Annotated in this window: 53 protein-coding genes, 1 pseudogene and 1 riboswitch (2 of these 55 only partly in view); of the genes and pseudogenes, 45 read left to right on the top strand and 9 right to left on the bottom strand. The window is 29.3% G+C overall.

Annotated elements, in window-relative coordinates:
* On the bottom strand, positions 1-673 hold the 5' portion of the coding sequence (locus M6G78_RS07380; RefSeq protein ID WP_253230027.1) for a DeoR/GlpR family DNA-binding transcription regulator. 89 nt of this gene lie to the left of the window's left edge; the window shows 673 of its 762 coding nt (coding positions 1-673); the start codon lies at positions 671-673; its stop codon lies beyond the left edge, outside the window.
* A gap of 299 nt (positions 674-972) precedes the next feature.
* Complete coding sequence (locus M6G78_RS07375) at positions 973-1,515, bottom strand: manganese efflux pump (RefSeq protein WP_253230026.1); 543 nt, start codon at positions 1,513-1,515, stop codon at positions 973-975.
* Positions 1,516-1,621: 106 nt separating this feature from the next.
* Here M6G78_RS07375 and M6G78_RS07370 point away from each other — a divergent pair, with 106 nt between their 5' ends.
* The 8 genes from M6G78_RS07370 (at position 1,622) to M6G78_RS07335 (ending at position 14,533) form a co-directional block, all read left to right on the top strand.
* Positions 1,622-3,370, top strand: coding sequence for an NFACT family protein (locus tag M6G78_RS07370; protein WP_253230025.1), 1,749 nt, complete (start codon positions 1,622-1,624; stop codon positions 3,368-3,370).
* Between the two features lie 13 nt (positions 3,371-3,383).
* On the top strand, positions 3,384-4,703 hold the full coding sequence (gene der / locus M6G78_RS07365; protein ID WP_253230024.1) for a ribosome biogenesis GTPase Der: 1,320 nt from the start codon (positions 3,384-3,386) through the stop codon (positions 4,701-4,703).
* Between the two features lie 69 nt (positions 4,704-4,772).
* Complete coding sequence (gene spoIVA, locus M6G78_RS07360; protein WP_138268804.1) at positions 4,773-6,242, top strand: stage IV sporulation protein A; 1,470 nt, start codon at positions 4,773-4,775, stop codon at positions 6,240-6,242.
* 83 nt (positions 6,243-6,325) lie between these two features.
* The gene (gene dhaM, locus M6G78_RS07355) at positions 6,326-6,703 is read left to right on the top strand and encodes a dihydroxyacetone kinase phosphoryl donor subunit DhaM (protein ID WP_138268803.1); all 378 of its coding nucleotides are present in this window, start codon (positions 6,326-6,328) and stop codon (positions 6,701-6,703) included.
* Between the two features lie 146 nt (positions 6,704-6,849).
* Positions 6,850-6,948: riboswitch (SAM riboswitch) on the top strand.
* 65 nt (positions 6,949-7,013) lie between these two features.
* On the top strand, positions 7,014-8,174 hold the full coding sequence (gene metK / locus M6G78_RS07350) for a methionine adenosyltransferase (protein WP_138268802.1): 1,161 nt from the start codon (positions 7,014-7,016) through the stop codon (positions 8,172-8,174).
* A 95-nt stretch (positions 8,175-8,269) separates the two neighbouring features.
* Positions 8,270-8,695 carry an Lrp/AsnC family transcriptional regulator gene (locus tag M6G78_RS07345; protein ID WP_138268801.1) on the top strand — a complete coding sequence of 142 codons (426 nt, stop codon included), beginning with the start codon at positions 8,270-8,272 and terminating at the stop codon, positions 8,693-8,695.
* A 117-nt stretch (positions 8,696-8,812) separates the two neighbouring features.
* Positions 8,813-13,087 carry a 2-hydroxyacyl-CoA dehydratase gene (locus M6G78_RS07340; protein ID WP_253230023.1) on the top strand — a complete coding sequence of 1,425 codons (4,275 nt, stop codon included), beginning with the start codon at positions 8,813-8,815 and terminating at the stop codon, positions 13,085-13,087.
* Between the two features lie 228 nt (positions 13,088-13,315).
* Entirely contained in the window at positions 13,316-14,533 is a 1,218-nt protein-coding gene (locus M6G78_RS07335) for a leucine-rich repeat protein (RefSeq protein WP_171020592.1), read from the top strand.
* Positions 14,534-14,682: 149 nt separating this feature from the next.
* On the opposite strand, the gene M6G78_RS07330 is transcribed toward M6G78_RS07335, so the two are convergent.
* Together M6G78_RS07330 and M6G78_RS07325 are read right to left on the bottom strand one after the other, a co-directional pair.
* Positions 14,683-15,540 (bottom strand): DegV family protein, encoded by an 858-nt coding sequence (locus M6G78_RS07330; RefSeq protein ID WP_253230022.1) that lies wholly within the window; start codon positions 15,538-15,540, stop codon positions 14,683-14,685.
* A 1-nt stretch (position 15,541) separates the two neighbouring features.
* Positions 15,542-16,003 (bottom strand): MarR family winged helix-turn-helix transcriptional regulator, encoded by a 462-nt coding sequence (locus M6G78_RS07325; protein WP_138268797.1) that lies wholly within the window; start codon positions 16,001-16,003, stop codon positions 15,542-15,544.
* Between the two features lie 184 nt (positions 16,004-16,187).
* Between M6G78_RS07325 and M6G78_RS07320 the strand changes: the two genes are divergently transcribed.
* The 14 genes from M6G78_RS07320 to M6G78_RS07255 all read left to right on the top strand — a co-directional run bounded on the left by M6G78_RS07320 (position 16,188) and on the right by M6G78_RS07255 (position 27,786).
* Positions 16,188-16,961, top strand: coding sequence for a PspC domain-containing protein (locus tag M6G78_RS07320; RefSeq protein WP_253230021.1), 774 nt, complete (start codon positions 16,188-16,190; stop codon positions 16,959-16,961).
* The gene (locus M6G78_RS07315) at positions 16,954-17,286 is read left to right on the top strand and encodes a hypothetical protein (protein WP_253230020.1); all 333 of its coding nucleotides are present in this window, start codon (positions 16,954-16,956) and stop codon (positions 17,284-17,286) included. Before M6G78_RS07320 ends, M6G78_RS07315 begins: the two co-directional genes overlap by 8 nt.
* Positions 17,287-17,330: 44 nt before the next feature.
* A complete protein-coding gene (locus M6G78_RS07310; protein WP_253230019.1) occupies positions 17,331-17,726 on the top strand; it encodes a secondary thiamine-phosphate synthase enzyme YjbQ in 396 nt (131 codons plus the stop codon).
* Between the two features lie 192 nt (positions 17,727-17,918).
* Positions 17,919-18,380: a ribosome maturation factor RimP gene (gene rimP / locus M6G78_RS07305; RefSeq protein ID WP_171020591.1), complete on the top strand. Its 462-nt coding sequence runs from the start codon at positions 17,919-17,921 to the stop codon at positions 18,378-18,380.
* A 15-nt stretch (positions 18,381-18,395) separates the two neighbouring features.
* Positions 18,396-19,598 carry a transcription termination factor NusA gene (gene nusA, locus M6G78_RS07300; RefSeq protein WP_253230018.1) on the top strand — a complete coding sequence of 401 codons (1,203 nt, stop codon included), beginning with the start codon at positions 18,396-18,398 and terminating at the stop codon, positions 19,596-19,598.
* Between the two features lie 15 nt (positions 19,599-19,613).
* The gene (gene rnpM, locus M6G78_RS07295) at positions 19,614-19,883 is read left to right on the top strand and encodes an RNase P modulator RnpM (RefSeq protein WP_138268791.1); all 270 of its coding nucleotides are present in this window, start codon (positions 19,614-19,616) and stop codon (positions 19,881-19,883) included.
* 20 nt (positions 19,884-19,903) lie between these two features.
* Positions 19,904-22,315 carry a translation initiation factor IF-2 gene (infB, locus tag M6G78_RS07290; protein WP_138268790.1) on the top strand — a complete coding sequence of 804 codons (2,412 nt, stop codon included), beginning with the start codon at positions 19,904-19,906 and terminating at the stop codon, positions 22,313-22,315.
* Positions 22,316-22,323: 8 nt separating this feature from the next.
* On the top strand, positions 22,324-22,680 hold the full coding sequence (gene rbfA / locus M6G78_RS07285) for a 30S ribosome-binding factor RbfA (RefSeq protein WP_138268789.1): 357 nt from the start codon (positions 22,324-22,326) through the stop codon (positions 22,678-22,680).
* Position 22,681: 1 nt separating this feature from the next.
* Entirely contained in the window at positions 22,682-23,617 is a 936-nt protein-coding gene (locus tag M6G78_RS07280) for a bifunctional oligoribonuclease/PAP phosphatase NrnA (RefSeq protein WP_171020590.1), read from the top strand.
* A 1-nt stretch (position 23,618) separates the two neighbouring features.
* Positions 23,619-24,533: a tRNA pseudouridine(55) synthase TruB gene (gene truB, locus M6G78_RS07275; protein WP_253230017.1), complete on the top strand. Its 915-nt coding sequence runs from the start codon at positions 23,619-23,621 to the stop codon at positions 24,531-24,533.
* Positions 24,533-25,447 (top strand): bifunctional riboflavin kinase/FAD synthetase, encoded by a 915-nt coding sequence (locus tag M6G78_RS07270; protein WP_253230016.1) that lies wholly within the window; start codon positions 24,533-24,535, stop codon positions 25,445-25,447. Before truB ends, M6G78_RS07270 begins: the two co-directional genes overlap by 1 nt.
* Before the next feature lie 148 nt (positions 25,448-25,595).
* On the top strand, positions 25,596-26,369 hold the full coding sequence (locus tag M6G78_RS07265) for a transporter substrate-binding domain-containing protein (protein WP_253230015.1): 774 nt from the start codon (positions 25,596-25,598) through the stop codon (positions 26,367-26,369).
* A 27-nt stretch (positions 26,370-26,396) separates the two neighbouring features.
* Complete coding sequence (locus M6G78_RS07260; RefSeq protein ID WP_207669791.1) at positions 26,397-27,065, top strand: amino acid ABC transporter permease; 669 nt, start codon at positions 26,397-26,399, stop codon at positions 27,063-27,065.
* Entirely contained in the window at positions 27,058-27,786 is a 729-nt protein-coding gene (locus M6G78_RS07255; protein WP_138268785.1) for an amino acid ABC transporter ATP-binding protein, read from the top strand. Before M6G78_RS07260 ends, M6G78_RS07255 begins: the two co-directional genes overlap by 8 nt.
* A 133-nt stretch (positions 27,787-27,919) precedes the next feature.
* Here M6G78_RS07255 and trxA read toward each other — a convergent pair whose 3' ends face one another.
* A complete protein-coding gene (gene trxA, locus M6G78_RS07250; RefSeq protein WP_138268784.1) occupies positions 27,920-28,246 on the bottom strand; it encodes a thioredoxin in 327 nt (108 codons plus the stop codon).
* A 156-nt stretch (positions 28,247-28,402) separates the two neighbouring features.
* Between trxA and M6G78_RS07245 the strand changes: the two genes are divergently transcribed.
* The 8 genes and pseudogenes from M6G78_RS07245 to thrB all read left to right on the top strand — a co-directional run bounded on the left by M6G78_RS07245 (position 28,403) and on the right by thrB (position 35,956).
* Positions 28,403-29,779, top strand: a complete 1,377-nt coding sequence (locus M6G78_RS07245) for an aminotransferase class I/II-fold pyridoxal phosphate-dependent enzyme (protein ID WP_253230014.1) — start codon at positions 28,403-28,405, stop codon at positions 29,777-29,779.
* Positions 29,779-30,441 (top strand): annotated as a pseudogene (locus M6G78_RS07240) (dTMP kinase); the annotation flags it as partial. The gene M6G78_RS07245 and the pseudogene M6G78_RS07240, both read left to right, overlap by 1 nt.
* Before the next feature lie 24 nt (positions 30,442-30,465).
* Positions 30,466-30,795 (top strand): cyclic-di-AMP receptor, encoded by a 330-nt coding sequence (locus tag M6G78_RS07235; protein WP_171020594.1) that lies wholly within the window; start codon positions 30,466-30,468, stop codon positions 30,793-30,795.
* A 38-nt stretch (positions 30,796-30,833) separates the two neighbouring features.
* The gene (locus M6G78_RS07230; RefSeq protein WP_253230013.1) at positions 30,834-31,667 is read left to right on the top strand and encodes a hypothetical protein; all 834 of its coding nucleotides are present in this window, start codon (positions 30,834-30,836) and stop codon (positions 31,665-31,667) included.
* Positions 31,667-32,596 (top strand): stage 0 sporulation family protein, encoded by a 930-nt coding sequence (locus M6G78_RS07225; protein ID WP_253230012.1) that lies wholly within the window; start codon positions 31,667-31,669, stop codon positions 32,594-32,596. The genes M6G78_RS07230 and M6G78_RS07225 overlap by 1 nt, the downstream gene beginning before the upstream one ends.
* 12 nt (positions 32,597-32,608) lie before the next feature.
* Positions 32,609-33,586 carry a PTS transporter subunit IIC gene (locus M6G78_RS07220; protein ID WP_253230011.1) on the top strand — a complete coding sequence of 326 codons (978 nt, stop codon included), beginning with the start codon at positions 32,609-32,611 and terminating at the stop codon, positions 33,584-33,586.
* 10 nt (positions 33,587-33,596) lie between these two features.
* Positions 33,597-35,087 carry a threonine synthase gene (gene thrC / locus M6G78_RS07215; protein ID WP_253230010.1) on the top strand — a complete coding sequence of 497 codons (1,491 nt, stop codon included), beginning with the start codon at positions 33,597-33,599 and terminating at the stop codon, positions 35,085-35,087.
* Positions 35,087-35,956, top strand: a complete 870-nt coding sequence (gene thrB / locus M6G78_RS07210) for a homoserine kinase (protein WP_138268778.1) — start codon at positions 35,087-35,089, stop codon at positions 35,954-35,956. The genes thrC and thrB overlap by 1 nt, the downstream gene beginning before the upstream one ends.
* Positions 35,957-35,983: 27 nt before the next feature.
* Here the strand turns inward: thrB and M6G78_RS07205 are convergent, their stop codons facing one another.
* On the bottom strand, positions 35,984-37,894 hold the full coding sequence (locus M6G78_RS07205; RefSeq protein WP_138268777.1) for an NAD(+) synthase: 1,911 nt from the start codon (positions 37,892-37,894) through the stop codon (positions 35,984-35,986).
* A 263-nt stretch (positions 37,895-38,157) separates the two neighbouring features.
* On the opposite strand from M6G78_RS07205, the gene M6G78_RS07200 reads away from it, so the two are divergent.
* The 14 genes from M6G78_RS07200 (at position 38,158) to M6G78_RS07135 (ending at position 54,332) form a co-directional block, all read left to right on the top strand.
* Complete coding sequence (locus M6G78_RS07200) at positions 38,158-39,921, top strand: nucleoside-diphosphate sugar epimerase/dehydratase (protein ID WP_138268814.1); 1,764 nt, start codon at positions 38,158-38,160, stop codon at positions 39,919-39,921.
* Between the two features lie 121 nt (positions 39,922-40,042).
* Entirely contained in the window at positions 40,043-41,332 is a 1,290-nt protein-coding gene (locus M6G78_RS07195; protein ID WP_253230009.1) for a hypothetical protein, read from the top strand.
* A gap of 65 nt (positions 41,333-41,397) precedes the next feature.
* Positions 41,398-42,549, top strand: coding sequence for an aminotransferase class I/II-fold pyridoxal phosphate-dependent enzyme (locus M6G78_RS07190; protein ID WP_138268679.1), 1,152 nt, complete (start codon positions 41,398-41,400; stop codon positions 42,547-42,549).
* Positions 42,550-42,551: 2 nt separating this feature from the next.
* The gene (locus M6G78_RS07185) at positions 42,552-43,193 is read left to right on the top strand and encodes a sugar transferase (protein ID WP_138268680.1); all 642 of its coding nucleotides are present in this window, start codon (positions 42,552-42,554) and stop codon (positions 43,191-43,193) included.
* Complete coding sequence (locus M6G78_RS07180) at positions 43,193-43,819, top strand: acetyltransferase (RefSeq protein WP_138268681.1); 627 nt, start codon at positions 43,193-43,195, stop codon at positions 43,817-43,819. The genes M6G78_RS07185 and M6G78_RS07180 overlap by 1 nt, the downstream gene beginning before the upstream one ends.
* A 3-nt stretch (positions 43,820-43,822) precedes the next feature.
* Entirely contained in the window at positions 43,823-45,076 is a 1,254-nt protein-coding gene (locus M6G78_RS07175) for a glycosyltransferase family 4 protein (protein WP_138268682.1), read from the top strand.
* A 15-nt stretch (positions 45,077-45,091) separates the two neighbouring features.
* Positions 45,092-46,405 (top strand): nucleotide sugar dehydrogenase, encoded by a 1,314-nt coding sequence (locus tag M6G78_RS07170; protein ID WP_138268683.1) that lies wholly within the window; start codon positions 45,092-45,094, stop codon positions 46,403-46,405.
* Between the two features lie 14 nt (positions 46,406-46,419).
* Positions 46,420-47,493: a Gfo/Idh/MocA family protein gene (locus tag M6G78_RS07165; RefSeq protein ID WP_138268684.1), complete on the top strand. Its 1,074-nt coding sequence runs from the start codon at positions 46,420-46,422 to the stop codon at positions 47,491-47,493.
* Entirely contained in the window at positions 47,493-48,062 is a 570-nt protein-coding gene (locus tag M6G78_RS07160; protein WP_138268685.1) for an acyltransferase, read from the top strand. The genes M6G78_RS07165 and M6G78_RS07160 overlap by 1 nt, the downstream gene beginning before the upstream one ends.
* Positions 48,055-49,173 carry a glycosyltransferase family 4 protein gene (locus M6G78_RS07155; protein WP_207669787.1) on the top strand — a complete coding sequence of 373 codons (1,119 nt, stop codon included), beginning with the start codon at positions 48,055-48,057 and terminating at the stop codon, positions 49,171-49,173. Before M6G78_RS07160 ends, M6G78_RS07155 begins: the two co-directional genes overlap by 8 nt.
* An 11-nt stretch (positions 49,174-49,184) precedes the next feature.
* Positions 49,185-50,321 (top strand): DegT/DnrJ/EryC1/StrS aminotransferase family protein, encoded by a 1,137-nt coding sequence (locus M6G78_RS07150; protein ID WP_138268686.1) that lies wholly within the window; start codon positions 49,185-49,187, stop codon positions 50,319-50,321.
* Positions 50,322-51,461, top strand: a complete 1,140-nt coding sequence (locus tag M6G78_RS07145; RefSeq protein ID WP_138268687.1) for a glycosyltransferase — start codon at positions 50,322-50,324, stop codon at positions 51,459-51,461.
* 17 nt (positions 51,462-51,478) lie between these two features.
* Positions 51,479-52,843 (top strand): O-antigen ligase, encoded by a 1,365-nt coding sequence (locus M6G78_RS07140; protein WP_138268688.1) that lies wholly within the window; start codon positions 51,479-51,481, stop codon positions 52,841-52,843.
* A 34-nt stretch (positions 52,844-52,877) separates the two neighbouring features.
* Complete coding sequence (locus M6G78_RS07135) at positions 52,878-54,332, top strand: lipopolysaccharide biosynthesis protein (RefSeq protein WP_253230008.1); 1,455 nt, start codon at positions 52,878-52,880, stop codon at positions 54,330-54,332.
* A 9-nt stretch (positions 54,333-54,341) separates the two neighbouring features.
* Here M6G78_RS07135 and M6G78_RS07130 read toward each other — a convergent pair whose 3' ends face one another.
* From M6G78_RS07130 to M6G78_RS07120, 3 genes are all read right to left on the bottom strand, one after another.
* Positions 54,342-55,046: a ClpP family protease gene (locus tag M6G78_RS07130; RefSeq protein WP_138268725.1), complete on the bottom strand. Its 705-nt coding sequence runs from the start codon at positions 55,044-55,046 to the stop codon at positions 54,342-54,344.
* A 161-nt stretch (positions 55,047-55,207) separates the two neighbouring features.
* Positions 55,208-56,398 (bottom strand): aspartate kinase, encoded by a 1,191-nt coding sequence (dapG, locus tag M6G78_RS07125; RefSeq protein ID WP_138268690.1) that lies wholly within the window; start codon positions 56,396-56,398, stop codon positions 55,208-55,210.
* A gap of 19 nt (positions 56,399-56,417) precedes the next feature.
* Positions 56,418-56,657, bottom strand: coding sequence for a YlmC/YmxH family sporulation protein (locus tag M6G78_RS07120; RefSeq protein WP_138268691.1), 240 nt, complete (start codon positions 56,655-56,657; stop codon positions 56,418-56,420).
* Between the two features lie 154 nt (positions 56,658-56,811).
* Here M6G78_RS07120 and M6G78_RS07115 point away from each other — a divergent pair, with 154 nt between their 5' ends.
* Positions 56,812-57,671, top strand: the 5' portion of a protein-coding gene (locus tag M6G78_RS07115; protein ID WP_253230007.1) for a hypothetical protein. 256 nt of this gene lie beyond the right edge of the window; 860 of the gene's 1,116 nt are visible here — the first part of the coding sequence; the start codon lies at positions 56,812-56,814; its stop codon lies off the right edge, out of view.

The raw sequence follows: 57,671 nt of genomic DNA, 5'->3' as shown, positions 1-57,671 counted from the left end.
CTTCTATATCTGCAAATTTAATAAGCATTTTTTGATTTAATTTTGAATGGTCAATTACAGCAGCTACTTTTTCTGCATTTTTAATCATTGCTTGTTTTACAGGTGTTTCCGTAAATGATTTTACACTTGCTCCGTAGTTTATATCCATGCCATCTAAACCTATAAAAGCAATATCTGAATGTGTCGTTTGGAATAGATGTTCTGAAGTAGAGCCTAAAAGAGAAAACACAGATTTTTCTATGTAGCCTCCTGAAACTAAAACTTTAGCTTTTGAATCTAGCGCCAGTTTATATGCTGCTTTTACATCATTTGTAATAACCATGACTTCTTTATCTAAAATATTAGGTACTACATGATAAGGTGTTGACCCTCCATCTATTATAATAGTATTACCTTCTTCGACTAATTTTGCGGCAGCTTTTCCAATTCTTTCTTTTTCTTCTCTGAATGTTTTATCTTTTTGATAATGAGGAGTTTCTGTTGATAATATACTTTCTACGGATGTTGCTCCTCCGTGAGTTTTTAAAATTTTACCCATATTTGCAAGTTCTATTAAGTCTTTTCTAATTGTTACGTTTGATACACCAAGCATCTTTGATAATTCTTTTACACTTGCTTCTTTTTTTTCGTATATATATTGAAGAATTGTTTCTTGCCTTTGTTCTTTATACATTTTTTCCTCCAAATATAAATATAAACCTTTACATAACTAATGTAACAAAAATAAAATTATTTGTCAATTATAAATTTTCATCTACTTATTTTTTTTGAAAAAAAAAGAACAATTAAATTTCTTTAACTTTTAAAATGAAATTTAATTGCTGTTTTATCTTTTAAAAATATATTCTTTATGGTCAACATTTTGACTTTTACAGTGATTTATATTATTATATGGAATTTATATAATAGTTCATATATAAAAGGTTCTCTTATATATAAAATTATCTTTACATATGAGATATATATGTATATTTATTCAAATAATGCTTTTATTCCAATAATAATAAGTATAATTCCAGCCAAAGTTTCTCCTTTGTTTTTTAGTATTTTTCCTAAAAAACTTCCTGATAAAATTCCAATAATGGACATTAAAAAAGTTGTTTGTGCAATTAATATTATTGCGGGAATAATTTTTATATTCATAAACGCAAATGAAATTCCTATTGCCAAGGCATCAATACTTACGCTTAATGATAAATACAATATCTTTAATAGTGGAAGAGAATAATATTTTTTATTTTCTTTTTCTTTGAAAGATTCAAAAAGCATTTTTACTCCGATAAAAGAAAGCAAAAAGAAAATTATAATATTATCAATATGACTTATTTTTGTACTGAAATTTATTGCTAACATATAACCTATAATAGGCATTAAACCTTGAAAAAAAGAAAAGAACAAAGAAACCTTTAATACTTGTCTTGTATTTATATTTTTACTCATTCCAATACATAAACAAACTGAAAATGCATCCATGGAAAGCACAACGGCTATTAAAAACAAACTTATAAACCCCATAGAACCCCTCATGATTTTTTAATAAAAATTTATTATTATATATTTGCTAATAAAATAAAATTAATATATAATTTACTCTGTTAAACAAATAAAGGAGAAAATAAAAATGCCTTTTGATTCAATTACAACTTATGCTTTAATAAAAGAGCTTAAAAATAAACTTATAGGAAGTAAGATTAATAAAATATATATGCCTACAAAGTATGAAGTAGTACTTCATACTTTTGGAAATGAAAAAGAAATGTTACTTATAAATGCAGGCTCCTCTACACCAAGAGTTCATTTTATAAACACTTATAATGCTTCGATGAATGAGCCTTACGGTTTTTGTATGCTTCTAAGAAAATATCTTTCAGGAGCTGTTATAACGGATATTGACGGTTATGAGTTTGATAGAATAATTAAAATTCATTTTGAAAGTATAAACTTGCTTGGGGATTATCAAAATCTTACTTTAATAGCTGAAATTATGGGAAGAAATTCAAACTTAATTTTGGTTGATGATGAAAGTAAAAAGATAATAGATTCAATAAAACACATAAAACCTGATAATCCTTTACTTAGAGAAGTTGTTCCTAAGATTGACTATGAATATCCTACAAAAGACAGATTAAATCCCATGAATTTTAATGAATTTGTAGCGATAGACAATATAATGAGCAAGGGGGATACTACATTAAAAAAAGCTTTAATGGCAACATTTAATGGTATAAGTCCCGTTATTTTTGATGAAGTAACAGATGGTCTTAATATAGATAAAAACGTAGGTTTAAATGATCTGGAAAAAAATGATATAGAAAATGTAGTAAGTTCAATAAAAAAATATTTTGAAGGTCTTGATAATAAGCTTACTTATAATTTATATAAAAAAGACGGTAAAAATAAAGACTATGTTTGTATTGACATAAAAGCCTATGATAATCTTGACAAAGAGAATTTTTCATCTCCGTCTGAAATGATAGACGAATATTATCATGAAATTGATAGGATGAACAGATTAAAGGTTGTATATAAAGATGTATATAATCTTATAAACAGGACTTTATCAAGAGAAGAACATAAACTTGAACTTAGAAAAAAAGATTTGCAAAAAGCAGAAGACAGTGAAAAATATAACATCAAAGGTCAGTTGCTTCTTTCAAATCTTCATAATATTAAAAAAGGAGATAAAAGCGTAAAAGTTTTAAATTTCTTTAAAGAACCATATGAAGAAATGACTATTTCCCTAAATCCTGCCTTATCGCCAAGTGAAAATGCAAATAAATATTTTAAAAAGTATTCAAAACTTGAAAATTCAAAGAAATATTTGCAAAAACTTATTAAAGAAGGGGAAGAGAATGTTTATTTCCTTGAATCACAGTCTTTATATTTAGAAAGAGCAAAGACATATCCTGAGGTTGAAGAAATAAAAAGAGTATTAGAACAGCTTGGATATATAAAGAAAAAGAAAAAAAGGTCAAATTTAAAAGAAGTAAAGAAACTTGTATTTAAAAGCAGTGATGGATATGAGATATATGTTGGAAGAAATTCTCTTGATAATGATTATTTAACAAGAAAATTTGCTTTTAAAACAGATTTATGGATTCACACTAAAGATATTCCTTCATCTCATGTTATAATAAGAACAAACAATGGTAAATATTCCAATGAAGCATTAGAGCTTGGTTGTAAACTTTGTGTTTATTATTCAAAAGCAAAGAATTCTTCAAATGTACCAGTTGATTACACATATATAAAATATGTAAAGAAACCAAGCGGAATGAAAGAAGGAAAAGTAATTTATACAGATAATGAAACAGTACAGGTTACTTTAAGTGATGAAGACATTAAAATGATAGATAAATTAAGTAGTTAAAAGGAGGAGAAAAATGAGAGAACCTTTTGTTGCGTTAATAGGAAGACCAAACACCGGTAAATCAACTTTATTTAATAAGATTTCAGGAAAAAGAATTTCTATTGTTGAAGATACACCAGGTGTAACAAGAGATAGAATTATAACTGATACATCATGGGGCGGAAATAGTTTCTTCTTGATTGATACAGGCGGTATAGAGCCAAAAAGTGATGACATAATTTTAAAACAAATGAAAAGACAAGCTAATCTAGCAATTGATATGGCTGATGTTATTGTTCTTGTCGTTGATGGAAGAAGCGGAGTTACAGCATCTGACAGAGATGTTGCAAATATGATAAGAAAAAGCGGAAAACCATGTGTATTAGCAGTAAATAAAATTGATTCTTTTGATATAGATTATTTAAGATATGAATTTTATGATTTAGGATTAGGAGAGCCAATAGCTATAAGTGCTGAACATGCTCTTGGATTTGGTGATTTACTTGATGAAGTTGTTGCTCATTTCCCTGAAAATAAAAAGGGAATAGATGAAGAAGAAAGAACCAAGATTGCCGTTGTAGGTAAACCAAATGCAGGAAAATCAAGTCTTGTAAATACTCTTCTTGGAGAAAACAGAGTTATAGTAAGTAACATTTCCGGAACTACAAGAGACGCCATAGATACAGTATTTAATTATGAAGGTAAAAATTATACTTTAATTGATACAGCTGGTATAAGAAAGAAAGCAAAAATATATGATGATATAGAACATTATTCCACAATCAGAGCAATAGGGGCAATAGAAAGAAGTGATATATGTCTTCTTATGATTGATGCAATGGAAGGCGTAACAGAACAAGACGTAAAAATAGCCGGACTTATAAAAGATAGGTTTAAAGCTGTTATTATTGTAATAAACAAATGGGATTTAGTTGAAAAGCAAACAAATACGATGAAGGAAATGGAAAAGAAAATAAGAAGTTCTTTATATTTCCTTGATTTTGCTCCTATACTTTTCATAAGTGCAACTGAGAAAAAGAGAACACATAAATTAATGCCGTTAATTGAACAGGTTCTTGAAGAATATTCAAAGAGAGTTACAACTGGTCTTTTAAACGAAATAATGGGGGATGCAGTAATGATGAACAATCCACCTGCAAAAGGTACAAAGAGAATGAAAATATTCTATTTTTCTCAAGTATCGGTTTCACCTCCAACATTTGTTATTTTTGTAAATGACCCAGAACTTGAACAAGAAGCTTATTCAAGATATTTAATAAACAAATTAAGAGAAGCTTTTACATTTTTAGGTTCTCCTATAAAATTAATATACAGAAGAAAACAAGAAAATTAAAAAAATAATTATATTTTAACCTCCAAATGAATATGTATAAGTAAGATACATGAGTTTGGAGGTTTTCTTATGAATTTGGGAATATACGAAGATATATCAAAAAGAACGGGTAAAGATATATATTTGGGCGTGGTAGGACCCGTTAGGACAGGTAAATCCACTTTTATAAAAAAATTTATGGATGAACTTGTAATACCAAATATAGATAATAAGTTTAAAAAGGAAAGAGCCATAGATGAACTTCCTCAAAGCGGTTCGGGAAAAACAATAATGACTTGTGAGCCTAAGTTCGTTCCGAATACTGCCGCAAATATTTCTCTTGGGGGAGGAATTGATTTGAATGTAAGGCTTGTTGATTGTGTAGGATATGTAATAGAAGGAGCTATTGGGGATATGGACGAAAATGAAGAAAGAATGATAAGAACCCCATGGGACGAAAATCCTATGCCTTTTAAAAAAGCTGCAGAAATAGGAACAAAAAAAGTTATAGAAAAACATTCTACAATAGGGATTGTTGTAACAACAGACGGTAGTATAAGCGGTATAGATAGAGAAAATTATGTTCAAGCAGAAGAAAAAGTAATAAATGAACTAAAAAACATTAATAAGCCTTTTGTTACAATTCTTAATACAAAAAATCCTTCAAGCAGTAAGTCTAAAGAACTTTGTAAGAGTATGGAAGAAAAGTATGGGTGTAAAGTTATTATTTTAGATGTTATGAATATGACTCTTGATGATATCGAAAATCTTCTTTTGGATGTTTTGTTTGAATTCCCTGTTAAAGAAATTAACTATTCTCTTCCTTTGTGGACAGACTTATTAGATAAAGAAGATGAAATAAACAAGGAAATATATAATTTTATTTTATCAAATTCAAATAAGAATGATACTTTAAATAAAGTTTTAAAGGGAATTAAAGAATCGAAATTTGATAATTTTGAAATGAATATATCAAATATAGATCTTAGTCTTGGTGTTATACATATTGATGTTAATATAAATAACAGCGTATTTTATGGAATGCTAAACGAAAAAAACGGAGTTACTATAGAAAACGAATCCGATTTATTTATGCTTATCTCATCCCTTACTAATATAAAAAGAGAATATGAAAAAATAGCATCTGCCTTGGATGTTGCAAGAAACAGCGGGTATGGAATAGTTACACCTGAGTTTGAAGATTATGTATTAGATGAGCCTGAAATGATAAATAAATCTTCAAGACACGGGGTGAAAATAAAAGCCTCTGCTCCTGCACTTCATATTATATGTACAAATGTAGAAACATCAATAAGTCCTACAATAGGTTCAGAGGAAGAATGTCAGGTGTTTTATGATAAAATAATGGATGAATATAAAAATGATCAAGAAAAAATTTGGGAAAGTGAATTCTTTGGAAGAAATTTAAAAAATATGATAAGCGATAATATGCAAAATAAACTTACATCTATTGAAGATGACAATAAAATAAAAGTTCAAAAAGCACTTACAAGAGTTGTAAATTCAGGCAGAGGTGGACTTATAATTTTATGGCTTTAAAATAAGAGGATTTCCTCTTATTTTTTTGTTTATATTAATAATTATGATATAATACTATAAATAAAATAATGGAGGATATTCTTATGTTAGGTATGGTTATTGTTTCTCACAGTGAAAAAGTTGCTCTTGGAGTAAAAGAACTTGCTGCACAAATGGCAAAAGATGTAAAAATTGTTGCTGCGGGAGGTTTAAGTGACGGAAGTATCGGTACTGATATGGAAAAAATCATGAACGGCATTGCTGAAGCTGACAGCGGAGATGGTGTTATTATAATGATGGATCTTGGAAGTGCCGTAATGACAACGGAAATGGCACTTGATATGTGTGAGAACGAGGCTTATATGATAGATGGACCAATTGTTGAAGGTGGTATTGCCGCAGCTGTTACAATTCAAAGCGGGGGAGATATTGAGGGAGTAAAAACTGCCGTTAACGAATGTAAAACAATAAATAAATTTTAATTTTTTATATTAGAATAAAGAATTAATTAAATATATTTTAGAAAAGCTGTATTTAATAACAGCTTTTTTTATATTTTATAATAAAATAAAATAAATTATTGCTTTTATATTATTTATATGGTAATATTCCAATTGTAAAATAATAGACCTTATTTAGAGTGGTGGAGTGAATAGGCACTATGAAACCCGGCAACCGACAGTTTGTACGGTGCCAATACCTACGGGATTTTTCCGAATGATGAGGAAGGCAGTTAATCTCATAGGTTCCTATGAGAATTTTTTTATTTAAGGTCACAAATGGGAGGAAATAATGAATAAACACTTTTTTACATCAGAATCTGTTACAAAAGGTCATCCGGATAAAATATGTGACCAAATAAGTGACAGCGTATTGGATGCTATTTTAGAACAAGATCCAAATGCCAGAGTTGCATGTGAATGTGCAATAAATACGGGACTTGTTCTTGTAATGGGAGAAATAACTACAAGCGGATATGTAGATATTCCCAAAACCGTAAGAAAAACAATTACAGATATTGGGTATACAAGAGCCAAATTTGGCTTTGATGGAAATACATGTGGCATTATCACATCAATAGATGAGCAATCAAGCGATATTGCAATGGGCGTTGATAAATCTCTTGATGCTAAAGAAGATGAAGAAGAAAACGGAGCAGGAGATCAAGGTATAATGTTTGGTTTTGCCTGCAGTGAAACAGAAGAATATATGCCTCTTCCTATCTCGCTTGCAAATAAACTTGCTTTAAAATTAACAGAAGTAAGAGAAAATAAAACTTTAGAATATTTAAGACCTGACGGAAAAACTCAAGTAACTGTTGAGTATGAAGGCGATAAGCCTGTAAGAGTTGATACAGTTGTTATATCAACACAACATGATGAAAAAGTATCTTTAGATACAATTAAACATGACATGATAGAGTATGTTATAAAAGAAGTTATAGATGAAAATCTTTTAGACGAAAATACAAAATACTTTATTAATCCTACAGGAAGATTCGTAATAGGCGGACCTCAAGGAGACAGTGGACTTACAGGAAGAAAAATAATCGTAGATACATATGGCGGATATGCAAGACATGGCGGCGGGGCCTTTTCAGGGAAAGATCCTACAAAGGTAGATAGAAGTGCTTCATATATGGCAAGATACATTGCAAAAAATATTGTTGCAAGCGGTATATGTGAAAAGATTGAAATTGAAGTTGCATATGCAATCGGGGTTGCAAAACCTGTAAGTATATATGTAAATACTTATGGTACATCAAAATTAAGTGATGATAAAATAGTTGAAATAATAAATGAAAACTTTGATTTAAGACCTACAAAAATTATTGAACATCTTGATTTAAGACGTCCTATTTATAAACAAACAGCAGCTTATGGACATTTTGGCAGAAGTGAATTCCCTTGGGAAAAATTAGATAAAGTAGAAGATTTAAAAAAATATTTATAAAATAAAGTAATTTAAAAAAAATTCTTTATTATTTTAATTAAATGTTGTAATATATTTTATAAGTAGCAAATTATTACCGGGGAGTAAGAAAAAAAATGGATGTAATTGATAGAAAAATACTAGAAAGATTAAATGTTGACGGAAGAATTACAATGAAGAATTTGGCAAACGAGCTTGGCTTATCTGCTCCTGCTGTTGCTGAAAGAGTAAAAAGATTAGAACAAAAAGGAATAATTACTGCTTATAAAGCTATAATAAACAGAGAAAAACTTGGTCAAGGGATAACCGTATTTATTACCATAGATATGCCCGCAAGTAAGTATGATGAATTTAAGGAGTTTGCAAATAATACAAGTGAAATAAGCGAATTTTATTATTTAACGGGGCAGTATTCTCTAATAATAAAAGCTTATGTAACAAGTACAACTCACCTTGCAGAGCTTCTTGAAGGAGCACAACAATTTGGAACAACAGAAACATTTGTTGTTATGTATGCTCATGTAAAAGATAATATTTTTTGATATAAAAATGAAATAAATATGAAAAATAGTCGAAAATTGCTTCTAATTTTCGGCTTTTTTATTGCTATTTAAAATTTAAAGAATTATAATAAATGATAATTATTTGGGATGGGTGTAATGGAATCAATTAATAAATTAGGTGTAGATATTGGCTCGACTACTGTTAAAGTAGTCATTATGGACATTGATAATAATATTTTATATTCAAAATATGAAAGACATTTTGCAAATATTCAAGATACTCTTTTAAGTATGATAAAAGAGGCTTTAGATAAAATAGGGGATTGTAAAATTTACCCGGTTATAACAGGTTCAGGTGGGCTTAGCCTATCAAGTTACTTAAATATTCCTTTCGTTCAAGAAGTTGTTGCGGTTTCAACTGTTCTTAGAAAATTTCATCCAAATACCGATGTAGCAATAGAGATTGGTGGAGAAGATGCCAAAATTATCTATTTTGACGGTGGAATAGAACAGAGAATGAATGGTATATGTGCAGGAGGTACAGGTTCTTTTATTGATCAAATGGCTTCATTGTTAAAAACAGACGCCAACGGACTTAATGAACTTGCGAAGGATTATAAAAATATATATCCTATTGCCGCAAGATGCGGGGTATTTGCAAAAAGTGATATACAACCGCTTATTAATGAAGGCGCAACAAGAGAAAATCTTGCAGCTTCTATTTTCCAAGCTGTTGTTAATCAAACAATAAGCGGGCTTGCTTGTGGTAAACCAATAAGAGGTAATGTTGCTTTCTTAGGTGGTCCTCTTTATTTTATGAGTGAACTTAAAAAAGCTTTTATAAGAACTCTTAATTTAGAAGATGAAAATGTAATATCTCCAGAAAATCCGCACTTGTTTGCAGCCATAGGGGCAGCTTTAAGCAGTGAAGAAAAAGAAAATATTACATTAGAAGAATTAGAAACAAGATTAAATAGTGAGATAAAGCTAAATAGTGAAATAAAAAGAATGGAAAGTCTTTTTGAAAGTAAGGAAGATTATGAAGATTTTACAAAAAGACATGCTGTTCATACAGTAAAAAAAGGTAGTTTGGAAAACTATAAAGGAAATTGTTATCTTGGTATAGATGCGGGGTCTACAACAACAAAACTTGCACTTTGCAGTGAAGAGGGAGATTTGTTATATTCTTTCTACAGCAGTAATAATGGTTCTGTTTTGGAAACTACCATGAAAGCAATGAGAGATATTTATTCAAAACTTCCAAAAGATGCAAAAATTGTTTATTCATGTTCAACAGGTTATGGGGAAGATTTGGTAAAATCAGCTCTTATGCTAGATGAAGGAGAAGTTGAAACAATAGCTCATTATTATGCTGCATCTTTCTTTGATCCAAAAGTTGATTGTATTTTGGATATTGGCGGTCAAGATATGAAGTGCATAAAGATAAAGAATGGTTCTGTTGATAATGTACTTCTTAACGAAGCTTGTTCTTCAGGATGTGGTTCATTTATTGAAACTTTTGCTAAATCTCTTGATTACAGCGTTGAAGATTTCGCAAAAGAAGCTTTGTTTGCAAAAAATCCTATAGACCTTGGAACAAGATGTACTGTATTTATGAATTCAAACGTTAAACAAGCTCAAAAAGAAGGTGCACCGGTAAGCGATATTTCTGCAGGACTTGCTTATTCAGTTATAAAAAATGCATTATATAAAATAATAAAATTAACAAATCCTGATGATCTTGGAAAACACGTTGTTGTTCAAGGTGGAACTTTCTATAATGATGCTGTTTTAAGAGCCTTTGAAAAAATTTCGGGACATGATGCCGTAAGACCTGATATTGCAGGAATTATGGGAGCCTTTGGTGCTGCTTTGATAGCAAAAGAAAGATATGAAGAAGGAAAAGAAACTTCCATGCTTGACTTGGAAGGAATAAATAAACTTACATATACTACTGTTACAACAAGATGTAAGGGATGTACAAATAACTGCTATCTTACAATAAATAGTTTTGACGGTGGTAAAAGAAAGTTTATAACAGGAAACAGATGCGAAAAAGGGGCTGGAATACATAAAGATAAGGCGACTGATATAAACTTGTTTGAATATAAAAATGAAATAACTTTTGATTATGAACCGTTGAGTGAGGAAGAAGCAATAAACGGAACTGTAGGTATTCCAAGAGTTCTTAATATGTATGAAAACTATCCTTTCTGGGCTACTTTATTTAAAGAGCTTAAGTTTAGAGTTGTTCTTTCTCCTGTATCAACGAGAAAACTTTATGAATATGGAATTGAATCAATTCCAAGTGAATCAGAATGTTATCCTGCAAAACTTTCTCATGGACATGTTACATATTTAATAAGACAAGGAATAAAAACTATATTCTATCCTTGTATTCCTTATGAAAGAGATGAAACACCTGAAGCAGGAAACCATTATAACTGTCCTATTGTTACATCTTATGCAGAAAACATCAAAAATAATGTCGAAGAAATCGAAAGTGAAAATGTTAAATTTTTAAATCCTTTCTTTGCATTTACAAATAAAAATACAATAAAAGAAGGAATAATTAGAGAATTTACAAAAGGTGGAGAAACAGGTTTTGACTTAGATAAAAATGATGTTTCAAAAGCCGTTGATAAAGCTTGGGATGAGCTTTTAAACGTAAGAGAAAAAATAGCGAAAAAAGGCGAAGAAGTAGTAAAATATCTTGATGAAACAGGAAAGAGAGGGATTGTTCTTGCCGGCAGACCATATCATGTAGACCCTGAGGTAAATCATGGTATTGATAAAATGATAAACTCTTATGGTATTGCAGTATTAACCGAAGACAGCGTTTCTCATCTTGGTGAAGTTGAAAGACCTCTTATTGTAATGGATCAATGGATGTATCATTCAAGATTATATAAAGCTGCAAGCTTTGTAAAGACAAAAGATAATATTGATCTTGTACAACTTAACTCATTTGGTTGTGGTCTTGATGCTGTTACTGTTGACGGGGTAAAAGATATCTTATCTTCTGCAGGAAAAATTCATACTGTACTTAAAATTGATGAAGTAAATAACTTAGGAGCTGCAAGAATCAGAATTCGTTCACTTCTTGCAACACTTAAAATAAGAGATAAGAAAAAAACAAAGAGAAAAATAAAAAAATCAAGCTATGAAAGAGTTGAATTTACAAAGGAAATGAAGAAAGATTATACAATTCTTTCTCCTCAAATGTCTCCTATACATTTCTCATTGTTTGAAGCTGCTCTTAATGCTTGTGGGTATAAGTATGAAGCATTACAAGATGATAGTAAAACAGCTGTTGATATAGGGCTAAAATATGTAAATAACGATGCTTGTTATCCTTCTTTGATTGTTGTTGGCCAAATTATGGAAGCATTGAATTCAGGTAAATACGATACTGACAAAGTTGCCATAATGATAACTCAAACAGGTGGAGGATGCAGAGCGACAAACTATATCGGATTTATTCGTAGAGCTCTTGAAAATGCCGGAATGGGACATATTCCTGTAATTTCCCTAAATGCAAACGGAATAGAAACAAACGAAGGATTTAAAATAACACCTAAACTTTTAAACAAAGGTTTGCAGGCTGTTGTTTACGGCGATTTGTTTATGAGAGTGTTATATAGAATGAGACCTTACGAAGTAGTAAAAGGTTCTGCAGATTTACTTCATAAAAAATGGGAAGAAAAATGTATAAAAGATTTATCAAAACCTCGTTCTTCTAAAAAAGTTTTCCATGAAAACATAAGAAATATTATAAGAGAGTTTGATGAACTTCCAATTACAAATGAAGTTAAACCAAAAGTTGGAATAGTAGGTGAAATTCTTGTTAAATTCCTTCCCGGAGCAAATAATCATTTGGTAGACTTACTTGAAAAAGAAGGAGCGGAAGCCGTTATGCCGGATCTTCTTGATTTCTTATTATACTGTTTCTATAACAATAACTTTAAATCAGATAAACTTGGTATGAAGAAAATCAGCGCAACAATATCCAATTTAGGAATAAACTTTATAGAAACATACAGGAAAGTTTATAAAGAAGAATGTGCAAAGAGCGTACACTTTAATGCGCCAAATCAAATAAATAAACTTGCTTATTATGCAAATGATGTTGTATCTGTTGGTAATCAGACAGGAGAAGGCTGGTTCTTAACAGGTGAAATTTTAGAACTTATTAAATCAGGCGTAAACAATGTTGTTTGTACACAACCTTTCGGTTGCCTTCCAAACCACGTCGTTGGTAAAGGGGTAATTAAGAAAATAAGAGAAATGTATCCTTTATCAAATATTGTTGCAATAGACTACGACCCTGGAGCAAGTGAAGTTAATCAGCTTAACAGAATCAAGCTTATGCTTTCTCAAGCAAATATGAATTTAAAAGAAGTTCTTGAAGCTGAAACTGTCGATGCATAAATATTTAAAGAGTTTTAGATATTTCTAAAACTCTTTTTTATATTTTATAAATTAAAATGAAGTTTTGATTTATAAAATATTTTTTATGAGATACAGTAATAAAATTTGTATTTAAAGTGTGTGTAGTCATTATACCCATTTTTTATGAAAAACGGGTGATATACAAATAAACAGCCGATATGGTAAAATAATCATAACATATAACATTAAAATTAAATGAGAAAAATAATGAAGAAAAAAATACTCAAATATATTTTAATGGCTGTGGTATGTTTTACGTTTATGTTCTGTTTTATGCCAAATATAAGTTTTGCGGCAACGGGAGATTGGACATATGATGTCAATGCTGAAACTTTAACGAACAGTGAAGATGATACATTGGTAATAAGAAACGTAACGGCATCGGGAAACGAACTTTCCATAGGAAAGAACGATGGTGCAACATTTACGAATTTGGATTTAACGGGAAAAATAGCAGATATTAATGGGAACGAGTATTTAATTACTTCCATTGAAAGTAAGGCGTTTTTTCAATGTGCTTCTTTAAAAACAATAACGTTTCCGGACACTCTTGTTTCAATAGGTGCTTCTGCATTTGAAGAGTGTATTGCTTTGGAGGAAATAACTATACCAGAAAGTGTTGTTTCAATGGATGGAGGGGTATTTAATCGTTGTCGATCTTTAGAGAAAGTAACTATTTTTGGAAAGATAACATCCATTGAAACAGGATTATTTGCAAATTGTTCTTCTTTAAAGGAAATAACATTACCCGATACTCTTCAGGCAATTGGTTTGAATTCTTTTTATCTTTGTTCTCCACTTGAAACTATTTATTTAAACAGTGAAATTCCTCCTACTGTTAATGTTACGGCATTTCAGTATTGTCATAATATTAATAGAATATACGTTCCTTACGGAAGCTTGGAAAGCTATAAGAACGCACAGGTTTGGATGGGGTATGCAGATTATATAACTTTTGAGAAGAAAAATCTTACGGTAGTGAAGGGAACGGGAAGCGGTTCTTATGGTATCGGACAAAGCGTAACGGTGAAAGCAGATGACAATGATGAAAACGGACACTTTTTAAAGTGGAGCTCGGATAGTTCTCAGATAAGCTTTAAGGATGAAAATGCGAAGGAAACATCGTTTACGATGCCTCAAAACGATGTTGTTGTAACGGCGGTTTTTGAAGAACACGAGTATGTAAACGGAAAATGCAGTGTATGCGGATATGATAACTCAAATTATAATATTCAAAACGATGATGATAAAAATAATGAAAGTGTAAAGAGTGAAGGTAAATCAGATAACATTTCAACGGATAAACCTTCTTCATCGGTTGATACATCAGACGAAAACAACATGGTTTATTATATTATAGGTGTATTGGTTTCCGTTGTGGGAATAGCAGGTTTAAGTATTTATAAATATAAAAAAGTTCGTTAAATTTTTAATATTCTTTTTGTATATTGAAAAATTATTTTTTAATTGCTTGATATTTATATAATTTTATTTTTGAATATGTTTAAAAAACTGATTCAAACTTTCATTTTAAATTAAACTAAAAACACATCTTTAAAGATGTGTTTTTATGTCTATTTGTTTTCTTCATTATTTTCTTTTTGGACATAGGCAATGCCTATTGCCCCTGGTCCTGCATAGGTTCCAACTGTCGGGCCTATTGATATTATTTCGCTTTCTTCTATTGGAAGGTGTTTATACATGAAATCTTTAAAGTTTTCAATTGCCTTGTGTGCATGAGAATGACCAAATGTTACAGGATAAGAATAATCAATGTTACCCTTTACTCTTTCAAGCATAAATTTGTAAGATAATTTTTTCCCTCTTACTTTTCCTTCCTGTTCAAGTTCTCCGTCAACTGCCTTTAATACTGGATTAATATTTAACATCTCGCCTATTGCTGCTGTTGTTTTGGATATTCTTCCTCCATACATTAGATATTTTAATGTATTTAAGCATACGAAAAGTCTCAAATTTTTTGTCAAATGCTCTATTTTTATTGCAATTTCACTGGCGCTTTTCCCTTCGTCTCTCATCTTTACGGCTTCATTTATAAGAAGATATGTTCCAAAGCTTGCAATTTTTGAATCTACAATATAAATTTTGTCTTCATCTACTTCATTTTTTGCTATTGTTGCAGACTGCATAGTACCGCTTAATTTTGAAGATACCATTATTGCAACTATTTCATCACCTTGTGCTATATATTTTTCAAATACTTCTTTAAACTTTATTGGGCTTGGTTGTGATGTAGTAGGGAGATTGTCGTGTGCTAAAAGCAACTTTTCATAAAATTCATCATTAGAAATATTAACACTATCTAAAAATTCATCATCGCCAAATCTTACCGTTAAAGGTACTACCGTAATATCAAGTTTTTCTACAATTTCTTTGCTTAAATCGCATGTACTGTCTACAATTATTCTTACCATTTTATTCACCTGCCTTGCTTTTATTTGTAAAGAATTTTTCAAGTTCTACAACGCCTTGAATAAGAACTTCTCTTTTTTCTTCTGGGAAAAAATTAAGCATTTCTCTTACCATATTTTCGTGAAATTGTGCATGATTTTTTTCTACTTCGTGTCCAAGTTTTGTTGCATAAATTTTTATGACTCTTTTGTCTTCATCGTTTCTTTCTCTTTTTAAATAACCTTTTTTTTCAAGAGCATTAACGCTTATTGTTAATGTTCCAGGAGTAATATTTAATGATTTTGCAATGTTTGAAGATGTATTATTTCCGGCTTTTTCGTTTTTTACCACGGCTTCTATTACGTGCATTTCTCTTATTGAAAGGTTTTTGAATTTACCTTTTTTTAAAGCATTACCTTCAACTTTTAGTATCTCATTAAATATTTCAACTAAAAAGTCATTTAAAATTTGTTCTTGCTTATTCATAAAATCTCCATTCTTAAGGCTTAAAGTTAACTAAATTATATCATGGGGTTATATTAAAAGCAAAAACAATATGCTTTATAACATAAAATATTTTAATGGGTTTTTAATGTTAGATTAATTGCAAATTTAATAATATTTATATATTATATAAACATATAAATTTGCTTTGGAGGACATCTTTGATATGAATGAAAAAAAACTATATAAAAGCAGAGATGATAAATGGTTTGGGGGAGTATGCGGGGGTATAGGAGAGTATTTTGATGTAGATTCTATAATAATAAGAATAGTAGCAATAATTTTAGGGATTGTTACAAGTGGTATTCTTATTTTTATATATCTTTTACTTTGTTTTTTAATTCCTTATGAGCCTATAAGAGAATATACAATGCATAGTAAAAAGTTTTCTTCTTTTTATTCTAATGGTTCTGGTGTAAATGATTATAATACAAATTTTAATGCTGGAGTATATAATTTTGAGGATGATAAAATTAACAAAAATAAAAATCAACAAAAGATAGGTTTATTTTTAGTTGTAATAGGTGTTATTTTATTTCTTGGGAATATTCTACCTAAATCTTTATCAGATTTTATTGTTCCTGTGTGTTTATTGATTGTTGGACTTCTTTTGATAATATCAAGTGTTCCATTTAAACAAAAAAATAAAAATATTGACTATGACACTATGAACAATATTAATTATAATAATGTTAATGATTCGACTAATAAAAAAGATGAGTTTCAAAAAGAACAAAACATTAATAAAGCAGAACATATTGTAAAAGAGGGAAATGTAGACAAAGAAGAAAAAATAGTAAAGGAAGAAAAATCTTTTGTTAACGTATCTTCAAATGCAGTTGAAGAAACCAAAGAAAAAGAAAATGATTCAGATAAAGGTGAGTTTACCATTGATGAAATAAAAAAAATGAGAGAAGAAGGTAGTGAAAGTCATGAATAGAAATTTAAAAATAATACTTGGGATACTTTTAATTGTAATTGGTGTCGGGTGTATATTAAATTTACTTGATATATATATTCTCTCTTTTTCAGGGTTTATAAAATCAGTGGATTTAATGTGGCCTTTATTCTTGGTTGTTATTGGATTGTTTCTTTTATATCAGAGTAAGAAAATCAGAGCTGCCGTTTTAGCTGTTATGATTGTATTGATGTTTGCTGGAACAATTTACTTTACAACAACAAGTCATTATAATCTTTTTAATAATAACCATGATTTTAATTTTAATGAACATTATAATGATTCCGATAACTTTTTTAATAATTAATGTTATAATATATATAAGAAAAAGATATTATAAAGGAGTTTATTATGATTTTTGAATTTGATCTTAGAACCGATAATGAAAATTTCCATAATATAACAAGTATGGTTAAAAGAGCTCTTAAGGAAAGTAAGGTGCAAAATGGCTTATGCATTGTATTTTCTCCTCATACAACTGCAGGGATAACAATAAATGAAGCTGCGGATCCTGACGTGGTTGGTGATATGATATTTGCTTTTGATAAGTTTTTCCCTGATATGAGAGAATTTAGACACTATGAAGGTAATAGTACTGCTCATATAAAAACCAGTGTTGTAGGGTGTAGCGAAACTATTATAGTTAAAGATAATGAATTGTTGCTTGGTACATGGCAGGGTATATACTTTGCTGAATTTGATGGTCCAAGACACAGAAGATTTTATGTAAAAATAATTGAAGATTAATTTTAAAGAAGCATTTTTATGCTTCTTTTTTTATGTTTTTACATGTTTTTTTACCTTAAAACACTGGTTTAATCATAAAAATGAGGCTTTTTTATTGCTTTTTTTGATTTTAGGGTGTATAATAATTCAGGCTAGATGAGTGGGCGTATGTCCACTCATTGTTTTATATTGTTTTATTTAGGAGGCTTTATATTGAAAATTACAGATAAAATTGAAGCTTTAAGTGAAGATATCTTAAGTGAAAATGGGCTTGAACTTGTTGATATAGAATTTAAAAAAGAAGGAAACAACAAAGTTTTAAGATTATATATTGAAAGAATTGAAGGGAGAGTCAACCTTGATGATATAAGTAATGTAACAAGACTTATATCAGATATGCTTGATGAAGAAGACATAATAGAAGAAGAATATATTTTGGAAGTATCTTCTCCCGGAGTAAACAGAGTTATAAAAAAAGAAAAAGATTTTATAAAGTTTACGGGTAAAAAGATAGATGTAGCACTTTTTAAGTCAGTGGATGGAAGAAAAAAATTCAGTGGTATTTTGGAAGGGTATGAAGACGGAAAAGTTTTAGTTTTGGTAGATGATGATCATATGGCAATTCCAAAAGAAGATATAAGTAAAGTTAATTTAAGTTTTGATTTTAAATTTTAATTAAGGAGTAAAAAAATGGCAAGAAAGAAAAAACAAGAAGCAGATCATTCTTTAAAAGATTTTATTGAAGCATTAGATGAGATTAACAAATCAAAAGGTATAGATAAAGAAGAAATTATAGTAGCAGTTGAGCAAGCTCTTGTTGCTGCTTACAAAAAAGACACAAGAAGCAATGTTGATTTGGTTGTAAATATAAACAGAACAACTGGGGCTATTGATGCTTTTTATTCAAAAGAAATAGTAGAAGAAGTTGAAGATGAAGATAAGGAAATTTCACTTCATGAAGCATTGGTTCTTGATAAAAGCGCTGTTCTTGGGGGAAGTGTTATAACTCATATTGATCCAAAAGGTTTTGGTAGAATTGCAACACAAAACGCAAAACAACTTATTATTCAAAAACTTAAAGAATCAGAAAGAAATATCATCAGCAATACATTCATGAAGAAAAAAGATGAAATGGTAAGCGGTGTTATTCAAAGAGAAGAATATAAAGAAGTAAAGAAAATGATTCATGGAGAAACTGTAATTGAACAAAACAGAATTATCCATATTGATTTAGGTAAGGCTGAAGGTATAATGAACAGCCAAAACCAAGTAAAAAGTGAACATTATCATCCTGGAATGAGACTTAAAGTTTATGTTGCAGATGTAATAATAACAACAAGAGGACCTCAAATAATTCTTTCAAGAACACATCCGGGACTTGTTAAAAGATTATTTGAAGAAGAAGTTGCTGAAATTTCAGACGGAGTGGTTGAAATTAAATCAATTTCAAGAGAAGCCGGAAGTAGAAGCAAACTTGCTGTTTATTCTGAAGATGAACAAATCGATCCTGTTGGAACATGTATTGGACCTAAAGGAATCAGAATTCAAAATGTATTAAATGAAATCGGTGAAGAAAAAATTGATATTATTAAATGGAGTGAAGATCCTGTTGAATACATTAAAAATGCATTAGCTCCTGCCGAAGTTTTAAAAGTTGATATTTTACAAACAGAAGAAAACGACGGGAAAAATTCTGCTATGGTTGTTGTAGATGATTCTCAACTTTCTCTTGCAATAGGTAAAGACGGACAAAACGTAAGACTTGCTGCAAGACTTACAGGTTGGAAGATTGATATTAAAAGCAAAAGCAAATTTGAAAGTGAAAATGCCGATAGTGAAATAAATATTTTAGACAGCGTTGAAGAAGTTTTACTTTCAGAAGATGAAGAATAATTTAAGAGGTGGAAAATGAAAAAGACACCACTTAGAACATGCTTGATTTGCAGAGAAAAATTTAACAAAAGAGATTTATTAAGAATTGTAAGGGATAAAGAAAACAACAAAGTTGTTTTTGATAAAAGCGGTAAAATGAACGGGCGAGGAGCCTATATTTGTAAAAATCCCGATTGCATAGAAAAAATGGTAAATGCAAAAATAATAAACAATTCTCTTAATATGAATCTTACTAATGATGATATTATTCCTCTAAAAGAAGAGGTTTTAAAGTATATAAAATAAAGTAAGGAGGGTTTTTTAGTATGAGAGTTTACGATATGGCTAAAGAATATGGCTTTCCAAGTAAAGAGTTTGCTGAAATAATGAAAAATATGGGTATTCCCGTAAAAAATCATATGAGTGCCGTAAGCGCACAACAAGAAAAATATTTTAGAAATAATTTTAATAAAGAGGATTATTTAAAAAATAAAGGAAATAAACCTGTTGATAAAACACAAGAACAAAACGAAGATGAAAAGACAAATAAAAAAGAAGAAAGAAAAAATCCTATTGATAAAAAACAAAAGGATAATAAGAAAAACAATAAAAATACTCGTTTTGTTAAATCTGACAATAAGGGAGAAAAAGAACCTGAAGTTGTTGTAATATATAATGAAGAAAAGAAGAATAATAAAAACAAGCCTAAGAAAAGTAACAAACATTATGATTATGACAGTAATGATGATAAAAATGATAATGTTGTAAAAGGTGAAAAATTTAAAAACAAAAAAAATGATAATAGAAATCAAAAGAATGAAAAAAGCTACGGTTCAAAGAAAAATAAGAAAAATAAAAAAGATAAAAAAGAAGTAGTTCCTAAATTTATTGATAATTCAAAGAAATCTAAGGTTTCTAAATCAAAATATAAAAAGAAAAACAAACAAGAAAGAGAAGAAAAACAATTAGAAAATTCTTTGGTTAGCGAAATCACAATTCCGGATGGAATTACTGTAAGTGAACTTGCTGCTAAAATAAACAAAGCTCCAACAGAAGTTATAAAAATCTTAATGGGCTATGGAGTAATGGCAAACTTGAATCAATCAATTGATTTTGATACTGCTTCTATTGTTTGTGAAGAGTTTGAAATAACATGTAATCTTGAAGATGAAAATAAAGCAATTGATGATTTATTTGATTCTCACTATGAAAATGAAGATGAACTTGTAAAAAGACCACCTATTATTACAGTAATGGGACATGTTGACCATGGTAAAACATCTTTACTTGACGCAATAAGACATACAAACGTAATTGCAGGGGAAGCCGGTGGTATTACACAACATATTGGTGCTTATACAATTACAATCAATAATGAAAAAATCACATTTATTGATACTCCTGGACATGAAGCTTTTACAGCTATGCGTTCAAGAGGTGCATCTGTTACAGATATAGCAGTACTTGTAGTAGCTGCTGATGACGGGGTTATGCCTCAAACAGTTGAAGCTATAAACCATGCCAAAGATGCAGGGGTACCTATTATTGTTGCAATAAATAAAATAGATAAACCTGGTGCAAACCCTGATAGAGTAATGCAAGAACTTACTGAGTATGGACTTGTAAGTGAAGATTGGGGTGGGGATACAATTTGCGTTAAAATTTCTGCAAAGAAAAGACAAGGTATCGAAGATTTACTTGAAATGATACTTCTTGTAGCAGAAGTGGAAGAACTAAAAGCTCATCCAAGCAAACCTGCCGTAGGTACTGTTATTGAAGCTAGACTTGATAAACAAAAAGGTACTGTTGCAACACTTCTTGTTAAGTCAGGTATCTTAAATGACGGTGATACAGTTGTATGTAACGATGTATACGGTAAAGTAAGAGCTATGATGGATGATAAAGGTAATAAAATAAAAGTTGCAGGACCATCTACAGCTATTGAAATTTTAGGATTTAATGAAGTTCCTAATGCCGGTGAAAAATTCTTTGTTGCTGAAAATGAAAGAGAAGGAAGAAAATTTGCCGAAAGAAGAAAAGCTATAATGAGAGAAAATGCGCTTAAGAAGAGCGGACCTGTAAGCTTAGATGATTTATTCAATCAAATAAGCGAAGGCGAACTTAAGGAATTAAAACTTATTGTTAAGGCCGATGTAAAAGGTTCATTAGAAGCATTAACACAATCTCTTGAAAAATTAAATGATAATGAAGATGGTGTTAAAGTAAGCGTAATTCACGGTGGTGTAGGTGCTATTACAGAAAGTGACGTTACATTAGCCGCTGCTTCAAATGCTCTTATTATTGCATTTAACGTAAGACCTGAAGCAAATGCAAAGACAGCAGCTGCAAAAGAAGAAGTAGAAATAAGAAGTTACAATGTAATTTATCATGTAATGGAAGAAATCGAAAAAGCGCTTAAAGGCTTACTTGATCCTGAATTTAAGGAAGTTATTGTTGGTATGGCTGAAGTAAGAGAAACCTTTAAGGTTCCAAATATTGGTTTGGTAGCCGGTTCTTATGTTACTGAAGGTGTTATTAACAGAAATGACAAGATAAGAATAATAAGAGACGGTGTAGTTATATTTGAAAGTGAAATAGCTTCTCTTAAGAGATTTAAAGATGATGTAAGAGAAGTACAATCAGGATATGAATGTGGTATTGGTGTTGAAAACTTTAATGATATTAAAGTTGGAGATGTTTTTGAAACATTCAAAATGGAAGAAATCGAAAGAGAGTAAAAAACCTTATGGGATATAGAATAGAAAGAGTAAACGAGCTGATTAAAAACGAATTATCGCTTTTAATCGAGCTTGAACTTCAAGACCCAAGATTAAAAGAAGCAATAATAAGTGTAACAAGAGTAAAAGCAACTCCCGATTTAAAATATGCAAAAGTATATGTAAGTATAATGGGAGAAAATAATAAGAAAGAAGAAATTATTGGAGTGCTTGATAAAGCTAAGGGCTTTTTAAGAAAGTCTATATCAAAAGTTTTACAAACAAAAAATACTCCTGAACTTATTTTTGAACTTGATGATTCTTTGGATTATGCGATGCATATAGACGAAGTTTTAGCAGGTTTAAATCTTGAAGAGGATGAATAAAATGATAGATAGATTTATAGAAATTCTTGAAAATAACAATACATTTTTAATACTTACTCACAAAAATCCTGACGGTGATGCTCTAGGATCATCACTTGCAATGAAAAAAACACTTAAACTTATAGGTAAAGATGTTGACTTATATGTTCAAACGCCTATTCCTGTAAATTTAGAAGATATGATTTTGGAAGAGGAAGTTGCAAAATTAGATGATTTAAAAGCAAACTATGATGTTTGTCTTTCAATGGATTCAAGTAGTGAAGATTATTTATTCGGAAATGATTTAAGAAACTTATGCAATAAAACAATAGTAATAGATCATCATGTAACAAATGCAAAATATGGAGATATAAATGTTGTAAGCGAAAAAGCCGCTGCAACCGGAGAGCTTGTTTTTGCAATAAGCTCTAAAATACTTGGGACATTGCCTTTAGATATTGCAAGTCTTATATATGTAGCAATATCAACTGATACAGGTAATTTCTCTTATTCAAACACTACTCCTACAACTCATATTATTGGAAGTAAACTTTTAAAACTTGGTGTTGATCAAGGTAAGATTAATGAAATGGTTAAACTTAAAGATTTAAAAAGTTTGATTATAAGAAAAAAATCTTTAGAAAGTATTTATGCTTTTAACAATAATCAAATTTTGGTTATGGTGCTTGATGATGAAAGTATAAATGAAAATACTGATACTGATGGACTAATTGATGCTATTAGATATATTAAAGGATGTAAACTTGCTGCACTTGTAAAAAGAGCAGATGAAAACTCTTTTAAAGTTTCTTTAAGAAGCGGTGGTGGAAATGTTAATGCTGCTGAAATAGCAAAAGAATTTGGCGGTGGAGGACATGTTAAAGCTGCCGGATTTACTTTTGAAGGAGATAAAAACGAAATTTTAACAATACTTAAAGATATTGATTTAGAGGTTTAATTTGATAAACGGTGTAATTTGCATTAACAAAGAGCAAAACATGACAAGTCATGATGTTTGTTTTAAGGTAAGAAAGATTCTTGGTGAAAAAAAAATTGGGCATAGTGGTACACTGGATCCTATGGCAACAGGAGTAATGGGAGTTCTTGTATGTAGAAGCACAAAACTTTCCAGTTATATTACTGCGTTTGAAAAAGAATATATTGCAAATATAGAATTTGGAAAAGAAAGTGACAGTTATGATATATGGACGGCTACAAGAGAATTTTCTCTTCCTGATTTTTCATTGGATGAGTTTATTTTTGCAATTAATAAATTTAAAGGCAATATTACTCAGACTCCTCCTATATATTCTGCCATAAAAGTAAAAGGTAAACCGTTATATAAATATGCGTTGGAAGGAAAAGAAGTTGAAATTCCATCCAGAGAAGTTTATATAAATGATATTGAAGTTATTGATACCGATTTGCCAAGATATGCTACCATAAAAGTTTCCTGTTCAAAAGGGACTTACATAAGAAGCTTAATAAGCGATATAGGCAAAGAACTTGGAACAAGAGCTGTTATGAGCGGTCTTATAAGGACAAAGAACGGAGCGCTAAAAATAGAAAACAGCATTACATTAAGTGAACTTGAAGAAAAAGTAGTTAGCGGTCAATTAAAAGATGTTTTGCAAAATGATGATTTGTTTTTAAAGGATTTGGAAAGAGTAGATATTAATCCGAGAAGCAGTAAAATCATATTAAACGGTAATGCTTTGATTAGAAAAAATATTTTAACAAATGTCAGTGAAATTAAAGAGAATTCATTGGTAAGGTTATATTTAGATGATAAGTTTATCGGTGTAGGCAAAAGAGTAGAAGAAGAAAATATATTAATAAGACCAATTAAGATTTTATACGGGGAACAAAAATAATGAAAATATTTCATTCGTTTGGTGAAGCTGATAAAAAAGAAAAATTATCTATGGCCTTTGGTTATTTTGACGGAATACACTTGGGACATAAGAAAATTATAGAAGAACAAGATAAAAGTCTAAAAAACTGCGTTGTTACATTTGATAAACATCCAATGGATTTAATAAATAAACAAAAAGCTCCTAAAAGACTTATGACAATGGATGAAAAAATAGAGTATTTGACTGAAATGGGAATTGATTATTTATTTATTATATCTTTTGATTATGATTTTATGAATTTAAAAGATACTGAATTTGTAAATCTTGTTTTAGACAATGTTAACATGCAAAAAATGAAAGTCGGATTTAATTATCATTTTGGGAAAAACGGAAGCGGAGATAGTGAACTTCTTAAAAAACTTTCAAAAGAAAAAGGTTTTGAAATAAAAGTTGTAGATGAATTTAAAATTGACAATGAAAGAGTTTGTTCTACTGCTATAAGAAATTATATAAAAGATGGCAATATACAAAAAGCCAATAAATTTTTAGGCAGACCTTATATGGTTGAGGGGATAGTTTGTGAAGGTAAACATCTTGGAAGACAGATAGGAATACCAACTGCAAATATATTTCCTGATGAAATAAAAGCTATGCCTAAAAGAGGCGTTTATGTAAGCAGAGTTACAATAGATAACGAAGTCTTTTATGGAATAAGCAACGTAGGTGTAAATCCTACATTTAGAGAAACCCCAAGAGTAGAAACAAACATATTTGATTTCGATAGAGATATTTACGGTAAAAAAATAAAAGTAGAGTTTTTAGAATTTGAAAGAGAAGAAAGAGCTTTTGATTCTATTGAAGAATTAAAAACGACTATTCAAAAAAGTATACAATTTGGTAAAAATTACGTAAAAAATAAACTTAATTATTAAATTTGTTTAATTAAATAAAGTAAATATAATTTATTTAATTTAAAAATTAAAAAAATTAGCTTTATTTTATAAAAGTGTTTGGTATTTTTAACGTAATAAGTTATAATAGAACTAGTATTTTATCATTTTAGATTAAAGGAGGAAGAAAATGAAAAAAGGAAAAAAATTATTAGCATGCTTGTTAGTTGTAGGAATGCTTATAGGATTTACAGCTTGTGGATCTAGTGATGATTCTGCAAACGGAGAAAAAACTTATATAATTGCTACAGATACAACATTTGCACCATTTGAATTTACAGATGAAAACAATAATTTCACTGGTATTGATGTTGAGTTACTTGATGCAATAGCAAAAGATCAAGGTTTTAATTATGAACTTCAATCTTTAGGTTTTGATGCAGCTGTTGCAGCTTTAGAATCAAATCAAGCTGACGCAGTAATTGCAGGTATGAGTATAACAGATGAAAGAAAAGAAAAATATGATTTCTCTGAACCATATTATGATTCTGGTGTAGTTATGGCTGTTAAAGCTGATAACACAACAATCAAAAGCTATGAAGATTTAAAAGGTGAAACAGTAGCTTGTAAAACAGGTACAGAAGGTGCTACTTTTGCTGAATCTATAAAAGATCAATATGGATTTGAAATTTCATATTTTAAAGATTCTCCAAAAATGTACGAAGACGTTAAAACTGGAAATACTGTAGCTTGTTTTGAAGATTATCCTGTAATGGGTTATGGTATCTCTCAAGGAAACGGATTAAAAATGGTAACAGACATGGAAAAAGGTTCTTCTTATGGTTTTGCTGTATTAAAAGGTAAAAATTCAGAACTAATTGAAATGTTCAATGCAGGTTTAAAAAATATTAAAGATAGTGGAGAATATCAAAAAATATTAGATAAATATATTGCAGATAAATAGAAATAAAAAAATAGTTGGAGTGATTTAATGAATTTAATAGAGGTTTTTACTGAAGCAGCCCCATTACTTTTTGAAGGGTTTGCAATGACAATACAAATAACAATAATATCATTAATAATAGCGTTTTTCTTAGGGCTTATCTCTTGTATTATGGGGTTATCAAGTTTTAAACCTTTTAAAGCTATATCTAAATTTTATTTATGGATTATAAGAGGAACACCGCTTTTGGTACAATGTTTCTTTGTATACTTTAGTATTCCTCAGTTAATACAATCTTTTGGTATGGATTTTAGACTTACTGCTTATGCAGCCGGTTTAATAACTCTTTCTTTAAACGCCGGTGCATATATGTCTGAAATTTTTAGAGGAGGTATTCAAGCTGTTGATAAAGGTCAAATGGAAGCAGCGAGAAGTTTGGGCTTACCTAAAAGCAGAGCTATGATAAAGGTAATTTTACCTCAAGCTATTAAAATATGTATTCCTTCTCTTGTAAATCAGTTTATTATTACTCTAAAGGATACATCTATTATTTCTGTTATTAGTTTAGGTGAGGTAGTATATCAAGCCAATATTTATATCGGAAGAACAATGAATTCATTTGCTACATGGACTATTGTAGGTATAATGTATTTGGTAGCGATTACTATACTTTCTATGATTTCTAATTACATTGAAAGGAGAGTAACCAATGAGTAAATTAAAAGTAACTGATCTACATAAATATTTTAAAAAGTTAGAAGTTTTAAAAGGAATAGATCTTGAAATAAAAGAAGGCGAAGTTGTTTGCATAATCGGTCCTTCCGGCTCAGGTAAAAGTACTTTTTTAAGATGTTTAAATCTTTTGGAAGTTCCAACTAAAGGTGAAATCGAAATTGACGGTAAGTTGATAACAGATAAGAAAAACGATATTAATAAAATGAGAGAAAATATTGGAATGGTATTCCAACAATTTAATCTTTTCCCTCATTTAACTGTTAAAAAAAATATTATGCTTGCTCCGGTAGATTTAAAATTAAAAACACCTGAAGAAGCAGAAAAAAAAGCTTTGGAACTTCTTGAAAGAGTAGGACTTGCTGAAAAAGCAGACGTATATCCTAAGAAACTTTCAGGTGGACAACAACAAAGAGTTGCTATAGCAAGAGCGCTTGCAATGGAGCCTGACATAATGATGTTTGATGAACCTACTTCTGCCCTTGACCCAGAAATGGTTGGAGAAGTTTTAAGTGTTATGAAAGAACTTGCTGCTCAAGGGATGACAATGGTAATTGTTACTCACGAAATAGGTTTTGCCAGAGAAGTAGCGGATAGGGTTATATTTATGGATGAAGGTATTATTATCGAACAAGGACCACCTTCAGAAGTAATCGGAAATCCTCAAAATCAAAGAACTAAAGACTTTTTAAATAAAGTTTTATAAAAAAGAAGGAGATATCCTTCTTTTTTTTATTTTTTTTACAATGAATTTTAATATATTAATAATAAGGTTATAATAAAATTTATATTGAAATGATAAATAGGAAATACCAAAAAAAGCACCTTAAGGTGCTTTTTTATAATGAATTTATTATTTCAACGTATTTTTCTTTTGGATAAGCTCCTACTTCTCTTGCTACTTGTTCTCCGCCTTTAAAGAAGATAACTGTAGGAATGCTCATTACTCTAAACTGAATTGCAAGTTCTTGATTTGTATCAACATCAAGTTTACATACTTTAATTTTATTAGAATATTCTTCAGCAATTTCATCTATTGTTGGAGCAAGACCTCTACATGGACCGCACCAAGTTGCCCAAAAATCAACCATAACAGGTTTATCACTATTTAAAACTTCAGTTTCAAAATTTTCATTTGTTATTGTCACGATATTTTGATTAGCCATAATAGACCTCCTTTAATTCATTATTTACATTTTATGATATTATATCACCTTATTATGAATATTTATATATTTTATTAAAATTAAATATTAATAATTAAATTTATCATTTTATTTTATGATATAATAATTTAAAATATATCAAAAGAAAAGGCTTGTATGAAAAAAGAACTTAATGAAAGAATAAGAACATATATACATAAAAATCCCGTAAGACTTCATATGCCGGGACATAAAGGAAGAATAAATGATTTTTATTTAAAAGATTTAACAGAACTTTCTTTTAATGATAATTTATTATCTCCAAGTGATGTTATTCTAAATTTGCAAAATAAAATATCTGATATTTTTAATACAAAATATTCTTTTATTTTAGTAAATGGAAGCACAGGAGGGATTATAAGTTCCATTTTATATTCCTTAAAAAAAAATGATAAAATATTGATTCCAAGAAATAGTCATATTTCATCATATTATGGTTTATATTTAAGTGATGCTAATCCTATTTATATTTATCCAAAGAATAATGATATCGGAATAAGTGAAGAAGAATATATATCTGTATTAAATGAAAATAAAGATATAAAAGCAGTCTTTATAACATATCCAAGTTATTTTGGATATGCACTTGATATAAAGAGTTTATGCAGAAGAATAAAAGAAATAAATAAGGAAATTATTATAATTGTAGATGAAGCACATGGAACTCATTTTTCTTTTAGTAATGAATATCCTGCTTCAGCACTTAATGCACAAAGTGATATAGTAATTACATCTATGCATAAGACATTAACGGGATTAACTCAAACTTCACTTTTACATATAAACAGTGATATAATTGATATTCAAAGGTTGAAATTATTTTTCAAGATGACAACTTCAACATCTCCTTCATTTTTGTTTTTGCAAAGTGTAGAAGAAGCAGTATCTTTTGCAGAGGAAAAAGGAGAAAGTATATTACTTCAAATAAAAGAATGGTATACTGATGCAAAAAAAGAAATAGAAGAAAATACAGAGTTTTATTTAGAGGAATTTAACAGTGATATACATGACTATACAAAAATATGTATAAATGTTGATAATACTATTTTTGATGGATATTCATTATCAGAAATACTGGAAAATAAGTATGATATATTTACAGAATGTTCAACAGAAAAATATGTTTTGGTATATCTTGGACTGTTTAGTAAAAAAAGCGATATTGATAGTTTAATTAGTGCATTAAAAGATATCAATAAAACATATAAAACTAATGTAGGCAAAAAAAAGGATATTATTTTTAAACATAATGAACCTATAATAAAATTTTCTATGAGAAAAACTTTATCTTTTGAAAAAGAAAGAGTGAAAATAGATGATAGTTTAGGGTGTGTAAGTTATGATTTTATAGTTCCTTATCCTCCGGGATATCCTATACTTACTCCAGGGGAAATAATTAATAAAGAAATAATAGATTATATAAAAGAAATAAAAGATAAACAAACAATTCTAGGAATAGAAAATGGATTTATAAATGTTATTAAGGAGAAATAATGGCAAAGGGAAAACTATTTGTAATAGAAGGGCTTGATGGAAGTGGAAAGCAAACACAAAGTGAACTTTTAGTTAAAAGACTAAAAGAAGAAGGATACAATGTTTTAAGGGCAAGTTATCCCAATTATGAAAGTGATTCTTCGGCTTTGGTAAAAATGTATTTAAACGGTGATTTTGGAAGTAATGCAGAAGATATAGACCCAAAGGTTGCTTCTACATTTTATGCCGTTGATAGATATGCAACATATAAAAAGGATTATGAAGAATTTTATAATAATGGTGGAATAATTATTGCAGACAGATATGTAACTTCAAATATGCTTCATCAAGGTTGTAAAATAAAAGATATAAAGAAAAGAGAAGAATTTTTAAATTGGCTGTTGGATTATGAATATAATATGTTTAAAATTCCTACTCCCGATAAAATATTTTTCTTGGATATTGACCCTAAAGTTTCTCAAAAACTTATAAAAGACAGAGATAATAAATTTACAAATGAGCATGAAAAAGATATTCATGAAAGTAATTTTGAATATTTAATGTCTGCTTATGAAAATGTAAATTTTCTTATAAAAAATTATGGTTTTGAAAGAATTGAGTGTGTAGAAGATAATAATTTAAAAAGTATTGAAGATATTAATAATGATTTATACAAAAGAATTAAAAATAATTTAGGAGGTAATACAATGAAATTAATAATAGCGATTGTTCAAAATGAAGATGCTTTCATTTTATCAGATGCACTTACAGATGAAGGTTACCAAGTAACTAAGCTAAGCACAATGGGCGGATTTTTAAAATTAAAAAATGTTACATTGATGATAGGAACCGAAGATGAAAAGGTTGAAAGAGCTCTTGAAATAATGAAAAAAATATGTAAAAAAAGAGAACAGGTTGTTTCTACTCCTGTTGATGCTTCATTTATGGAAAGTCCTCTTACTACTTATTCTGCAAGTGTTGAAGTTGGAGGGGCAACTGTATTTATCTTAGATGTTGCTAGATTTGAAAAATATTAATTATGTTTGATAATTTATTAAAAACCGAAAAGGATATTTTGTTAAATCATATAAATAATGATACTATGGCTCACGCCTATTTGTTTTATGGTGCAAAAGAAGAAGTTTTAGATAATACCATACTAGAATTCTTAAAAACTTTGTATTGTAAAAACAGTAGGTATTATTGTGATGAGTGCGATGATTGCTTAAAAATAAATACAAATAATAATATAGATATTACTAATATTTATAAAGATGGTGCAAGCATAAAAATAAAGCAGATAAGACAGATGCAATATAAAGTTTCTCTTTCAAGCAGTGAATACAAATATAATATTTTTGTTGTTCATGGTGCTGATGCTATGAGTGTTGAAGCCGCAAATGCATTTTTAAAAACACTGGAAGAGCCTGTAAAAGATACAATTATAATATTATCTTCTTCAAAAAAAGAGATGATTTTACCAACTATTCTTTCAAGGTGTATAGAAATTAAGGTAAATGACAGCAATGAAAATGTTACTCTTTCTGATGAAGAGAAAGCATATTTGCTTGAAAATTTACTTTCTATATTTAGAGGAAATAACTTAAATAATGTAAATATTAGCAAAAAACTTGTAAAGGATAGAAATAAAGTTGAAAATTATGCAGTTTTTATAATGAAATTTTTATCAGATGTGTTAATATATAAGGAAAGCAACTTGGATATTACTTTTAATGAAGATAAAAATAATTATAAAAATTATGTTAAAGAAGTAAATAAACTTGTTACAAAACACAAACTAAAAAAAATCATTGATAAAATGTTAAACATAAACTTAATGATTAATTATAATGTTAATGCCTCATTGGCATTTTTAAGTTTGTTTATGTATATTGAGGAGGATATTTAATGCAAAAAGTAGTGGGGGTAAGATTTAAACCCGCAGGTAAGATATATTATTTTGATCCTGAAAATATTTATTTAAAATTACAGGATAATGTTATTGTTGAAACAGCAAGAGGTCTTGAATATGGAACTGTTGCCGGTAAGGTTAAGTATGTTGAAGATGAAGAAGTAACAAAACCTATAAAACCCGTAATAAGAAAAGCAACAGCTAAAGATACTAAAATTCACGAAGAAAATCTTGTTAAAGCTGAAAAAGCTTTGGAAATTTGTAAAAAAGAAATAGCTAAACAAGGTCTTGATATGAAGCTAATAAGAGCAGAATATACATTTAATGCTCAAAAGGTAATTTTTTATTTTACCGCAGATGGCAGAATTGATTTTAGAGAACTTGTAAAGAATTTAGCTGCTATATTTAGAATTAGAATTGAACTTAGACAAATAGGTGTAAGAGACGAATCCAAAATACTTGGAGGGCTTGGACCTTGTGGTTGTGAACTTTGTTGTAATAAATGGCTTGGAGAATTCCAACCTGTTTCAATAAAAATGGCAAAAGAACAAGGTTTATCTCTTAATCCTTCAAAAATTTCTGGAATATGCGGAAGACTTCTTTGTTGTCTTCAATATGAGCATAATTGCTATGAAGATGCTCTTGCAAGACTTCCAAGAGTTTCTGATAAAGTTAAAACCGAAGATGGAGTGGGTACAATAGAAAGACTAAATGTACTAAAAGAAACTTTACTTGTTAAATTTGAAAATGATGGAGATATAGCTTTTAAAGAATATAAAAACGATGAAGTAAAAGTTATAAAGAGAAAGAAAAAACATTGTAACAATAAAGAATGTGACAATAAAAATTGTCCTAACCATTCAAAACATGAAGAAACAGAAGAACATTTTGATGAAGAATTAAAAGCACTTGAAAGAGAAGACTAGGAGAAAAGACCTTTGAAAGATTTTTTTAAAAAATATTTTATTGATACATTGTCAAGTATGGCACTTGGACTGTTTTCTACTTTAATTATAGGAAGTATATTAAATCAAATAGGTGTTGTATTTCATATAAGTTTTTTAACTGATACATTGTATCCGGCTTTAAAAACAATGACAGCACCTGTTATAGCAGTCAGTGTTTCATACGGACTTAAGGCTGATCCTCTTGTAATATTTGCATGTGGGGGTGCAGGATTAATAGGAGGAGACCCTATAAGTGCTCTTCTTTGCGGGATAAGTGGTTCCGTGGTAGGTATGCTTATTTCAAAAAGGACAAGCATAGATATAATCGTAACTCCGATTGTTACAGTATTGGCGGCAGGTATAGTTGGATATTATGTAGGACCTATAATGCAGGATTTTATGGCATTTTTAGGTGATATAATAATGAAAGCCTGTGAGCAAGAACCTTTTGTAATGGGAATTTTGGTAAGTGTAATTATGGGGATTATTTTAACACTTCCAATATCTTCCGCAGCTCTTGGTATAATGCTTAATTTATCCGGACTTGCTGCAGGAGCAGCGTGTGTGGGATGTGCTTGCCAAATGGTTGGTTTTGCGGTAATGAGTTTTAGAGAAAATAAAATTGAAGGTCTTATTTCACAAGGACTTGGGACAAGTATGCTTCAAATAGGCAACATTATGAAAAAGCCTGTGCTTTTCTTACCACCTATAATTACAAGTGCAATTTTAGGACCTGTGTCTACTGTTGTATTTAAAATGACAAATACGGCATACGGTGCGGGAATGGGAACAAGCGGACTTGTAGGTCAGTTTGGTATGATTGAAGCTATGGGAAGTTCAACCGGTGTTATTGCAATGATGATTTTAATGCATTTTGTTCTTCCGGCTTTTATAACCCTTGTAATAAGTGAAGTATTTAGAAAGAAAAATATCATCAAACCAGGTGATTTAAAATTAGATTTAAAATAGGAGAATTGGTATGGAAAAATTATTTAACAGTACAAGAGACAAAAACAATAAGCTTACACCTTCAAAAGCTATAATAAAAGGTCTTAGTGATGATGGTGGTTTATTTGTTCCTGAATTTTTAGATGAAGTAAAATTTGATTATAAAGAGTTTATAGGTAAATCTTATAATTACATAGCAAAAACAATTTTAGGTTCTTTCTTAGATTTTTCAAAGGAACAAATTGATTATTGTGTAGATAAAGCTTACAGTTTAGATAATTTTGAAAATGAAAATATTTTTAACGTTGTTGATGTAGAAGATGGGCTTTCTGTTCTTGAATTATTTACGGGAAATACAATCGCTTTTAAAGACTGTGCTCTTTCCATTTTACCTCTTTTATTAAATTGTGCAAAAGACAATGTAAATGACAAAGATGATGTACTTATTTTAACAGCTACAAGCGGGGACACTGGAAAAGCTGCTTTAGAAGGATTTCATGATATAGATGGTATTGATGTTATAGTTTACTATCCATATAAAGGTGTATCAAGACTTCAACTTCTTCAAATGCTTACTCAAAAAGGTAATAATGTAAAAAGTTATGCGGTAAAAGGTAATTTTGATGATACTCAAAATGGTGTAAAAGAAATTTTTAATGATAGTGAATTTGCAAAGGAACTTGAAAAATACGGAGTAAAACTTTCTTCTGCAAACTCAATTAATATAGGAAGACTTCTTCCTCAAGTTGTTTATTATTATCATGCTTATGTAAGATTAATAGAACAAGGAAAAATTAAAGAAGGAGATAAAGTAAACTTTATAGTTCCAACAGGTAACTTTGGAAATATTTTAGCTGGATATTATGCTTATTTAACAGGTCTTCCTGTAAATAAATTGATATGTGCTTCAAATGACAATAATGTACTTTTCGATTTCTTCAAAACAGGTGTTTATGATAAAAACAGAGAATTTAAAAAGACAATTTCTCCTTCAATGGATATTTTAATTTCTTCAAACCTTGAAAGATTAATATATCATATGTATAACTCAGATGATAAAAAAGTAAAAGAACTTATGACTAAATTAAGTGAGGACGGAAAATATACAGTTGATAAAGAGTATATGGATAATGCTGACAATTTCATCGGAGGATACGCAAGTGAAGATGAAATAAGAGAAGCTATAAAATACGTTTATGAAAACGACGATTACTTAATGGATACTCATACTGCTGCAGGATATAAAGTATATAAAGATACAAAAGAAGATGATACATATTCTGTATTATTATCTACAGCGTCAGCTTATAAATTCTCTAAAGACGTATATCACTCAATTTTTGATGATGAAGTTAATGCAAGTGATGATGTTGAGTATATGTATAAATTAAACGAAAAAACAAATGTAAAAATCCCAAAAGCCGTTGATAATATCGAAAACTTCGAAAGAAGAGAAGAAGAAGTTATTACAAAAGAAGATATGAGAAATTCAATAATAAAATATATAGAAGGTAGAAAATAATGTTTGAAATAAAAGCTCCGGCTACAAGTGCCAATATATGTTGTGGATTTGATACATTTGGACTTGCAGTAACTTTATACAATACTTTTAAAGTAGAAAAAAGTGATAAATACATATTTGACGGAAGAGTAGAAGACATTAACAATACAAACAATCTTATTTTAACAAGTATGCTTACTGCTTGTAGATTTTTAGATAAAGAACCGGTTCCTGTAAAAGTTGATGTTTTTAGCGATGTTCCTTCAACTAGAGGACTAGGAAGCAGCGCAACTTGTGTTGTAGCAGGAATAATAATGGCATATAAAGTTCTTAATGTAGAGGTTGATATTGATGATGTGTTCAATATTGCCTCAAGTATAGAAGGACATCCCGATAATGTAGCTCCTTGTATTTTTGGTGGTACTACGCTTTCTTATAAACAAGATGATGAGTTTAAATATTATAAAATAAATGCAAATAAAAAATATAGGATATGTGCGTTTATTCCTCGTTTTAAGCTTTCAACAAAAAAAGCAAGAAATGTTCTTCCGGAAAAATATTCGAGAGAAGATGTTGTATTTAACATACAAAGAGCATCTTTACTTCCTCTTAGTTTAGAAAGAGGGGACAGTGAATTTGTTAAAGATGCACTTCAAGATAAAATTCATGAACCATATAGAAAAGACTTAATAAACGGATATGATGATGTGGTAAATTTAACTAAAAAATATGGTTTTGTGGGAACATATTTATCCGGTGCAGGGCCTACCATTATGGGTGTCTATGAAGGAAACATTGATCTTAAAAAATTAAGATTTGATTTAAGAAAATTAAAAGATAAATATGATTTATATCCTTTAAAGATTGATTTTAACGGTGTAAGATATTAAAAAAAGATGACTAAATGTCATCTTTTTTTATTCTTCCAACCAAGAAGAAAAATCTGCATCACTTGGCATTCTAAAATCTCCTCTTGGACTTAAACTTACCGAACCAACTTTGGGAGCGTCCGGTGTACATGAACGTTTAAATTGAGAAATGAAAAATCTTCTCATAAAGTTATTTAACCATTTTTCTATTACTTCATCTGAATATTTTTCTTTAAATGCTTGTTTTGCAAGGAAATGAAGTTTGTTTTTCTTTGCACCGCATCTTATGAAGTTATATAAGAAGAAATCATGAAGTTCATAAGGACCAATGTTATCTTCTGTTTTTTGTTCTATCTTTCCGTCTTTTGTTGGTGGTAAAAGTTCAGGGCTTATTGGTGTATCTAAAATATCAAGTAATATTTCTTTTGTTTTTTTATCGCTTATCATAGCAACTGTTCTTACCAAATGAGAAACCAATGTCTTTGGAACGCTTGCGTTTACTCCGTACATACTCATATGGTCACCGTTATATGTGCACCAGCCAAGTGCCATTTCGCTTAAATCTCCAGTACCAACTAATATTGCACCATTTTTGTTTGCCATGTCCATAAGAATTTGTGTTCTTTCTCTTGCTTGTGTATTTTCATATGTTATGTCATGTATGTTTATATCATGTTCAATATCTTTCATATGAAGAGTTGCAGCTTCTTTTATGCTTATTTCTTTTATAGTTACATTAAGGGATTTCATTAAATCAAGTGCATTAGTATAAGTTCTATCAGTTGTTCCAAATCCGGGCATTGTAATACCAATTATATTTTCACTTGGAAGTTTTAAAAGTTTCATTGTTTCACTTGCAACAAGTAAAGCCAATGTAGAATCAAGTCCCCCTGATATTCCAACGACTAATTTCTTAAGCCCTGTATGTTCAAGTCTTTTTGCAAGGGCAGAAGATTGAATACTGAATATTTCATTACATCTTTCAATTCTAAGTTCTTCATTGCTTGGAATGAATGGATGAGGATCAATATATCTATCAAAATCAGATATTTCATTATCAATAAAATGTCTTTCAATAACATCATATTCTAAATCATATTCTCTCTTATTATCATTAAAACTCATATTTTGACGTCTTTGGAAATTTAGTTTTCCCATATCTATATATGAATAAGTAAGTTCATTTTCTCTTTCAAATCTTTTGCCTTTATTTAATAAAATACCATTTTCCGCAATTACACTGCTGCCGCCAAATAGTAAATCTGTAGTTGATTCATGAACACCGGCGGAAACATATACATATCCGCATAAGCATTTCGCACTTTGAGATACTATTAAGCTTGTTCTGTATTCATCCTTTGAAACAACTTCATTGCTTGCAGATATATTTAAAATTAAATTTGCTCCGCTTAATGCAAGATTACTGCTTGGAGGGATAGGAACCCATAAGTCTTCACATACTTCTATTCCTACTGTTAAGTCTTTTCTTAGTTTAAATAGCATTTGACCAAAAGGAACTGTCTGATTTGCAATTTTTATTTCATCATAAACATCTCTTCCACTTGCAAACCATCTTTTTTCATAAAATTCATTATGAATTGGAATATATTGTTTAGGTATTACGCCTAAAATTTCACCTCTAAGCATCATAACAGCACAGTTATATAAAGCATTTTTATATCTAATAGGCATGCCAACAACAATTGCAATGTCAATTTGCTTTGTGTATTTTAATATATCTAATAAAGCTTTTTCGCATTGATCTAACAGCGTATCTTGAAAAAATAAGTCTGCACATGTATATGCACTTATAGATAACTCGGGTGTTATAAGTATCTTTACATTTTTTTCATTTGCTTTATTTATTAATTCAATTATTTGTTCTTTGTTGTATTCGGGATTTGCAACTTTTACCTTTGGAACTCCTGTTGCAACTTTTATAAAACCATAATTTTTCATTTCTTTTACCTTCTTAAATAATTAATAACAATTAATTATAACATAATATATTTAAAATGAAAATAAGATAGTTTTTTCATATTATATTTATTTGTAGAAAAAGCTCGAAGTTTGACAATTTATTGGGTTCGTAGTATACTTTATGTCAAAGTTTAATTATGTAAAATCAATCATTTTTTTATTATTTGGGGAGAAAAAAATTGACGAAGAAAAAAAGATTAATAATATTATTATTAATAGATATTTTAATAGTGTCATTCAGTATGATAATGTCACTTTTATTAAGGTTTGATTTATTTATAATACCTTCAAGATTTTTATATCCTGCACTAAGATTTTTACCACTTGATATTGTAATTGCAATAGCTGTTCTTGCTATTTTCAAAATGTATAACAGAGTATGGACTTATGCATCTATGGATGAAGTCGTTTCTGCTTTTAAATCTGCTGTTGTAATTGAAATTATTTACATTATTTATCATGTTTACTTAGATGTTGGGATGCCAAGAAGTTACTATTTCTTTGATTTTACTTTTCTTTTTGTATTAATTGCACTTTCTCGTTTATCTGTAAGAATTTATAAAGGAATCATTATAAGAAAAAATAAAAGCGAATTAAAAAGAAATGTTATGATTATAGGTGCCGGTTCTGCTGGTTCTTTGCTTATTAAAGAAATCAGAAACGGTATGAAACACTATGAAGTAGTATGTATAATAGACGATAATGAGGAAAAAAAAGGGAAATATATACATAATATCCCTATTGTTGGCGGAAGAGATGATATTTTATTTAATATTAACAAATATGACATAGATGAAATAATTATAGCAATGCCTTCTGCATCTGTTGACACAATAAGAGATATTATTACTATATGTAATCAAACTAGTGTAAAACTTAAAATATTACCAGCAATTTCAAAAAGCCTTACTACATCTTTAACTCAAAAGGTCAGAGAAGTTAATTATGAAGACTTACTTGGAAGAGCTGCTGTAGATATAAAAAATAAAGAACTTAGGACTTTTATTGACGGAAAAACCGTTATGGTTACAGGGGGTGGAGGAACTATCGGTTCTGAACTTTGCAGACAAATTGCTGCAAATAAACCTGATAAGTTGCTTGTTGTTGACATATATGAAAATACGGCATATGAACTTCAAATGGAACTTAAAAGAAAACATCCTGAGATTGATGTACGTGTGCTTATTGCTTCCATTAGAGATTATGATAGAATGGAGTGTATATTTAAAAAATATAATCCTCAAATTGTTTATCATGCAGCTGCACATAAGCACGTTCCTTTAATGGAATATTCTCCTAACGAAGCTGTAAAAAATAACTGTAAGGGAACTTTAAATCTTGTTAATCTTGCGGATAAATATGAAGTTAAAAGATTTGTATTAATTTCTACAGATAAAGCTGTAAGACCTACAAACGTTATGGGGGCTACCAAGAGAATATGTGAAAAAATTATACAAAGCTATAATAAAATTTCTAAGACAGAATTTGTTGCTGTAAGATTTGGTAATGTACTTGGAAGTAATGGCTCTGTTATTCCTTTATTCTTAAAACAAATAGAAGAAGGGGGACCTGTTACCGTAACTCATAAAGAAGTTACAAGATTTTTCATGACTGTAAGAGAAGCTGTTTCTCTTGTAATTCAAGCAGGACTTCTTGCAAAAGGCGGCGAAATCTTTGTTCTTGATATGGGAAAACCTGTTAAAATTTATGACTTGGCGGTTAACTTGATTAAATTAAAAGGTTATGTTCCAAATGAAGACATAAAAATAGAAGTTGTTGGGTTAAGACCCGGAGAAAAAATGTATGAAGAAATTCTTATGGAAGAAGAAGGTCTTACAGGAACAAAAAATCATATGATTTATATTGCAAAACCTATTGATATAGATATAGACAAGTTTTTTGTTGATTTAGATAATCTTATTGATACTGCATATAAAAATCCGGATAATATTAGGGAAGAAATAAAAAAACTTTGTCCTACATATAATGAAGCAAAAAATGATTAATATAAGTATCTTAAAGTGATTTTTATCATTTTAAGATACTTTTTATTAATAAACGATTAAAAATTTGTCAAAATATTATATTTAGGTGTATAATATGTATTTAGTAATAAGGAGAAAATCTGTGGATAGTATAAGTAAAAAAAGTAATTTATTTTTTAATATTATGCTAATCATTACAATGATTGTATTCGTATTTAGAAATACATTATTATCTGAGCTTGACAATGCTTTTAGTATAAGCTTTAATTTGTTATGCTTTTTTTTGTGTATTGTTTTATTCTTAATAAATTATTCTAAAACCGTAGATACCTTAAATTTAAAGAGCATAATAAAAAATAACATTGTTATTATATTATATTTTATTATAAGACTTTTTACTTTTGTAATAAAAGGATTCGATTTAATCACATTTAACAGTATTATGGTTGAGTTTTTTCTTTTGGTTATATTTTTTAGAGGTATTAATTTTAATGGTAATAATCCAAAGAAAATACTATATCCATGTATGGTAATCATTACTGTTGTATGTGTATTTTTTGTTTTAAGGGCATTTTATTATATTGTGATTGGAAATAGCTTATTTGATGCACTTTTAAAATCCCTTACTTTTAATATATCAGGAAGTGTTTTTGATGTTAATCCGAATGATCCGGGTATACTAGTTATGTTTGTATGTGCCTTTTTACTTTCTTTTGTAGAGAAAAAGAATATATATATATATTTATTTTTAACATCACTTGTTGCATATTTACTTCTTTGTGGATGTAGAAGTGCATGTGTTGGAATAATTGCTGTTTTAATATCTATGTTTATTTATAAAAAATATAAAAATATTAATTGCAATAAAATAATGCTTTCAATGCTGATATTTTCATTTATATATTTAATGAGCTTGTTTACCTGCACTATGATAAATAAGGACACAATTGTTTTTACACCTTTTGAAAAAAGCTGGAATCATTATAGCTCAACAAGGTATATGCTTGATAAGTATACTATCTTATCTTTGGAAGATGATTTTCTTCTTGGGTTTGGTTCTTTTAAATATACGGGAGAAAAAAGATATGAATATTTAATGGAACATTTTCCTCAAGTTGTTGATGTTAGACTCGGAGCAGATGCAAACTATGCAAATAAATATAAAAGTTTAAATGCTCATAATGGATTTTTAGATTTTATTGCCGGAAATGGTATAATATGTTTAGCATTGTTTTTATATTTTATTATAAGTAAAATAAAAAATATAGATGATAAAGTGTGCAGAAAATATTACTTACCGATTATTTTTATGATTGTTGTTTCAAATTTTGAAAATACAATTTTAAATATAATTCCATTTATGTTTTTCTTGATACTTTTATTTATATCATGTATGGAACATGATAATTTGAATCTTGATAAATCAACTTAAAAGGAAAATTTTAAGTGTAGAAAATAAAAAATTAAAATATATAATATTTTTAATAGGAGTTAAAAATGGGAAATAATGAAAGAATTTTTTTAGCATCTCCTCATATGAGTGATGAAGGATATGAACAAGAATACATTAAAGAGGCTTTTGATACAAACTGGATAGCTCCTCTTGGTGCAAATGTAAATAACTTTGAAAAAGAAATATGTGATTACACAGGTGCAAAAGATGCAGCTGCTTTAGTTAGCGGAACATCTGCAATTCATCTTGCAATTAAACTTTTAAACATTGGTAAAGATGATATTGTATTTTGTCAAAGTCTTACTTTCTCAGCAAGTGCTAATCCAATAATTTATGAAAATGCAACACCTGTTTTTATAGACAGTGATTTTGAAACATGGAATATGAGTCCAAAAGCACTAAGGGAAGCTTTTGAAAAATATAAAGAACAAGGAATAAAACCAAAAGCTGTTATAGTTGTTCATCTTTATGGTATTTGTGCTAATTTAGATGAAATAGTATCAATTTGTAAAGAATATGATGTGCCTTTGGTTGAAGATGCTGCTGAAAGTTTAGGAAGTATTTATAAAGGTCAAATGACAGGAACTTTTGGTGATTATGGAATACTTTCTTTTAACGGAAATAAAATCATAACATCTTCAGGTGGAGGTATGCTTCTTGTAAATACTCCTGATAGCAGTGAAAAAGCAGCAAGAGCAAGATTTTTATCGACACAAGCAAGAGAAAATAAAAGATATTATTATCATAAAGAAGCAGGATATAACTACAGAATGAGTAATATTGTTGCCGGTATTGGAAGAGGTCAGCTTAAGGTATTAGATAAAAGAGTTGAACAAAAAAGAGAAATATATTTCCATTATAAAGATGCTTTCAAAGATATTAAAGAAATAAAAATGATGCCTATTGATGACGAAAATACAAGATGTAACTGCTGGTTATCTTCAATACTTATTGATGAAAAATCAAAAGTTAAACCTCTTGATATTATTTTAAAATTGGAAGAAAACAATATAGAAGCAAGACATATTTGGAATCCAATGCATAAACAACCATTCTTTGAAAAATATGATTATATTGATAACGGAGGAGTAGGAGAGTATATCTTTAATAACGGTGTATGTCTTCCATCTGATACAAAAATGACGAAAGAAGATATGCAAAGAGTAAGCGACATAATAAAGACTCTTTTTGAATAATTATGATTAGAAAAAGAACCTTTTACGACAAGTACATAAAAAGAATTATAGATTTTTTACTTTCTTTAATCGGGATAATTATTTTAAGTCCTGTTTTATTGATTGTTTCTATTATGGTAAGAACAAAATTAGGTTCTCCTATTTTATTTAAACAGGAAAGACCTGGGTTAAATGGTAAAATTTTTAAAATGTATAAATTTAGAACTATGACAAATGAGACTGATGAAAACGGAGAGCTTCTTCCTGATGAAGTTAGGCTTACAAAATTCGGTCAATTCCTTAGATCATCAAGTCTTGATGAACTTCCGGAAATGTTTAATATATTAAAAGGTGATATGAGTATTGTAGGTCCAAGACCTCTTTTAGTAAAATATCTTCCTTTATATAGTGAAAGACAATCTCACAGACATGATGTAAGACCGGGGCTTACAGGTTATGCACAGGTTAATGGCAGAAATGCGATAAGCTGGGAAGAAAAGTTTGAACTTGATATATTTTATGTAAACAATTCTTCTTTTATGGTGGATTTAATGATATTCTTTAAAACCATTAAAAAGGTTTTTGACAGAGAAGGAATAAGCAGTGATACTTCTGTAACAATGGAAGAATTTAAAGGTTCAAGAGAAGCTGAAGAGGTTGTATAATGAATAAAGTTGTTGTAATAGGCGGCGGTGGACATGCTAAGGTTGTTATTGACATTATAAAGAAAAACGGTTATAAAGATGATGAAATAGCTGTTTTAGATGATAATTTGAATATAGGAACAAAAATTCTAAATGTAGAAGTAAGGGGAAAAGTTAAAGATTGTATTCAATTTCCCAAAGATACAAAGTTTATTATTGCAATTGGAAATAATAAAGTAAGAGAAAAAATAGCAAATGAATATAAATTTAACTATACATCATTTATTCATCCCAAAAGTATAATCGCTGAAGATGTAAAGATAGGTGATGGTTGTGTAGTAATGGCAGGAGCAGTAATAAACAGTGGTAGTGTAATATCAGATCATGTTATTGTTAATACATCAGTTTCAATAGACCATGACAGCAAAATTGATGATTTTGCTCATCTTTCTCCCGGAGTTCATATGGGAGGAACTGTTAAAATAGGTAAAAGAAGCTGGATTGGTGTAGGAAGCAGTGTAAAAAACAATATTACAATATGCGAAGATGTTACTGTTGGTGTAGGCAGTGTCGTAGTTAAAGATATAAAAGAAAAAGGTGTTTATATCGGCTGTCCTACTAAAAAATTAAACAAGTGTATGGAGTAATAAATGAAGATTTGGATTTTAAACCATTATGCTACAAATATGTATTTTGACGGACTTGGCAGACATCAAAGTTTTGCAAAATACTTAATAAAAAAAGGACATGAAGTAAAAATATTTTGTGCCAGTACGGTTCATAACAGCGATGAAGTTGTTGATCTTGGTGGCAGACAATATATTGAAAAAAAAGGTATGGATAATGTTCCTTACATTTTTGTAGATACATCTATATATAAAGGTAACGGTGTTTCAAGAATAAAAAATATGTATTCTTATTACAAAAATGTAAAAAAAGTTGTAAGTGAATATATACAAAAAGAAGGAAAACCTGATGTAATATATGCTTCGTCTGTTCATCCTCTTGCACTTGTTGCTGGAATAAAATTAAAGAAAAAATTTAATATACCATGTATAAATGAAATAAGAGATCTTTGGCCCGAAAGTCTTATAGAATATGGTATAATAAATAGAAATAGTTTTATTGCAAAGATTCTTTATAAAGGTGAAAAATGGATTTATAAAAAATCTGATGCAGTACTTTTTACAATTCCCGGTGGAGAAAAATATATTGTTGACAGAAACTGGATATTAGATATTCCGTTAAGTAAAATATTTTATATAAATAACGGCGTTGATCTTGAAGAATTTGAATATAATAAACAAACTTATCAGTTAGATGATGAGGATTTAGAAAATGATCAAATATTTAAAATCGTATATGCAGGTTCAATCAGAGATGTAAACAATGTTGATGAAATATTGTCAATGGCAGATATCTATAAAGAAAAGGGAATAAACAATATTAAATTTATAATTTACGGAGACGGTCCAAGAAAAGAACCGCTTGAAAATTTAGCTTTAAAATTAAGACTTGACAATGTTGTATTTAAAGGAAGAGTAGAAAAGAAATATATTCCATTTATTCTTTCAAAAAGTAATCTTAATTTAATAAGCGGTATTTCCGGTAATATAGGTGCTTATGGCGTAAGTTGGAATAAACTTTTTGAATACATGGCAAGCGGTAAACCTATATGTGCAAATTATAATCTTGGAGATTTTAATTTAATAGAGGATAATAAAGTAGGAATTTGTAAGAAGTATACTGATTTAAAACAGTACTGTGACGATATAGAAAAAATTGTTTTAGATAATGAAAATTATAATGAACTTTGTGAAAATGCGAAAAACGCAAGCATTGAGTTTAGTTTTGATAAATTAACCGATAAATTAATTGATGTGATAAATTATATTATTAAGTAAAGTAGGGTGAAACGTATGAAAAATGAACTTTTAAAGAAAATTGAAAACAAAGAAATAGTTGTAGGTGTTGTAGGTCTTGGATATGTAGGTCTTCCTCTTGCAGTTGAAAAGGCAAAAGCAGGATATAAAACAATAGGTTTTGACGTTCAAGCAAGCAAAGTACAAATGGTAAATGAAGCAAAAAACTATATTGGAGATGTTGTTGACAGCGATTTAAAAGAGCTTGTTGAATCTAAGATGTTATCTGCAACAACTGATTTTAGTTTTGTAAAAGATGTTGATTTTATTGCGATTTGTGTTCCAACACCTCTTGATAAACATCAACAACCTGATATTTCTTATGTAAAGAATTCAAGCATAGAAATAGCAAAATATTTAACAAAAGGTACAATGGTTGTATTGGAATCAACAACTTATCCTGGTACAACAGAAGAGCTTATTAAACCAATTTTGGAAGAAGGTTCCGGATTAAAATGCGGAGAAGATTTTTATTTAGGTTTCTCTCCTGAAAGAGTTGACCCAGGTAACTTAATATATAAAACAAAGAATACACCTAAAGTTGTTGGAGCAATAGGTGAAGATGCAACAGAAGTAATTGCAAAAATGTATAGTTCAGTTTTAGAAGGTGATATTTATACAGTTTCATCTCCTGCTGTTGCAGAAATGGAAAAGATTCTTGAAAACACATATAGAAACATTAATATCGGTTTGGTAAACGAACTTGCAATGCTTTGTCATGAAATGGGAATAAGCTTATGGGAAGTAGTTGATGCTGCAAAAACAAAACCATATGGTTTCCAAGCTTTTTATCCAGGTCCAGGTCTTGGTGGACATTGTATTCCTCTTGATCCATATTATTTATCATGGAAAGCAAGAGAATATGGTTTTCATACATCAATGATTGAAAGTTCAATGATGATTAATGATAAAATGCCTGAATACTGTGTAGAAAGAGCAATGAAAATATTAAATAAACATGGAAAAGCTTTAAGCAAATCAAATGTACTTGTTCTTGGGGTTGCTTATAAACAAGATATTGACGATTACAGAGAATCTCCGGCAATAGATGTAATTGAAATACTTGAACAAAACGGTGCTAATACTGAGTTTTATGATCCATATATAAGTGAATACAAACACGAAGGAAAAGTAAAAAAAGGTATTGAAAAAATTGACGGAGAAATTATTTCTTCATATGATTTAATAGTAATAACTGCATCTCATAGCAATGTTGATTATGAAATGGTAAGTAAAAATGCTAAGGCAATTTTTGATACAAAAAATGCCATGAAAGAAATTGAAAACAGAGATAATATTGAAGTTTTATAATTAGGAGAATGAAAATGAAATATGCATTAATTGGTTGTGGAAGAATATCAACAAATCATATAAAAGCAGCCGTAAACAATAAATTGGAAATTGTCGCTGTTTGCGATATTTTAGATGAAAGAATGGAAGAGCTTCTTTCTAAACATGATTTACAAAATGATGAAAGTATAAAAAGATACAATGATTATAAGGTTATGGTTGAAGAAGTTAAACCTGAGCTTGTTAGTATTGCAACAGAAAGTGGTTCTCATGCTGAAATAGCTTTATATTTAATAGATAAAGGAATAAACGTAATAATTGAAAAACCTATGGCGATGAGCATTAAAGATGCTGATGAAATAATAAAAAGATCAGAAGAAAAAGGTGTAAAAGTATCTGCTTGTCATCAAAACAGATTTAATATTGCAGTTCAAGAAATGAGAAAGGCTCTTGAAAGCGGAAGATTCGGTAAACTTTCTCATGGTTCAATTCATGTTAGATGGAACAGAAATAAAAATTATTATGAACAAGCACTATGGAGAGGAACATGGAAAGAAGACGGCGGAGCCTTAATGAATCAATGTATTCATGGAATTGACTTGCTTAGATGGATGATGGGAGATGAAATCGAAGAAGTTTACGGAGTTACAAAACAACAATTTCATGACTATCTTGAAGCCGAAGATGTTGGAATGGCTGTAGTGAAATTTAAAAATGGTGCAGTTGGAACAATAGAAGGAACAACAAATGTATATCCTAAAAATCTTGAAGAAACTTTATATTTATTCGGAGAAAAAGGAACTGTTAAACTTGGCGGAAAATCTACAAACAATATTGATGTTTGGGATTTTGCAGATGAAACAGATGAAGACAATAAAAATAAAGGTCTTGAAGAACAAACAAGTAATGTTTACGGAAACGGGCATACATCTTTATTCAGAGATGTTATAGAAGCAATTGAACAAGACAGAAAACCTTATGTTGATGCAGTTGCAGGAAGAAATGCTCTTGAACTTGTTTTAAGTATATATAAATCACAAAAAGAAGGTAAAGCCGTAAAACTTCCTTTAGATGATTTTGCAAGTACTGATATGAAAGGTGAATTTTAATGAGTGAATATTTCGTTCATGAATCCAGCTATATAGATGAAGATGTCATAATTGGTAAAAATACCAAGATATGGCATTTTTGTCATATTCAAAAGGGTGCAAGAATAGGTGATAACTGTTCTTTCGGTCAAAATGTTAATGTATCAAATAACGTAAAAATAGGTAATGGTTGTAAAGTTCAAAACAATGTATCAATATACGAAGGTGTAGAACTTAAAGATTATGTTTTTTGCGGCCCTTCAATGGTTTTTACAAATGATTTAACACCAAGAGCAAAATATCCAAAAGGACCGAGTGGTTATAAAAAAACATTACTTGACACAGGCTGTAGTATAGGTGCAAATGCGACAATCGTTTGTGGAAATAAAATCGGTAAATGGGCAATGATTGCATCCGGTGCTGTTGTAACAAAAGATGTGCCAGATCATGCTCTTTATGCAGGTGTTCCTGCAAGACAAATTGGATATGTATGCGAATGTGGAAATGTACTAAATGAAGATTTGAAATGCAGTTGTGGAAGAGAGTATAGAAAAGAAAGTAATGGTCTTGTAAGGAGTAATAATGATTAAGGTTTGTCATATGACCAGCGCACATAAACCTAATGATATTAGAATTTTTGAAAAAGAATGTGTTTCTTTGGCAAAAAAAGAAGAATACGATGTGTATCTGGTTGCAAAAGGTGAAAGTTATCAAAGTAAAAATGTAAATATTGTAGGAATAGGTGAAATAAATAGAGGCAGAATATCAAGAATGCTTTTTACAGCTAAGGATATTTATAAAAAAGCTCTTGAAGTAGATGCTGATATATATCATTTTCATGACCCTGAGCTTCTTCCTTACGGTTTGAAATTAAAGAAAAAAGGTAAGAAGGTAATTTTTGACAGTCATGAAAATTACAGTGAACAAATAAAGGAAAAGTATTATATTCCAAAGATTTTAAGAGGATTTATTTCAAAAGTATTTAAAAGTTATGAAAGCAAAGTAACGAAAAAAATAGATGCTGTCATCTTTCCTTGTCCAATGTTTGGAAAGCATCCTTTTGAGGGTAGAAGTAAAAGATGTGTATATATAAATAATACTCCTATACTTGAAGAATTATATGATAAATATAATGAAAAAGATAAAGATTATTCTAAACCTGTTGTATGTTATGCCGGAGGACTTAATGTAAACAGAGGAATAACAAAATTAATAGAAGGTAGCTATAAAGCCGATGCTAAATTAATTCTTGGAGGAAATTTTGTTCCTAACTCATATGGTGAAGAATTAAAGCAAAAGGAAGAATATAAATGTGTAGACTTTAGAGGATATTTAAATAGAGATGAAGTATTGAATATGTATGAAGAATCTACAATTGGCGCAAATGTTCTTTTAAATATTGGGCAGTATTCTGTTCTTTCAAATTTATCTACCAAGATATATGAATTTATGTCTATGGGGCTTCCTGTTATAAGTAATGATTATCCATACGCAAGAGAAGTAATGGAAGAATATAAATTTGGTTTGGTTGTTGATTCAAGTAATAGTGATGAAATTGCTAAAGCTATAACTTATTTAAGTAATAATCCCGATATTGCAAAACAAATGGGTGAAAACGGAAGAAAAGCAATTAAAGAACATTTTAATTGGAGTGTAGATGAAAAAGTTTTATATGATTTATATTTAGATATATTGAAATAGTGAGGATAGATATGGAATTTAGAGATTTAAAAACTCAATACAGAGTATTGAAAGATGATATAGACAAAGCATGTGAAGAAGTAATGTTAAACTGCAATTTTATAAGTGGAAAACAAGTTGAAGAACTTGAAAAAGAACTTGCAGAATATGTAGGTGTTAAACATTGTGTAACTTGTGCAAATGGTACAGATGCTCTTTCTCTTGCTTTAATGTCTTGGAATATTGGTAAGGGAGATGCTGTTTTTGTTCCTGATTTTACTTTCTTTGCTTCAGGTGAAGTAGTATCACATATAGGGGCCACTCCTATATTTGTAGATGTAGATAAAGACAGCTTTAATATTTGTCCTAAAAAGCTTGAAAAAGCTATTTTAAAAATTAAGGAAGAGGGAAAACTAACTCCTAAAGTTATTGTTGCTGTTGATTTATTTGGACTTCCTGCAGATTATAAAGAAATAAGAAAAATAGCTGATAAATATGGTTTATTTATTCTTGAAGACGGAGCACAAGGCTTTGGTGGTGAACAAGATGGTAAAAAAGCATGTAGTTTTGGGGATATAAGTACAACTTCTTTCTTCCCTGCAAAACCTCTTGGCTGTTACGGAGACGGTGGAGCTGTATTTACTAACGATGATAACATTTGTGAACTTTTAAAATCTTATAGAGTACATGGAAAAGGTTCTATGAAATACGATAACGTAAGAATTGGTGTTAATTCAAGATTAGACACAATTCAGGCTGCAATTTTAAAAATAAAACTTAGAGCATTTAAAGATTATGAATTAAAAGATGTTAATGATGCCTCAAAAAAATATACAAAAGCATTAAAAGATATTGTTAAAACTCCTGTAATTAAAGATGGGTTTTATTCAAGTTATGCTCAGTACACTCTTACTTTGGAAAGTAGAGAAATAAGAGAAGGTCTTCAAGCTTTCTTAAAAGACAATGGTATTCCTACGATGATATATTATCCAAAACCAATGCATGAACAAAAAGCATTTGATTATTTAGATTATAAAGGTGAAGATTTTGAAAACACAAATATGCTTTGCGATTGTGTTTTATCAATTCCAATGCATCCTTATTTAAAAGATGAAGATATTGATTTTGTTGCAGATAAAATCAAAGAATTTTTCAGTGGCAGGAAATAAATGAAAATTTTATTAATAGGGAATGCAAATTCTTTTTGGATAAAAGAATATGTACAATATGTACTTTTAAATGAGGAAAATGATATTTTCATCGTATCAAAACCGGTGACAAATAAGGAATTTAAGTATTTTTATTCAAATAGTTCTGTTCAAATTTTAAATACAGATAAGGGAACATTTTTAATTGACTTTATCCCCAAAATCAGAACTCTTGTAAATATGAGAAAAAAAGTAAAAAAAGAGTTCAAAAGAGGAATGTTTGATGTGATTCATATTCATTCTGTTCCAAGCAATTTTATGATTAAATTCTTAAGTAAGAAAATAATAAAATATGGTAAGAGCCTAATTTGCACATACTGGGGATCTGATTTATTATCAAAAAGCAAGGAACAGTTAGAAAATGCCATACCTTGCCTTGAAAAAGCTAAGTACATATCTTATTCTTCTGATGGAATGGATAAATATTTCCATGATGTATTTGGAGATATTTATAATAGTAAAATTCAACGTGCTAAGTTTGGTATATCAATTTATGATGTTATAAACCAAGTAAAAAAAGAAAAAACAAAAGAAGAATGTAAAGAATTTTTAGGGATAAATAAAAATAAAATAAGTGTTGCAATAGGGTATAATGGTAACAAAAGACAACATCACTTAGATGTAATAAAAGAGATTGCAAAATTAAATAAAGAAACATTGGATAAAGTATGCTTGATAGTTCAATTAAGTTATGGGCTTTCAAGTGAGGAATATCGACAAGAAATTTTAGATGAATTAAATAAAATAGATGTTGAATTTGTTGTAATAGATGATTTCTTGGATAAATTAAAATCAGCAATGTTAAGACTTGCAACTGATATTTTTGTTCATGCACAGGAAAGTGATGCATTTTCTGCATCAATACAAGAATGTGTATATGGAGGAAGTATTCTTATAAATCCATCTTGGATAATGTATAAAGAATTTGATAATGTTGGAATAGATTATTTAACATATAATTCTTATAAACAAATAGGAGAATATATAAATAATATTATTGAGGGGAAAGTTGATATAGACAATTCTGATAAAGTCAATCTTTTATATGATAAATATTCATGGCAAGCAGTAAAAGAAGATTGGTTAAAGTTATATAGTTAATACATTGGAGTAAAGTTATGAATAACCTTTTAATTAACGTTATTAATAAAATAAGTAATTGGAATCAAAGAGTATCAAATGAGAATAAAGCTAAAATACTTGTTTTTAGCTTTTTCTTATTATTTGTCAATATGATGCTTTCTACATCGGGTGTATATAAAGGCAGTACATCAATAGCAGCATTTATAGGTGTAGTTATTACTTTTGTAATAATGTGCTTAAGTATACATAAAATAGATAAAATTGAATTTAACAAAGCAGTAATGATTTTATACTATATAGTTGGACTTTGTTTTCTAATGTCAGCAATTTTGCATAAAGTTGTTGCTTTTGTTTTGCTTGCATTGATACTTTTGTTTTTATTTCCTGTTTTTTACATAATTTTTAATGCAAAGAAAAACTATAATGAATTTTTAATCTTACTTTCAAAAGGGGCAAAGTATAGTTATATTTTAATGATAATTGTTTCAATTATTATTTCTCCATTATCAGATGGACAGTATGCATCTTTTTTAGGTAATCCAAATGGTCTGGGAGCTTTTGTTTCTGTGATATTTGCTTCTTTGCTTTACTTATATGAAGTACAAGAAGGAAAAAAGAATAAAATAATAAATATGTTTTTAATAGGAAGTATATTTGCTTTTACAATATTCACTAAATCAAGAACGACTTATTTATGTTTGGGATTTTCATTTATTGTATATTTAATATATTTGTTTATAAACAAAAGATATACAATAAAAAATATAATAATGAAAATATTAAAGATTTTTATTTCTGCTGTTTTAGGCACAGTAATAATATTTGTTTGTCTAACATATGTAAATGGATTTATTTTAAAAATGGAAGAAAATATCCTTGGCTCATCCTTTAAGGTTGTGTTTGATCCTCATAGCAGTTATAACGAAATTACAGATTTGGGAAGTCAAATTTCCAGTGCTGCCGATAGAGGAAAAAAAGGAATAGGAAACAGCGATTCTTTGTCTTCAGGAAGAGCTGAAATATGGAGAACTTATCTAAATGATTTAAATATTACAGGTCATAATGCAGATAAACTTAAAGTTTTGTATCAAGGTGGGTATATAGAAGCAAATGCACATAATACATATTTGCAAATAGCACATAGCGCAGGTATAATAGCAGGAATAAGCTTTATTGTCTTAAATTTAATGTTTGCATACTATCTACTCAGAATTCTTTTTAAGGGAATAAAAGAAAGATATTTAGATGAAAAATATTTATTTTTAGGTGGTATGTTAATAAGCTGTGAGATAACAATGGTTTTATCGTCAGTATATTATCCATATATAAGTGCAGTTTCGTTGTTTTATTATTTTATAATAGGGTATTTGTTTAACAAAAAGAAATATTTAGATATTTAATTGAAATAATGTATAAAGTAAATTGGAGAGTAATATGAGTCAAAAAATATCTTCAGGGAATGTTGTGATAAATCTAATATGGAAGTTTATGGAGCGTATCAGTGTACAAGCCATTAATTTAATTATTCAAATTCTTCTTTCAAGAAAACTTTTTCCGGAAGATTTTGCGGCAGTGGCTATTATTACTGTATTTATAAACATTGCTACAATATTTGTTCAAAGCGGTTTTGGAACGGCTTTAATTCAAAAAGCGGAAATAGATGAAATTGACAGTTCTTCTATATTTTATTTTAGCATCACCGCTTCAATAGTATTATATGTTGTGTTATATTTTATTTCACCCCTTGTTTCTGCTTATTATAATATTGAAATTTTAAAATATCTTCTTAGAGCGGAAGGAATAATACTTGTATTTGGGGCATTCAATACAGTACAACAGGCAATTATGGCAAGAAATCTTGAATTTAGAAAAAACTTCAGAGCAAGTTTACTTGGTTGTATTTCTGCCGGGATTTCAGGCGTAGCTCTTGCATATGCGGGAGCGGGGATTTGGGCCCTTGCAATATCAACAATAGTTAATAATTTTGTTTTGACGGTTGTATTGTGGTTTAGCGTAAAATGGAGACCAAAGCTCGTTTTTTCTGCAAAAAGAGTAAAAACATTATTTTCATTTAGCTGGAAACTTGTTTGTTCATCTCTTGTAAGCACCTTTTATACAAATATCAGAACCTTAATAATAGGTAAGGCTTTTAATCAAAAAACACTTGGGTATTACAATAGGGGGGACATGCTTGGTTCAAGTCTTATGAACGGACTTACAGGTGCAATTTCATCAGTAATGTTACCTGTTCTTTCAACGAAGCAGGACAGGGTAAATGAGCTAAAGAAAATGCTTAGAAGAACCATGTCTATAAACTGTTTTGTTATTTTTCCTGTTATGTTTGGTCTTGTTGCCGTTGCAAAACCTTTAATAGTAATTTTATTTACGGGAAAATGGCTTCCTGCTGTTCCTTTCATGAGGATAGTTTGTATAGCCTATGCTTTTTATCCAATGCATTCTGCAAATCTACAAGCTATTAATGCAATAGGAAGAAGTGATGTTTCTTTAAAGCTTGAAGTTATAAAGAGAGTTATGGGGCTATGTTTAATAGGACTTAGTTTCCCGTTTGGTGTTTATGCAATTGTTGGAAGTGAAATAGTATTTTCATTGCTTGCAACAGTTGTAAATGGATTCCCAAATAAAAAGCTTATTAATTATTCAATAAAAGAACAATGGCGAGATATTTTCCCATATTTATTGGTGTCAATAGTAATGTGCGTTATTGTATATGGTATAAGTCTTGTTTTAAGCGTAAATAATATCATTTTGTTATTAATTCAAATATTATTAGGTGTATGTATTTATGTTTTAGGATGTCATGTATTAAAACTTGAAGCATATGCATATATGGTTGGTAAAATAAAGGGATTTATTAATAAAAGAAAATAAAGCAAGGATTTATTTTTCCTTGCTTTTTTTATTTTTTCCCGTATGCTCATATTCTTTAATTAATTCAAGCAGTTTATTTCTCGCATCTTTAAGAGATCCTACTTCATCAATAAGTCCAATTTTAACTGCGTCTTCACCCACTAAAACAGAACCCATATCGTTTACCAGCTCATCTGTATTTAACATTATTTTTGTAAAAACATCTTTATCTACATTTGAATGTTCTATTACAAAGTCTGTTATTCTTTCCTGCATTTTCTGGAAATATAAGAAACTTTGCAAAACTCCTATTACAAGCCCTGTTGTTCTTATAGGGTGTATCATCATGGTTGCAGAAGGTGTAATAAAAGAATAGTTACCGCTTACGGCTAATGGGACACCAATGCTGTGACTTCCTCCAAGCACCAATGTTACGCAAGGTTTACTCATTCCGGAGATTAATTCTGATATTGCAAGCCCCGCTTCTACATCTCCTCCCATTGTATTTAAAATAAGAAGAACTCCTTTTATTTCTTCTTTTTCTTCAACATCCATAATCATCGGAATAATATGTTCGTATTTTGTTGATTTTTTAGGAGAAGAAGCTTCAACATGCCCTTCAATTTCTCCGATTATCGTTATAGTTTGAATTCCGCTTGAATAAAAGTCATTTGTTTGTCCAAGCTCTTTTAACTTGTTTATGGTTTCCTCATCAAAATTTTCTTCATGAGACATATCAAACTCTATTTCATTATTTATTTTTTTCATTTTCTATCCTTTCAAAAGTAATAAAATAAGAAGGAACTTTGTTCTGTTTTATTTTGTCTGTTAATGAAAAAAATATGTGTTATATTTTGCATAAAATAAAAAAAAAACGGGTAACCGTTCTTTTTTTACTATTTAATAAGGTTTGTATGTAATACGTTAACCGCATCTTTTGCTTGTTTTGTATCAACAAGTACTGATACTGTTGTACTTGAGTCAGAAGATTGATGAACAAAAATATTGTTTGAGTATAAAGCTGCAATTATTTTTGCAACAACTCCCGGAACACCTTTCATTCTTCCCATAATTGTTATTTTTGTAAATCCTTCTGTTATTGTATATTCAAGACCTAATTTTGTCATTACTCTATCAACTATATGTTGTTTATCTGTATCAATTATAAATGTTTTTCTGTCAGGGAAAATATTTATCATATCAATAGAAACTTCTTGATCTGCAAGAACTTCGAATAATTTATCTTCTTTCTTAATATCTGTAAATTTAATATCAACTTGGCTACAACCATCCATTGAAGTAACTGCAGAGAAATGTTTGTCACTGAAAATATCTTGAGGAGTATCTTCGATTCTTGTTCCTCCGTAATATCTTCCTTTTTGTGTATTTAAAATTGCAATAGGAACATCTGCTTTCATTGCATATTCTACTGCTCTTGGGTGAATAACCTTTGCACCATATTCTGCAAGTTGGAATACTTCATCGTAGTCTACTGTTTCAATTAATTCTGCATTTTCAACAACTCTTGGGTCTGCTGTCATTACACCGTCAACATCTGTATAAATTTCAACAAGTTCAGCATTTAAAGCTGCACCAAGGGCTGTTGCTGTAATATCACTTCCGCCTCTTCCAAGAGTTAGGATTTGTCCGTTTTTGCTCATTCCTTGGAATCCTGCAACAACAGGAACGATATCTTGATTTAGAAGTTCTAATAATCTGCTTGTATCTATTTTTACTATTTTTCCATCACCATAATTTTCGTTTGTAACAATACCAGCTTGTCCACCTGTAAGAGCTCTTGCGTTTATTCCTTTTGCTCTTATTTCTTCACTTACAACAACTGTTGTAATAATTTCACCGCAGCTTGCAAGTAAATCTTTGTTTCTTAAGTTAGCATTTTTTGTATCGGGAAGTAAACTTAAAAGAGAATCTGTGGCGTATGGTTCAGGTTTTCTTCCCATAGCCGAAACTACAATAATAGGTTTAAGTCCATCATCGATTGCATCGATCATGTTTTTTATAATCATACTTCTTGATTTTGCTGTATTTACACTTGTTCCACCATATTTTTGCACAATAATTTTCATGTTTTAAACCTCTGTATACTTAATTTTTTATATCTACCATTATTGTATCCATTCCAATTTTTACAATGTTTTCCCAAGCTATTGCACGGTATTGTACTTCACCTGAAAAGAAGGTTCTGACCTTTCCTTGTGGAATTAATACTGCTTCTATTTTACCTTCTTTTTCATTAATTTTCAAGTCGCAATTGCCTAAAACCCCCATTTTTTCACCGTTATTTATATTTACAATTATTCTATCCTTTAAATCAGACAAATTCATATGTATCACCTCTTTTAAGTATATGAAAATATCTATGGAATATTAATGAAAGTTTATGTAAATATATAGTTTTATGTATATTTTATTTTCTTGAAATTGTTTGCATTTATATATATAATTAAATTATGATAAAGTATGAAAGGATGTGAGGGAAATGTTAGATGAAGAACAAAAAAAATTGGTAAAAAAATACTGCCTTTATCCAAGTATTTCATTAACATTTTTAATTGTTTGTTTAACAATTGGAATTCTTTGGTTAATTTTAAACATGCTTGGAGATTTGGTTTTTAATTCTACTACAGTTTATACTATAGGTATTTGGGTGTATATTGGTATTGTATTGGTTTATTTGATACTTTTTATTTATTGTTTTTTATGCACAAAGCTTGGAATGAGAAAAGAAAAGTGGACTAAAATTGTAGAGTATGCAGATGTTAGATTATCAAATAAAGATTATTCAAAAAGTATAAGCGCTCTTTTAGGTGCAAGAGGAGTTTCAACTTTACTTGATATGTCTGATAATCAGAGTTTAAGAAACGCTTCTGATGCTTTAGATGTTGCTTCTGCCATAGGTAGTGTTGCAATGGTTGCTTCAATGACAAATGAATTAAGTTCTAATGCAAAAACAGTCGCAAGAGTTTTTGATGTTGAAATTCCTAAAGCAAGAAAATACGTTTTATCAATAGTATTTATTCCGATTATTTTGTTGGTAGCTACATATATTCCTCATTTTATTTTTTCCGCAAATAATGCAAATAATCAAGCTCTGCTTGCATCAAAATCTGTATATGCATTACAACGCTCATTTGAAACAGATTGCGTGAATGTAAGAATTGATGATCCTCTTGAAAAATATAATTCTCATGGATATGATGTTTGTGGATATTTATATGATTATGATGAAGAGTATAATTCAAATATAAATGTAAGTGTAAATAATGAAGGATTAATAGAAGAGATAACTTACAGTATTGATATTGATATAAATAAAAGCAAAGAAGAAAATTTAGAAAA

The sequence above is a fragment of the Anaerofustis sp. NSJ-163 genome (assembly GCF_024135845.1).
In the GTDB taxonomy this organism is placed as follows: domain Bacteria; phylum Bacillota; class Clostridia; order Eubacteriales; family Anaerofustaceae; genus Anaerofustis; species Anaerofustis butyriciformans.
The sequence above is the reverse complement of the archived record's forward strand: the minus strand, read 5'-3'. Positions and strand labels throughout refer to the sequence as shown.

Excerpts from the sequence above, each read along its gene's own strand:
- M6G78_RS07375 (WP_253230026.1), bottom strand. The coding sequence starts at position 1,515 with ATGGGGTTTATAAGTTTGTTTTTAATAGCCGTTGTGCTTTCCATGGAT.
- M6G78_RS07370 (WP_253230025.1), top strand. The coding sequence starts at position 1,622 with ATGCCTTTTGATTCAATTACAACTTATGCTTTAATAAAAGAGCTTAAA.
- der (WP_253230024.1), top strand. The coding sequence starts at position 3,384 with ATGAGAGAACCTTTTGTTGCGTTAATAGGAAGACCAAACACCGGTAAA.
- spoIVA (WP_138268804.1), top strand. The coding sequence starts at position 4,773 with ATGAATTTGGGAATATACGAAGATATATCAAAAAGAACGGGTAAAGAT.
- dhaM (WP_138268803.1), top strand. The coding sequence starts at position 6,326 with ATGTTAGGTATGGTTATTGTTTCTCACAGTGAAAAAGTTGCTCTTGGA.
- metK (WP_138268802.1), top strand. The coding sequence starts at position 7,014 with ATGAATAAACACTTTTTTACATCAGAATCTGTTACAAAAGGTCATCCG.
- M6G78_RS07345 (WP_138268801.1), top strand. The coding sequence starts at position 8,270 with ATGGATGTAATTGATAGAAAAATACTAGAAAGATTAAATGTTGACGGA.
- M6G78_RS07340 (WP_253230023.1), top strand. The coding sequence starts at position 8,813 with ATGGAATCAATTAATAAATTAGGTGTAGATATTGGCTCGACTACTGTT.
- M6G78_RS07335 (WP_171020592.1), top strand. The coding sequence starts at position 13,316 with ATGAAGAAAAAAATACTCAAATATATTTTAATGGCTGTGGTATGTTTT.
- M6G78_RS07330 (WP_253230022.1), bottom strand. The coding sequence starts at position 15,540 with ATGGTAAGAATAATTGTAGACAGTACATGCGATTTAAGCAAAGAAATT.
- M6G78_RS07325 (WP_138268797.1), bottom strand. The coding sequence starts at position 16,003 with ATGAATAAGCAAGAACAAATTTTAAATGACTTTTTAGTTGAAATATTT.
- M6G78_RS07320 (WP_253230021.1), top strand. The coding sequence starts at position 16,188 with ATGAATGAAAAAAAACTATATAAAAGCAGAGATGATAAATGGTTTGGG.
- M6G78_RS07315 (WP_253230020.1), top strand. The coding sequence starts at position 16,954 with ATGAATAGAAATTTAAAAATAATACTTGGGATACTTTTAATTGTAATT.
- M6G78_RS07310 (WP_253230019.1), top strand. The coding sequence starts at position 17,331 with ATGATTTTTGAATTTGATCTTAGAACCGATAATGAAAATTTCCATAAT.
- nusA (WP_253230018.1), top strand. The coding sequence starts at position 18,396 with ATGGCAAGAAAGAAAAAACAAGAAGCAGATCATTCTTTAAAAGATTTT.
- rnpM (WP_138268791.1), top strand. The coding sequence starts at position 19,614 with ATGAAAAAGACACCACTTAGAACATGCTTGATTTGCAGAGAAAAATTT.
- infB (WP_138268790.1), top strand. The coding sequence starts at position 19,904 with ATGAGAGTTTACGATATGGCTAAAGAATATGGCTTTCCAAGTAAAGAG.
- rbfA (WP_138268789.1), top strand. The coding sequence starts at position 22,324 with ATGGGATATAGAATAGAAAGAGTAAACGAGCTGATTAAAAACGAATTA.
- M6G78_RS07280 (WP_171020590.1), top strand. The coding sequence starts at position 22,682 with ATGATAGATAGATTTATAGAAATTCTTGAAAATAACAATACATTTTTA.
- M6G78_RS07270 (WP_253230016.1), top strand. The coding sequence starts at position 24,533 with ATGAAAATATTTCATTCGTTTGGTGAAGCTGATAAAAAAGAAAAATTA.
- M6G78_RS07265 (WP_253230015.1), top strand. The coding sequence starts at position 25,596 with ATGAAAAAAGGAAAAAAATTATTAGCATGCTTGTTAGTTGTAGGAATG.
- M6G78_RS07260 (WP_207669791.1), top strand. The coding sequence starts at position 26,397 with ATGAATTTAATAGAGGTTTTTACTGAAGCAGCCCCATTACTTTTTGAA.
- M6G78_RS07255 (WP_138268785.1), top strand. The coding sequence starts at position 27,058 with ATGAGTAAATTAAAAGTAACTGATCTACATAAATATTTTAAAAAGTTA.
- trxA (WP_138268784.1), bottom strand. The coding sequence starts at position 28,246 with ATGGCTAATCAAAATATCGTGACAATAACAAATGAAAATTTTGAAACT.
- M6G78_RS07245 (WP_253230014.1), top strand. The coding sequence starts at position 28,403 with ATGAAAAAAGAACTTAATGAAAGAATAAGAACATATATACATAAAAAT.
- M6G78_RS07235 (WP_171020594.1), top strand. The coding sequence starts at position 30,466 with ATGAAATTAATAATAGCGATTGTTCAAAATGAAGATGCTTTCATTTTA.
- M6G78_RS07225 (WP_253230012.1), top strand. The coding sequence starts at position 31,667 with ATGCAAAAAGTAGTGGGGGTAAGATTTAAACCCGCAGGTAAGATATAT.
- thrC (WP_253230010.1), top strand. The coding sequence starts at position 33,597 with ATGGAAAAATTATTTAACAGTACAAGAGACAAAAACAATAAGCTTACA.
- thrB (WP_138268778.1), top strand. The coding sequence starts at position 35,087 with ATGTTTGAAATAAAAGCTCCGGCTACAAGTGCCAATATATGTTGTGGA.
- M6G78_RS07205 (WP_138268777.1), bottom strand. The coding sequence starts at position 37,894 with ATGAAAAATTATGGTTTTATAAAAGTTGCAACAGGAGTTCCAAAGGTA.
- M6G78_RS07200 (WP_138268814.1), top strand. The coding sequence starts at position 38,158 with ATGATAATGTCACTTTTATTAAGGTTTGATTTATTTATAATACCTTCA.
- M6G78_RS07190 (WP_138268679.1), top strand. The coding sequence starts at position 41,398 with ATGGGAAATAATGAAAGAATTTTTTTAGCATCTCCTCATATGAGTGAT.
- M6G78_RS07185 (WP_138268680.1), top strand. The coding sequence starts at position 42,552 with ATGATTAGAAAAAGAACCTTTTACGACAAGTACATAAAAAGAATTATA.
- M6G78_RS07180 (WP_138268681.1), top strand. The coding sequence starts at position 43,193 with ATGAATAAAGTTGTTGTAATAGGCGGCGGTGGACATGCTAAGGTTGTT.
- M6G78_RS07175 (WP_138268682.1), top strand. The coding sequence starts at position 43,823 with ATGAAGATTTGGATTTTAAACCATTATGCTACAAATATGTATTTTGAC.
- M6G78_RS07170 (WP_138268683.1), top strand. The coding sequence starts at position 45,092 with ATGAAAAATGAACTTTTAAAGAAAATTGAAAACAAAGAAATAGTTGTA.
- M6G78_RS07165 (WP_138268684.1), top strand. The coding sequence starts at position 46,420 with ATGAAATATGCATTAATTGGTTGTGGAAGAATATCAACAAATCATATA.
- M6G78_RS07160 (WP_138268685.1), top strand. The coding sequence starts at position 47,493 with ATGAGTGAATATTTCGTTCATGAATCCAGCTATATAGATGAAGATGTC.
- M6G78_RS07155 (WP_207669787.1), top strand. The coding sequence starts at position 48,055 with ATGATTAAGGTTTGTCATATGACCAGCGCACATAAACCTAATGATATT.
- M6G78_RS07150 (WP_138268686.1), top strand. The coding sequence starts at position 49,185 with ATGGAATTTAGAGATTTAAAAACTCAATACAGAGTATTGAAAGATGAT.
- M6G78_RS07145 (WP_138268687.1), top strand. The coding sequence starts at position 50,322 with ATGAAAATTTTATTAATAGGGAATGCAAATTCTTTTTGGATAAAAGAA.
- M6G78_RS07140 (WP_138268688.1), top strand. The coding sequence starts at position 51,479 with ATGAATAACCTTTTAATTAACGTTATTAATAAAATAAGTAATTGGAAT.
- M6G78_RS07135 (WP_253230008.1), top strand. The coding sequence starts at position 52,878 with ATGAGTCAAAAAATATCTTCAGGGAATGTTGTGATAAATCTAATATGG.
- M6G78_RS07130 (WP_138268725.1), bottom strand. The coding sequence starts at position 55,046 with ATGTCTCATGAAGAAAATTTTGATGAGGAAACCATAAACAAGTTAAAA.
- dapG (WP_138268690.1), bottom strand. The coding sequence starts at position 56,398 with ATGAAAATTATTGTGCAAAAATATGGTGGAACAAGTGTAAATACAGCA.
- M6G78_RS07120 (WP_138268691.1), bottom strand. The coding sequence starts at position 56,657 with ATGAATTTGTCTGATTTAAAGGATAGAATAATTGTAAATATAAATAAC.